This window comes from Psychrobacter sp. UBA2769, from assembly GCF_002352555.1.
In the GTDB taxonomy this organism is placed as follows: Bacteria; Pseudomonadota; Gammaproteobacteria; order Pseudomonadales; family Moraxellaceae; genus Psychrobacter; species Psychrobacter maritimus.
Window position 1 is genome coordinate 199,924 of record NZ_DEIR01000020.1, and the last position, 57,671, is coordinate 257,594.

The following is a 57,671-nucleotide window of genomic DNA, read 5'->3' on the forward strand; positions in this document are numbered from 1 at the left end:
GTGTACAACTGTAGCTATAAGTAGCCTATTTTCATCTTTATCATGGTGGCATATAAAGCGTTTGACATAAAAAAAGAGCAATGCCTCATATGTGATGCACTACTCTTTTTGTCTATTCTTACTAACCTTACATGAAGCTATAAGTTATTCACCACTATACAGGAACAGACTTCCTGCCAAGGCCTATCTTTACATTTGCCAAAATCAGTCCAGATAAGATGAGCAGCATCGCTAGCATCTTCCACCAGGTCACTATTTCCCCTGTGAACAACACTGAAGTTGCCATACCGAATACAGGTACCAGCAAGGCAAAAGGCATCACCTTAGAGGCGATATTTTGACTAAGCAAATGCGCCCAAAGTCCAAAGCCAATCAGGGTTGAGACATAGACGATAAATCCAAGCGACAGCCAAGATTTAAAGGACGCCTGCGTAAATGTTGCAAGCGTCCATGCCTCATTTTCAAATAGCAGAGAGGATAGAGTCAAAACTATACAAGCAATCAGACCACCCCATACCACCAATGATAGCGCCGACAGGGCCGATATTTTATTTGAAGCTTTGTTGCTATTCACAGGCGCGGTAGTAGAGATATTACTAGTGCTCTGCTGCGTTGATGCTTGTTTTGAAGCAATATTGCCAAAGCTCCAGCCTATGGCTGCAATCAATATGCAGATAAAGCCAACCAAAGGCATATCACCGCCGAGATTGAGTGCAATCACACCTAACCCTAGCACGCCGACCAACATACCGATAATCTGCATACGACTCACCGCTTCACCTAATATGACATACGCCAGCAAGACAGTAATAAAAATTTGAACTTGCAATAATAGCGCCGTTAATCCTGCTGAAGCTCCTAAATGCATGGCGGTAAATACAAAGGCATACTGCACAACAAAGGTACCAATGGCATAGATAAATAGCGTACGGTTGAATTTGGGCGGTTTAAGGAACAGCACCAACGGCACGGCAGTAAAGAAAAAACGTAACGCGGTTAACATCAGTGGCGGAAAGCTTTCAAGCGCCCAGGCAATAAAGGTAAAGTTTACACCCCAAATAAAGGTAACCAAAACGGCTAATGCGATGTGTAAAGGGATCATAGGCTTGTCCTAAAGTGGCTGTCATTCGTTCTGAGTTGTTATTAATATTTGAATCTTAATAACCAACTATAGTTTAAATACCCATAACAGACCCGATACAGTTTTACGAATGGTGAACAAAGTGTATAGTCGCTCTTAACATGACAATTAATTATGACATTGAACAGATAAGCACATTCATTATGGTCGAAACCTATACGCTCAATCCCAATTTAACCAAGACTGCCGCCGTCGCTGAATGGCTACAACAGCGTATTGACTGGCAGATTTATCTGCCCAATCAGCGTGTGCCCTCGGTGCGAAAGTTAGCGAAACTATTGAATATATCAAGCTTTACAGTGGTACAAGCTTATGAGCAATTGGTAGCTACCAGTGTGCTAATCGCTAAACCCAGCTCGGGCTATTATGTCAATACGCAGGCAAATTTAGTTCAACCGAATGATGATAAAAGAGTAGTTGTTCAGCATCCGGTAATAGATACGCGCTGGCTAATACAGCAAGTTTTTAGTGATATCCCGCATAATCGCTCGCCAGGGGTGGGAACATTACCGAGAGACTGGGTACGTAATGAGAAGATGGAATGGGCCATACGTCAGGTCACCCAGCAAGCAGATGGCTTTATCTATGACTATGGTAATGTTCACGGCTATTTGCCGCTACGTCAGCAGCTGGTTCAACACCTGCATACACTGGGTATGCAAACTCATACCGACCATATAATTACTACGGCAGGAGTGTCGCAAGCCGTGACCATGGTGGCACGGCTGCTTACTCAAGCTGGGGATACGGTGGTCGTTGATGGGCCGGGCTGGTATTGGCTATCAAGCTGTTTGCAACAACAAGGATTAAACGTCGTCTCTGTAGAACGTGACCATCAAGGGCCTAATATTGAGCAGATGCAAAAGCTGTTTGCGATGCATCGTCCTAAGCTCTATTTGACCAATAGCGTGCTGCATAATCCGACCTCTTGTAACCTACATCCTGCGCGTGCGCACCAAGTACTTAACCTTATTCATGAGTACGATGCTTATATTTTTGAGGACGATTTATACGCCGCATTTGTACCGGGTGGTCAAGTGCTGCGTTATGCCAGCCTTGATCAGTTTGAACGGGTGTTTTATGCGACAGGGTTTTCAAAGTCAATGGCGTCAGGCTGGCGCGTCGGCATGTTGGTCTGTCCTGATAAGTATATTGATGATGTATTGCGTATTAAAACCTTAAGCAATTCAAACACACCAGAATTTGGTGAACGGGTTTGTCATCATTTATGGACGCATGGTGAGTATCGCCGGCAGATTAAAAAAGTGCAGCAGCATTTATATAGCGCTCATGAAAGAATGCGCCAAGTATTACCAAGGATAGGACTTATCTACCCTGAGCATACACAAGCAGGACTCTTTGTTTGGGTAGACACGGGGCAGGATACCAGCCAACTGGCATTAGATGCCTATAAAGCAGGTTGGTTGGTCGCACCGGGGCAATTATTTTACCCAGATGCCCGCGCCTCAACCCATCTGCGACTCAATGTATCGACAACTGGCGATGAGTTTTTGAGTTGGTTGGGTGATTATTTGGATAAAAGCTGTCAATACTGATAAAAACTCCATCACCCCACCACCAGCCGCATCATCTGCGTACTGATATAGCCGCCAAAAGTACCCACCGCATAGCCTAAAATACCCAAAAATACGCCAACCGGTGCCAGTGACGGGTGAAATGCCGTCGCGACAATCGGTGCCGATGACGCGCCGCCAGTATTAGCGTTGGAGCCGACCGCTAAAAAGAAAAACGGGGCACGAATCATTCGAGCAACCGCAAAAATAATCACGACGTGGATACTCATCCATAACAGACCAATGAGTAGCAAACGCCACTGCGAGACAATACCGGCGAGATTGATTTGCATGCCGATAGCGGCAATCAAGACAAAGATAAATACCGTACCGATTTTTGAGGCACCAACATGATCAAGGCGACGAATTTTGGTAAAGGAAAATACTACCCCTATTAAAGTGATAATCACCACCATCCAAAAGAATGAGCTGGCAAAGCTATACTGTACCGCCCAACTATAAGGGGCAAAGAAGCCTGCTATTTGACCGCCGACAAAGTGCGCCACCCCAACCATGGCGAAACACAAGCCAAACATCACCATCAAATCATTTAAGGTCGCTGGACGCGCATTGTCACGCTCATAGCTTTCAACTGCGGCAATCACTTTATCAATACTACTGCTATCCGCCCGTAAAAACTTATCTATCTTAGCGCTGTGCTTGGCCATGACCAAGATAGCCAATAACCATAGTGAGGCATTGGTGGTATCAACCAAAATCATCATGCCAAATAAATCATCACTGACACCAAACAGCTCTTTCATCGCCGCTTGGTTTGCCGCGCCGCCAATCCAACTACCCGCGACCGCTGAAAATCCGCGCCACAGGGTATCGTCGGTAAACATTTCAGGCGATATCCATTTAGCAATACCTAAGCTTATGGGACCACTGATGACGATGGCAATGCTAGCGGCAAAGAACATGGCAATGGCTTTCCAGCCTAAGCCTAAAATTTTAGGGACATCCATCGATAAGGTCATCAGCAGCAAACTGGCGGGCAACAGATAAGTGGCAGTAAAGCCATAAATCTGTGAGCCGATACCATCAGCGAAGACACCCAGACTGTTGAGCGTTGCTGGGATAAAGCAGCACAGCACAATACCCGGCAACACCGCATAAAAACGTCGCCAAAATTTACCGGGCAGCCCTTGAGTATAAAAAACCAGACCAATAATGGCCATGATAATGCCAAATGCTAATGGCAGATTGTCAATTGCTAAATAAGAGATGTCGGGCATCAGATGGCTCCGCAGCACACGATGAATAAAAGCTTGTCAGTATAGACAAGGCGAAAAAGACGCGCAAGCAACGATCTTGCATTGTTGATTTTTTATCGATGTTTTATCATTGACATAGAGCTACCTTACTATAAAACCATGACGCACAAAAAAGCCAGATAACAAGTATCTGGCTTTTTTGGTGCTAGGTTATAAGGTTAGGTTAAGAGTCTTAATAGACACTGTCGTTAACCATTATTGATAGCAGTATTACGAGTTGTTACTACGGTTGCCACCGCTTGAACGACCTTGACCACGGCTGTCAGCACGACCAGCTGGGCGACCTTGGCTGCCACTTGGACGACCACGACCCGTTGCAGCACGCTCACCGCGTGGAACGCCAGAGCTATCACCACGGCTAGGAGCACCAGTGCGCTTGCCTTGATACGGCTTGCCACCTGAACGCTCATTTGGTTTACCAGATGAATCACGTGGCTTACCTTGATAACCGCTGTCATTGCTGGCGCGTTGACCAGTCGATGCGCTGTCGCTTGAACGACCACGAGCATTAGCAGGATTGCCTTGATAGCCACCACCCGCGCGACCACGGCCTTGACCGTTACCGCCGCCACTTGAGCGTCCGCGACCACGGCCACGACCATTACCTTTGTTTTCGCTAGGTACATAAGTCTTCTTAGGCTCCATGCCTTCGATGACCGATACTTCCATTTTGCGATCTAAATAACGGTTGATAGCGTTTAGCTGTGGACGATCATCCATGCTACATAGGCTGATGGCAATACCCGTACGACCGGCACGGCCACAACGACCGATACGATGCACGTAGTCTTCTGTTTGACGTGGCAAGTCATAGTTAATGACGTGCGATAGTGCTGGCACATCAAGACCACGAGCAGCAACGTCAGTCGCTACTAAGATTTTACATTTACCATTACGCAAGTCTTGAACGATACGGTTACGCTTGCTTTGTGGCAAGTCACCATGTAAGAAGCTGGCTTTATGGCCTTGTTCTTGTAGAGATTTGGCTAATTTTTCAGTACTACGTTTGGTCGCAGCAAAGATGATGACTTGTTCCATCTCTTTATCGCAAACAATTTTGTCAAGCAAACGGTTTTTATGATCAAAATCGTCACAGTAATACACTTTTTCTTCGATGTGTGCTGATTCAACTTTGATTGAAACGCGCTCAGGGTTTTTGGTGAAGCTGGCAGCAATCTTGCCAACAGGGCCATCCCACGTTGCTGAACACATGATGGTTTGACGGTTATCAGGAGCGGCTTTCAAGATATCGTTGATATCATCAGCAAAACCCATGTCAAGCATACGGTCAGCTTCATCAAGTACCAAAACTTCTAGGCTTGATAAGTCAACGCGGCCCGCATTGATATGGTCAAGTAAACGACCAGGAGTCGCAACAATTACTTGCACGCCTTTTTTCAAAGCAGTAATCTGACCATTGTAAGGTGCGCCGCCTACTAATGGCACACAGAACAAACCGCGCATATCTTTCGAATACGTACGCACACTGTCATGTACTTGCTGAGCAAGTTCACGCGTTGGCGTTAGGATAAGGGCTTTGGTTAATTTGTCAAAGCTAGTGGCACGGCTTAAACGGTCAAGTACTGGGATAACAAATGCCGCTGTTTTACCACTACCGGTTTGCGCTGACAATAATAAGTCGCGACCCGCTAGAGCAAAAGGAATGGCTTGTTCTTGAATAGGTGTTGGATGGGTATAACCACTGCGATCAAGCGCGGTCAAAATTGGCTTGGCAATATTAAGTTCAGCAAAAGTGATTTTGTTTTCTTCAGCAGCGTCAGTAGTAGCCGCTTGATTATTAGTATCGGTATTTGGGGTATCAGTACTTTCGATGATGCCGTTTTCAGCGGCGATAGCAGATAAGATGTCAGTCATAGTAATCCTTGGTAAGTATAAGCTGCTGTAAATTCAGCAAGCTTGATGCATACCACTGATAACCGTTCACCACGCTGCATTTATAAAATAATTATCTCACCCTAAGAAAGGCTTAACAATCAAAAGCCAAGCTTATAAAGCTTGTCAATATTATAAAGGCGTTCGTGCTGTCTGACGTATTTTGGTGGTAGTGCCGAGTGTCTCATCCTTGTTCGTTAAAAGCGCATTATCCATGCTTTGTCCAAAGCAGATAAAGGCTGGTAACAACCAATCTAGCCCATATATGGGTTCGTAGATAAGATATGAGTCAAAAATAACGTGTTTTTCAATATGTATATGAAGGGTTATTTAAGTACACAAAATCATCGGCAACAATTACTTATGGTCATCCTAGACCCAAAATCGCAGGCGATGTTATCAATCTCATAATTCACGATAGTCTAAGCTAACGTGGCGACGCAGTATAGCATAACAAAAATGCAAGTAGTAGCTCTTTTTCTGTTTATTAGCAAAATAAGGGCTATAGCTGCAAATATATGCTTAAAAACTGATGCTAAACCAAGCCTTTAAGCAAGTTGCTGTTTTCATCCAATTTAATTATGTACGTGACACTTTTACTTCTGTCACATAGGTTGGTAATTGCCAAGCACCGCCTACCTCTATCAAGCGGCACATGCCTGTGGTGCTTTCATGGCTCTTCTCAAAAGCTTTGCCCGTCCATACCCAGTCGGTTTTAGATAAGCAGTCACCAATCCCGCGGCCTTTTTGCACCGAAGTTAATTTGCCATTGCTATAATCGGTTGCACTGGTCGTCACCAAGGTTGGTTGATAAGGCTTAGTGTCATTGAGCACCCAAGCGCCCATGCCAGTGTTATAAGCACCCATCCAGCAATCATGCTGTACGAGCAGCTGCTTGCTATTTAGACGGCTGACCCGCCAAGGTGACTTATCTGCTAAGTTTGGGCAATCCGTATCTGCATCCTTCATGGTGGTTTTCATCAGCTCTGCTAACTGCGATGAGCGCATGACAAACTTTCTCTTACTGCTAGAGATGGCTTTAGGGTTTGGCGTGACCAAGCGTAGCGCGGGTGCTGCTTTAGGCGCTAAGACACTGCTATTAGATTTGCTTACGCTATCGGTACTGATAAAGGCACTTGGTGTCCCTACTCGGCCCTGTGCTTCATCGGCTTTGAGCATGACAGCACTGGCACCTTTATCCGATAGCTGCCAGCGCGTATTGCGAATCACCAGCTCAATCTTGCTTGATTTAGTCAAGGCATCAAGTAGCGCGTTGACTTGCGCTGAGGTCAGCTCTGCATGACCTGCCGCCACCGAGTATGGCTTGGTTTCTCCGTAATCTCTATCATTAATAAACAAGGATATACGATGGCGGTTGCCAAGCTGCATCAATGCCTTTGCTGAGCTTTCTTTTGCGCCGCCAAGTTTGACCTTACCATCGACTGTGGCATTGGCCCCTGCGCGGCGCACCAATAATAACGACACCGGTAAATCGCTATTGTTCTCTGCTTGGTAACCTGCCAGCCGGCAAGTACGGGTATTATCGCAAGCCACTTGCCAATCTTGGTTGCTAAAATCAACAGCCGCACCAGCCTGCGCCGCTGAGCTAAATAAAGCCGTGCTAATGGCTGCAAATAAGGGTAATAAAATTTTCTTTGTCATCAATAAGGGTATCTTTTTTGTTTTTATAGGATTTATTGTGCGATGAGTGCTATATGTTAAGAGCTTGGATTTTTTATGGCGCTGTTGATTGGCATTGCTATTGCTGCTGCTACTATTTTTACTACCACTACCATAGTTAGCATGACCAGAATCAACTGTCATCTCACGCGTTAAGGGTGATGATACACGCGTCGTCTTATTATTATCCTTCATAATCATTACTCATTAATAGAATAAATATCAACACCTGCCCATTAAGGCGGTGGCTGCTATCTTAACGTACCAATGTTTCTATCTGTTATACTAATGTACCATTATGTAAAGACGGAAGGATAGTGATGATTCAATATATAGATAAGTATATTTGGAATAAAGAATATATTATACGGAATATAGCAAGCAAAAGGTTAATAAGCAAATTGCCTATTAACCTTTTTTATTGAGCTATATGATGAGCGGGCTATCGTCAATAATCGTTGAAATAGACAGCTTAAAATACATGCTTAAGGAATGAGATTCAGTAATCAGACTCAGTAATGGGCTTAAACAATAGGCTTAAGCGCTAGATCTACTGCGCGTTTAACCGCTGGACGTTCGGCAATTTTTTGCGCCCAACGCTTCAGGTGCTTATACTCCTTTACTTGTAAGAACTCGGCGGCATCATAAAGCTTACCAAGTACCAGTTGACCATACCATGCCCAGATAATCATATCGGCAATATTATAGTCAGACTCAGCGTTGCCACACATATACTCGTGGTCTTTAAGATGCGTATCCAAAACATCAAGCTGGCGTTTGGTCTCCATCGTATAGCGATTGATAGGATACTCTAGCGGTTCAGGCGCATAGGCATAAAAATGCCCGAAACCGCCGCCTAAGAACGGCGCGCTACCCATCTGCCACATCAGCCAAGACAGACAGTCTGCCCGTGCTTTACCTTGCTGCATCGGGATAAATTTGCCAAACTTTTCCGCTAAATATAATAAGATAGCACCCGACTCAAAAAGTGCAATAGGCTCGCCCGCCTCTGAGTTATCTACAGTAGCAGAATAATCTACCAGCGCAGGAATTTTTGAGTTGGGGTTGATAGCGACGAATCCTGAGCCAAACTGCTCACCTTCAGAGATGTCGATTTGATAGGCGTCGTACTCAGCACCCTTAATATTCAGCTCAGCAAGCTCTTCTAACAGGATATTTACTTTCACGCCATTGGGCGTATTTAATGAATACAGCTGTAAAGGCGCATCGCCGATGGGCAGTTTTTGCTCATGGCGCGCGCCAGCCGTTGGCCGATTGATACTGGCGAACTTACCGCCATTTTCGCTGTCATTTTTCCAAACTTTAGGCGGAGTATAGCCGCTAGCATTGTTGTTTTGAATGTTGTTGTTTTTATCATTGCTTGCTTGATTATTATCATTACTCATAAGATTACCTACTTTTTTTATTGCTTTATTATGTGTTGTTTGATTGCTCTTTACCGCTATCTACTATAGCGAGGATTGATGCTTTGATTAAAGCCCTGTCTTGTAACCTAATTTTTAAGAGTCATTAAAAGGAATGTCAAAGCGTTTAAGGGTAAATTTCTAATGACTGGGCGTATACCGTTACTTTGCTACTCTTTAACTCAAAGGTAGTTGTTTTTATACTACCCACACCTTAGCGGCTTTTTAGAGACTTGGTTTTTCAGAAATATAGTTTTCTAGAGACATAGTTTTTTATAAACATAATTAAAAATAGTTAAAAGACGCTCTAATCAGCACTTTTAATACACTCTTAAATCCCTCTTTTAAAAACTGCGCTTAGCAACAATGGTCGTAAGATATGGTGATGTCAATATGGTAACCCTAACCCCAACCCAAGATAAATACCTGCCCTATGTGCTAGCGGTGGCGTTATTTATGCAAATTTTAGATGCCACCATCTTAAATACTTCCCTGCCGCAGATGGCGCAAGCGCTTGGTGAATCACCGTTAAAAATGCAATGGGCGGTCATCAGCTACGCGTTAACCCTTGCGATTTTTATTCCTATTAGCGGATTTTTAGCCGATAAATATGGCACACGGCGGGTATTTTTATACGCCATTATCATCTTTTGTATTGGCTCACTATTGTGCGCCGCTTCACCGACATTAGATTTCTTAATTGGTTCGCGCATTGTACAAGGTATTGGCGGCGCGATGATGACCCCTGTGGCACGTTTGATATTGGTCAAGTCCTATCCACGCAACAAGCTCTTAACCGTGATGAACTTTGCAGTGATACCGGCGTTGATTGCGCCGTTAGTCGGACCGGTATTAGGTGGTTATATCGTGCAATATACCAGTTGGCATTGGATATTTTTAATCAATATCCCCATGGGCGTTTTTGGTTTTATCATGGGTAAAAAACTGGTACCGGCGTTATTTGAAGATACCAAACGTTTAGATTGGACAGGGTTTGCTTTGTTTGCCGCAGCCGCTTGTGGTTTTACCCTTGCGGTAGAATTTGGCTCACAGACAGGTCGTGGATTTTACGGTCTGCTACTTGGATTAGGGGCAAGTCTATTGATAGGCGCTTATGTATGGCATGCTAAACGCCGCGCAGCACCACTATTTCCCCTAAGCTTGTTTAATATTCGTACCTTTCGCATCGGTATTACTGGTAACTTATTCACGCGCTTAGGTATCAGCGCTGTACCCTTCTTATTGCCACTATTGCTACAGGTGGTGTTCGAATACTCGCCATCGCAAGCCGGTTGGCTGCTAGCGCCCATTGCCGTTGGTGCAATAGGTATCAAACCTTGGGTCAGTAAAATCATTCAGCGCTTTACCTACCGTAAGGTGTTGGTGGCTAATACCTTTTTAATCGGTGTACTCATCATTGTCTTAGCGCAGTTTAACGATGCCGCAAATTGGATTTGGTTTATTCCTATCTTGACCGTCATGGGTGCTTGTAACTCAATGCAGTTTAGTGCCATGAATACTATTACCATCGGTGATTTAGAAGGCACGCAGACCAGTAGCGGTAACAGTTTAATGGCTGTCAATCAACAACTGGCGATTAGTTTTGGTATTGCCTTTGGTGCGGCGTTATTAAATCTGCTGCGTGAGCGCTTCGAGCTTGATACCTTGGTGGCATTTCAAACCACCTATTGGATACTCGGTATCATCACCATTCTCTCGGGCTTATACTTTTTACGCCTTAAACCTCAAGATGGTCGCGGCTTGTATTAAGTATTTTTATTGAAACTATCAAAAAACGAATGGTATTTATCTACTTTGAATACAGAAACGTTAGACATAAAAATGCCAGCGTATACTAAGAGAAGTCTTAAATTGACTTTTTAGTATGCGCTGGCAGGTATCAGCACTTTTTATAATTTTAAGGCGCTTTATCGTCATCCATTTGCGATTGGATATAGTTTTCAACGCCAATATCTTTAATCAAGTCCTGTTGCGTCTCTAACCAGTCTTGATACTCTTCGTTGCCGTCTTTTAAGCTGACGAGCAGCTGGCGCGAGACATAGTCACGCTTGCTCTCACATAAGGTGATTGCATCGGTGATAATATCGAATTTCTGCTTCTCTAAACGCAGATTGCAATCGATAATCTCTGGTACATCTTCCCCAACCAACACTTTACCGAGTTCCTGCAAATTTGGCAGACCATCTAATAGCAAAATACGTGCAATCAGCTCATCTGACCATTTCATCTCAGCAATCGATTGCTTATATAGTGAGTCATTTAACGACTCTAAGCCCCAATGGCGTGCGATACGTGCATGCAAAAAGTACTGATTGATGGCTATCAATGACTGACCGAGCACTTTATTCAGCGCACGGGTGATCTCTTTATCCCCTTTCATTTTTCTCTCCCTATATTCATTATTCTTTTATTACCGATAGTTTTAACAAGTGTTAAAGGCGCTTAGTAAATGAAATACTAAACAATATCAGGAGACACTTCTGCCATCTGGCTTTGCAAATAGTTGGATAGACCAATCATATCAATCAGGCGTAACTGCTGCTCTAACCAATGAGCATGATCTTCTTCGGTGTCTTTGAGCTGCTCAACGAGCATCTCACGGGTGACATAGTCATGCTCTGCTTCACAAAGCGCAATGCCGTCTTTAAGGTGCTGCTGTACCTGATACTCTAAATTGAGATCGAGCTGCAACATCTCAGGAACCGTCGACCCAATATTAATCTCGTTGACGCTCATCTTAGGCGTACCGCTCAACATCAAAATACGGCGGATAATCGCTCGGGCATGCAGTGTTTCATCGTGCATCTCATGGCTGATACGGTCATACAGTTTGCCGTAATGCCATTCTGCGTACATCTCAGAGTGAATGAAATATTGGTCACGAGCTGCAAGCTCACCACCTAATAAAAAATTTAAATAATCAATGACCTTTGGGCTGCCTATCATCACCTATACTCCTGTATTTTTATTTATTTGCGTCTACATTCATAATAATACATATATAGAAAGTACTATTAGTAAACTAATCAGTAAAGATTAAAACCAACGAAATGTCTTACAAAGTAAGTCAGATATAGTAGCATACGGGAATAACGGCGCTTGTAACGATATGAACTAAGAATAAGATTCTAATTGAGAATCATAATTAACTCGCATAACGAGCCTTAGTGTTTGAGAATTTTAACGAGGTTTTTCATGCACTTATTTAATAAAATTAACAAGGAATGTTAGAGAGTTTAAGATAAATAAGTGCAGATAGTAGATATCATTGAGTACTGCCCTGCTACGCTTTTTATTGATAGCAGATCATCAATAATAGCAAAGTCTGCAAGGAGTGCTTAAACGGCATAAGCCAACGCATCAAGTTTGGCGTGATGTTCATCAAGGTAGTCATTGACCATAGGTTCGCAGCAGCCACAGCAAGTCGCTACATCAAGGGTATCTTTTAAACCGCCTAACGTATCAATGCCTGAGGCAATCGCGGCTTTAATTTGTTTTTCTTTGACGTCGTTACAGATACATACGTACATGTGCTGGCTCCTACATAAATGTCAATCTTGTTATTCGTTATAATAACGATAATTATTACCATTTACAATAGTATTTAAGGTATTGTTCAGTCAGATCGTTATTACTACAGGGTTATCTTACCCTTACTTAATCCATGTAACTGCATATAACCTTGAGTGTAACTATAACGTACCAAAGGTAGTAAAATGGCGACGAACTGTAAATTTGCTCATTTTTTAATCGATTTTACAGATGACTGCTGTTATATTGACCCCCTATTAACTAAATCCATATTGGAATTGTTCTATGTCTAATAATAATTCTACGATACAACCGCTTGAGTTATTTAAAGTATTGTCTGACCCAACGCGCTTAAAAATCTTCCAAATCTTATTTAACAAAGAATCGCGCTGTGTGGGTGAATTGGTAGAAATACTTGACCAACCACAGCCGACTATCTCGCGTCACTTGAATCATTTGAAAAAGCTGGGTATTTTGAGCTGTGTTCGTGATGGGACATGGATGTGGTATGAAGTGTCTGATAATCTACCAGAATGGTGCCAAGAGATTTTGGAAATCACCTATAAGCAGATATCGACCAAAGACATCAATATGCCGAAGCCTGCTTAGCTTGATACTAAGAGCAAGAGGTATTGATATAGTTAGTTCAAAATAAAATCGATGTTAATAGTTGGGTGCGACTGATTTAAATTTTCCTTGCTTGCTGCTATCACAGAGGCTACGAAAAATTCATCCCCGTCACACTGTATCTGTTTTAGAGTGAAGCCACTATAATCAATACTTCAGTGCAAAAAAAAGACCTATAAATGATAGGTCTTTTTTTGTTTTCAAACTTTGTCTTAAAATACGCCTCTAAGATAAATACGCCTTTAGATCTAGATTATACTAAGTCTAAGAAATCACTCACAAAGGCGTTGGCTGGCTGGTGAATCAGCTCCTCTGATGTGCCTACTTGCTCAACGCGACCATGGTTCATCACCACAATCTCATCAGATACCGCCCGCGCCTCTTCTTGGTCATGCGTCACCATGATGCTAGTAATACCCAGCTCGTGGTGGATATTCTTTAGCCAAGTGCGCAGCTCTTTACGTACCTTGGCATCGAGTGCCCCAAACGGCTCATCTAACAGCAGTAATTTTGGCTTAACAGCAAGCGCTCGTGCCAGCGCAATACGTTGACGCTGACCGCCTGATAACTGATGCGGATAAGCATTGGCAACTTGCGGCAACTGTACTAAATCTAGCAATTCTGCAACGCGTTTATTGATATCAGCCTTACTTGGGCGCTCGTTTTTTGGCAGCAAGGTTAAGCCAAAACCGACATTATCGGCGATATTTTTGTGGCGAAATAACGCATAGTGCTGAAACATAAAGCCGATATGGCGCTTTTGTACCGGTGTATTGGTGACATCTAACTCATCAAATAATATCTGCCCTGAATCTGCATACTCAAGACCAGCAATGATACGCAGCAAGGTGGTTTTACCGCAACCTGAAGGACCAAGTAAAGTGGTCAACTTACCCGTCGGTACAGTGATATTGATATCATCTAAGGCGGTAAAGTTACCGAATTTTTTATTAACGTTGCGAATCTCGATACTCATAATGGGTTCTCTTATTATATTTTTGGCTTAACGTCTTCATGTGACAGATGGCTTGTTAACGACTGCTTTATAGCATAGCGCTTATAGACGACCGCTACTTTCTGCCAAGGTTGCATCTTTAGGGTTTGATGCATTGCTAGCATTACCAGCATTGGCACTAACCGGTAATTCAGGTACAGTTGCTAAGCGCTCAGACTTGGCAAATTTGCGCTCTTGCAGCTTGGTCATCACTTGTTGTATTAGCAGCGTTACCAACGCCAAAGCAGCAAGTAAGCTCGATAAGGCAAAGGCGGCGGTAAAGTTATAATCGTTATAAGCAATCTCAACCAATAGCGGCATGGTATTGGTTTCACCGCGAATATGACCGGAGACCACGCTGACTGCGCCAAACTCGCCCATTGCCCGTGCATTGGTCAAAATCAAACCATACAGCAGCGCCCATTTGATATTCGGTAGCGTCACATGCCAAAAGGTCTGCCAACCTGTCGCACCTAGCGTCAATGCTGCTTGCTCTTCACTATCACCTTGCGTCTGCATCAGCGGTATCAGCTCACGGGCGACAAACGGAAAGGTGACAAATAACGTCGCTAAAATAATCCCTGGTACGGCATAAATCACCTGAAAGCCCATGCTTTCAAGCCAGCCACCAATCGTAGAATTCAGCCCGAACAACAGCACAAACATCAAACCTGCAACCACCGGCGACACCGAAAACGGTAAATCAAGCAATGTCGTCACCAGCTGCTTACCTTTAAATTGATAACGGGTCACGAGCCACGCAATTGCAATACCCATCACCATGTTAATCGGCAACACAATCGCCGCGGTAATCAAGGTTAATTTAATCGCTTGTAAGGCTTCAGGGTCGACCAGTGAGGCAATATACAACTGCCAACCATTTTTAAAGGCTTCATAAAAGACCGCGAACAGTGGCACGACCAACATGATAACCATAAATAACACCGCGATGGTGATAAAGGTACGGCGTATCCATGGCGTATCTTTAGTCGCTGGGTTGCTTTGGTAGTCGTAGCTATTAGAGATTTGCATTAGCGAGCTCCTACGCGGCGCGACAGCTTCCACTGTACGATATTAATGGTCAATAAAATCACAAATGAGATCAGTAGCATAAAGAGTGCAACGGCTGATGCGCCTTGAATATCAAACTGCTCAAGCTTACTGATAATGATTAATGGCAAAATCTCAGACTGCATCGGAATATTACCGGCGATAAAAATCACCGAGCCATACTCGCCTGTGGCACGGGCAAACATCATGCCAGCACCCATTAACAGTGCTGGCAACAGCTCTGGTAAAATCACCTTACGAAAGGTCGTAAAACGATTGGCGCCCAATACTGCCGCTGCCTCTTCAAATTCAACGGACAATTCTGCCAATACAGGCTGTACAGCACGGACGATAAAGGGAAAGCTGACCACCACTAAAGCGAGCCAAATACCTAATGGCGTAAAAGCCACTTGAATATCAAACTTAGCAAACCACTGCCCGATTAGACCATTAGGCGCATAAAGGGTGGCAAGCGAGATACCCGTAACGGCTGTCGGTAGTGCAAATGGTAAATCAACCAAGGCATTAATCAGTGATTTACCCCAAAACTCATAGCGCACCAGCACCCAAGCAACCAGCGTACCAAACACCATATTGGTGAGCATCGCCAAAAACGACATCCATAAGCTGAGTTTGATAGCAGCGGTCACTTGCGGCTGAGTAATAGTCTCCCAAAAACCCGTCCAGCCCATCTGCGTTGTGGTATAGGCCATCATGGCAAACGGTAGCACCACCAGTAATGATAAGCTAAAGACAGTGATGCCCATGCTTAGCCCAAACCCTGGTAGCACATTGCGCTGGCGCAAGCGTGTCAGCCAACCTTTTTTATTGACAGGTTTGCTGGCAGGAGAAGTTGTTGCACTCATAGTGATGTCCTATTGCCTAACTGATGGCGCTTATTTGTTGCTCGTAAGCACCACGTGATATCAGATGTATTTATTATTGGTCTGCTTAAGCGATAAAGGACACAGCGTGGGTAGCCATGTCCTTTATGTGCTCGGACGTTACTCTAAAGCTGACTGCTTAAACGCTATTTAATATCAAGCTCATAAAAACTTTATAAATGGTTTACGCAGTCAGCGTACTAGCGGCTTACTTTGGTGCATTAATGGCTAACTGATCGAACACGCCGCCATCGCTAAAGTAAGTGCTCATGATTTCATCCCATGTGCCAAAGGCATCATTTGGACGGAAAGTATCGATAGGTGGCAATTTATCGCTGTTCTTATCAAGCACACTCTTCACACTTGGGCGCAGATATAAATTGGCTGCCAATTGCTGAGCAGGCTCGCTCCATAAGTAATCAAGATAAGCTTTTGCCGCATCAGTCGTACCTTTTTTATCGGTAACAGTCTTCACGACAGCGACTGGGCTTTCAGACTTGATAGAGTATTTAGGATAAACGATATCCACTTTACCCAAACCAAAATCGGTCGCTGCTAAATTGGCTTCGTTTTCAAAGGTCACTAAGACATCACCGATACCGCGCTGAACGAAAGTCGTCGTCGCTGCACGTCCACCATTCTCGTAGACTTTGACATTTTTCAGCATGTCTTTGACGTAGTTTTTGGCTTGCGTTTCATCTTTATTAAAGGCATGTAAACCATAACCATAAGCGCCTAAGAACGCATAGCGACCATTACCCGTGACTTTTGGGTTGGCCATAACAATCTCAACGCCTTCTTTGGTCAAGTCTTGCCAATCGTTAATACCTTTTGGATTGTCTTTACGTACTAAGAAGACGATGGTACTGGTAAAAGGTACGGCGTTGTCTGGGAATTTACTTTCCCAATCTGACTCAACCAAGCCTTTTTTCTCAAGTAACTCGATATCTGAGCCTTGGTTCATGGTCGCCACATCGGCTTGCAAACCATTAGCAACCGATAAAGCTTGCTTACTAGAGCCACCATGTGACTGTTTGATTAAGATATTACTGTTTGGGTTCTCAGCTTTATAGTGCTCAACGAATAATGGGTTGTAGTCTTTATAAAAGTCACGTGCCACATCGTAAGAGACGTTTAATAGCTCAATATCTTGCCCTTCGATAGTGGCTGGCGTGCCTTCAGCGTTGGTGGCGGGCTCAGTCTTTTCGCTATTGCTACAGCCTGCGATACCCAACGTAAGCGCCACACCGGCGATACTTAGTACGCTAAGCGTTTTGTTTTTATATTTATAACCTGTGGTATATGATGTCATGGCTGCCTCAAAAGGGATTGGTTAGTGAATGCAAGTATGCTAACAGCGCCAGCTTATTATGTTTAATGATGAATATGCGTATGTTATTGCCAAAACGGAATATAGAATTTATAAAGACAAGGTTATCAATAACTTAAATACGATAAGCAATAGATAACCTTAAATATTTTATAAATTAACACTTTGGTGCCAAGACGTTTATTCATTATTATTTATGGTCATTTAGCGCTTTAACCACTTATAAACGGCTTTATAAAGCGTTAAAAGGGTTAAAGCAGCTAATAAATGGCTTAGGCGTTACCTATTATTTCACCCGCGCTAGCTGATCAAAACGCCCACCATCGACAAAGAACGTCTCCATGATACTGTCCCAATCTCCAAACACGGCAACCGGCTCAAAGGTTTGAATATCCTTTAAAGTACCTGTATGGGCTGCGAGCACCTCTTTGTTGCTCGGACGCAAATACATCTTTGCCATCAGCTCTTGCGCCGGTTTATCCCACAGTGTTTTTAGATAAGCAGTTGCCGCAGTAGTTGAGCCTTTTTTCTCAGTCACCGAGCTGACGATTGCCACTGGATTATGAATGGTGATGGAGTAGCTAGGATAAACAATATCCACTTTACCTTTGGCATGCTGAGTGGCGACCAAATGTGCCTCGTTTTCAGTGGTAATAAGCACATCCCCTAGCCCGCGCTGGGTAAAGCTGGTGGTCGCAGCGCGCGCACCATTGTCATAAGTCACGACATTGGCGAGCACTTTTTTCATAAAAGCATCGGTTTTTTGTGGCTGAGTGACCGATTCTTTAAATTGGTGCAATCCTGAACCATAAGCGCCCAAAAAGGCATAGCGCGCCGTACCGCTGGTTTTCGGATTGGGCATTACCACGTCAATATCCGCACGCGCCAAATCTGCCCAGTCTTTAATATTTTTTGGGTTGCCGCTGCGTACCAGTAATATCATGGTGGTGCTATAAGGAACGGCATTATCAGGAAACGCTTCGCGCCAATCTGCTTTTACCAACCCTTTTTCAACCAACATATTCATATCGCTTTCTTGGTTTAAAGTCACCACGTCTGCTTGTAAACCATTGGCGACCGACAGCGCTTGTTTACTTGCGCCGCCGTGCGATTGCTGGATATCAACGTTACTATCAGGATATTGCCCCTGATAGATACTGGTAAATAGCGGGTTATAGTCTTTATAAAAATCACGTGAGACATCGTAAGAGACGTTAAGTAGGCTGATATTTTGCTTATCACTTGCCCCACTATTTGTGCTATCGCTCGCGCCGCTTTGGGTAGCTTCGGTAGGATTACAGCCGGTCATTAGCATGGCAACGGCAAGAACGCCGCCCAACTTAAAGCTGAAATTAAAACGGCCAGCGGCAACTTTTGATTGCCTGCTTTTATTGTCAATAAATGCTTGAGCATTAATCAATTCAAGCTTATTAGATACTTTTTTAATGCGTCGGTTCGTTGCTTGCATAGCGGCTCTCGATAATGTTGATAGAAGCATTTCTTAAAGTATTGGCCACCTTATAAAGGTTTATAATCCTTTTGATTCGATTCTATGGATGATGAGCGTTATGCTAACAGCCTGCGAGGCAATCGCTTAGTGACAAATGCGCTTATCGAGTTATTAACTTGGCATAAGTAATTTTGTTAGTTATTCTAAAATGTTTATTTTTCCTGAGTATTTTTGCGATATAGTGATAAGCAGACACTTTTGAGTAAGTTATGGTATTGCTTACTATCTAGACGAGACTTTATGTAAGCGATATTATCCTCTACAGCCTTACATCTATGCCAATCAAGCAGTTTGCTTGGATAGGCAGTCATTGCAACCACCACCCCTTTTATCAACTCCCTTATCAAAGGTACTTAAATGATTATGTCTCCACCTCGTTATGCCCGCCACTCACGCTTTTTTGCCGTCATTTTAACCACCTCTGCAGCTTTACTTACCTTAAGCGGCTGTAATAACGTGTCGCCCAGCGTAAATAACCAAACCATTAAGCAACCAAACGCTACTATCACGCCAGCTGTACAAGCAGTCGTTGGAGATTATGCTTCTGAAGGCTATCACAAGCGCGCACAAGGTTCTGATTGGGTTGGGGTGATGATACGAGCAGATGGCGCAGACAACGGCGACCAAATTAATATTCAGGTACGGGCGCGTAGCGATGTGAAAAAACCAACCTGTCATTTTGATGGTAAGGCGATATTAATGGGTCAAGACGATGCGCACGGTGTTATTTTCCAAAGTAAGGTCAATGACAGTCCGGCTTTTTTTCAATTTAAGGACGACATCTTGTCTATTGATAGCCAAGATAAATACGCCCTGAATTATTTTTGTTCGGGTGGTGGCTCGATCGTTGGCGAGTATCAGAAGCTTGAGGGAGATTTAGAACTGCATTAACCGCTTTAATGGTTAGCTTTAGATAATAAAAAAGGTGTCAGACGTTTAATCTGACACCTTTTTTAATACTTTTATTGATGACGATAAAATATTACTTAAACCGCAGATGCACCGACTAACTTCACCTCAGCACGCTCCTCTTTTGCGATACCCGCATAGTAATTGCGTAAAATCTCTAGCACTTCTGGACGGCTAAAGTTCTCTGGCACATCGAGATCTTCTGATAGCGCTTTACGTAGCTTAGTACCTGATACTTTGACATGCTCAGACGCTTCATGCGGGCAGGTTTTATCTGAAGCCATCGCATTACAAGCATTACACCAAAACGTCCAACCAATTTTTAACGGTTGGGTAATGAGGTCGTCTTTACCGACATATTCAAAGATAGTCTGCGCATCAAAGGCACCATAATAATCACCAACGCCGGCATGGTCACGACCAACAATCAGATGACTACAGCCGTAGTTTTGACGGAATACCGCGTGTAGTAGCGCCTCGCGTGGTCCGGCATAACGCATATCGAGCGGATAACCGGCTTGAATGACGGTGTCTTGTCTAAAGTAATTATCAATCAAGGTTTTAATCGCTTCTTGGCGCACTTCAGCTGGGATATCACCCGGTTTTAATGCCCCGAGCAATGAATGAATCAACACCCCATCACAAATCTCGATAGCAATCTTGGCTAGATATTCATGTGAGCGGTGCATTGGATTACGGGTTTGGAAGGCGGCAACCGTTTTCCAGCCCTTAGCATCCAAAATAGCGCGGGTCTCCGCAGGAGTTTTATAAATCTCTGGGTATAAAGTTGGGAACTCGCCCTCGCTCAATACTTCGACACTACCTGCGATGTTAACCTCACCTTGGTTGAGTACTTGTTGTACGCCTGGATGTTCAGAATCTGTGGTTGTAAAGACTTGCTGACACTCATGGGCTTTATCGATGGTATAAGTCTCTTCTACCGTTAAAATGCCCATAATCTCGCCATCTTGCGCCACTAACGCGACTTTATCACCTTGGTTTAAGTTATCGGCAGTCGCTTTAGGCGCTGATAACGTGATGGGAATCGGCCAAAACAAGCCAGCATTGTCACCACTTTGCAGGCGCATATCATCAACCACCCCTTGCCAATCCGCTTGGTTCATAAAGCCATTTAGCGGCGTAAAGCCACCAATACCGAGCATAATCAAATCACCACGCTCACGCGAGCTCAGAGTAATCGTCGGCAAGCTGCTGGCAAGTTTCAATGCTTGGTTGCGGGCGTCACCCTTTAATAGTAACGGTTTAAGCTCGCTGCTGCCATGTGGCGGAACAAGTTTTGATGGCTGTTGATTAGCAGTGGTAGATGTCATTTTTTGAAACCTTTATAGGTAGTGATGAAATAAGTCGTGATAAATTTGATAAGCATAGGCTACCTAACTTTCGTTATGAAAATTTATGCTGTGTTTGGATATGGATATGTCTTAAAGGAATTTATGTTTGCAGACGCAAGCTTATATGATGTGACTCTGAATTGTTTACCTTGCGACTGGCAATAAGATCGATTACACACGCCAATCATTTTCGTCGCCGCTTTTATGTTTCAAACAAAATTGAGATTACGTCATGTATCAATATAATTACGCTGACCAAACCTTGGTAGAAGAACGAGTCGCCCAGTTTCGCGACCAAACCGAACGGTTTTTGGCAGGCGAGCTGCCAGAAGAGCAATTTTTGCCGCTGCGTTTGCAAAACGGCCTCTATATCCAGCGTTATGCGCCGATGTTGCGTATCGCTATTCCTTACGGTCTGCTTGCCAGCTACCAATTGCGTAAGTTGGCGGAGATTACCCGTAAATATGACAAGGGCTACGGGCACTTCACTACCCGTACCAATATGCAGCTGAACTGGCCGAAACTAGAAGAAGTTCCAGATATTTTGGCAGAGCTGGCATCGGTGCAGATGCATTCTATTCAAACCTCTGGTAACTGTATCCGTAATACCACCACCGACCCTTATGCTGGTATTCATCAAAATGAGATTGCCGATCCGCGTCCTTATTGCGAAATCATTCGCCAGTGGTCGACCTTTCATCCTGAGTTTGCTTTTTTGCCGCGTAAATTTAAGATTGCCGTTATCGGCACCGATAATGACCGTGCAGCGACACAAGTGCATGATGTTGGTTTGCATTTAAAGAAAAATGAAGATGGCGAGCTTGGCTTTGAAGTCTTGGTCGGTGGTGGTCTTGGTCGTATTCCTGTGCTCGGCAAAGTAATTAATAAATTTTTGCCACGTCAGCATCTGCTTAGCTATCTAGATGCCATATTGCGGGTTTATAACCTACATGGCCGCCGTGATAAAGGCAGTAAATACCGATCACGCATCAAGATTTTGGTTGACACCTTGGGTGGCCCTGCGTTTGCCAAATTGGTCGATGCCGAATGGGAAGCGCATACCAAGGACGGGCCACTGACGCTGACGGATACCAACTTTGAGCATGCCAGCAGCTTCTTTAGTGAACCTGATTATGTGACCTTTGATGCGCTACAAGCACAGTCTGATTTGCAGCAGCAATTGAGTGCTGATAAGGATTTTGCTAATTGGTATAACCAAAATACTGTGGCGCATAAAGTCGCTGGTTACCGCGCGGTTGTCATCTCCTTAAAAGCAGGCTTAGTTGATGGTAAGTATGTACCATCCGGTGATGTTACCGAATCGCAGATGGATGCGCTTGCTGACCTTTCTGACAAGTATAGCTTTGGCGAGCTGCGCGGTACGTATCAGCAGAATTTAGTCTTCGCTGACGTGCAAACCAATCAGTTATACGAGTTATGGCAACAGCTTTCTGAGCTACATCTGGCACGACCTAATATCAACACCTTAACCGATATGATCGTCTGCCCAGGTTGGGATTATTGCTCGCTTGCCAACGCCACCACCCATAATATCGCTGAGCAAATTGAAAAGCAGTTTAGCGATTTGGACTACCTATATGATCTTGGCGATATCCGCTTAAACATGTCGGGTTGTATCAATGCTTGTGCGCACCATCATACGGGTGATATCGGAATCCTCGGTGTCGATAAAAAAGGTGAAAACTGGTATCAAATCAGTCTTGGCGGCAACTCGAGTAACGATGCCAAACTTGGCAAAATACTAGGCCGCTCCGTCCCTACCGAAGCAGTTGCTGACACCATTCAAAAGATCGTTGATGTCTATGTCGATTTGCGTGCCACCACCGATAACGATGTAGAAAGCTTTGGCGAATTGGTTGAGCGCGTCGGTATTGATCCCTTTAAGGAGAAGGTCTATGGCTAATCACCATATTTTGGATAGTCAGGGCGTCGATATTAGCCATAACGATAGCTGGCATGCGTTAACCACTGAGACGTTACCAGATGGTATCGCCTCGGTAGATATCACGCTACTTGAGCTGCTGCATAAGCAAGATAAGCCTGACGTTCTAGTCCCACTTGCTGATTTGTTGGACGGCTCAGGGGCGCTGGCAAGCGGTTTGCTCAAAGAGGTCTATCAGTTAATCATTCAACATAGCAGCCGTGTTGGATTATGGGTGACCGCTGATACAGATACCAATGCCTTGGCAGCGCTCAGTGAGCTGCTATTAAAGCAGGATCTTATCGTCATTCATGTGCCCAAATTCGCTGATGGACGCAATTTTAGCTTTGCACAAACCTTGCGCCAAATTGGCTATCAAGGTGAGATTCGTGTCGCTGGCGCGTTTGGCCGTGATCAAATTGCTTATCTATTACGCGTGGGCGTCGACAGCTTTGTGCTCAATGAACACGACTTACAATCGGACTTTAATATCTCACAAGCGTTTACCGCCCTTTCCAGTAGCTACGATGGCCGCAATGCCGCCGCACTACCAATGTTTGCAGGTGCTTGATGTAGCATCAACCATAAAACTTATTATTAATCGTTTTTATATTCACAACAATTGAGGAATTTACCATGAGCCAGTTACACCCAAATCTAGATATCGACCAAGCCAACCAAGACCTGCAAGGCAAATCACCAGAAGAAATCGTCGCGTGGGCACTGACACAAGCGAAAAACCCGATCATCACCACCAACTTCCGCCCTTACGAGTCTGCGATTTTGCACTTAATCGCCAAGCAGCGCCCTGATATCACGGTATTGTGGGTAGACTCAGGTTATAACACCGATGCGACCTATCAATTTGCTAATAAAGTTATCCGTGATTTGAACTTAAACGTTATCACTTATATTCCTAAGCAAACGGCAGCCTATCGTGATGCGACTATGAATGGTATCCCAGGCATTGATAACCCACAGCATGATGAATTCACTGACCAAGTAAAACTTGAGCCATTCCGCCGTGCGCTAGATGAGCTAAAACCTGATGTCTGGTTCAACGCCATTCGTAAAGATCAAACCGAATTCCGCCAAGGTCTTAATGTGCTTAGTTTATCAAAAGATGGCGTGTTAAAAGTAGCGCCTTTATTTGAAAAAACAGACGCGGATTTAGACGTCTATCTTGAAGAGCATGATTTGCCTAACGAGTTTGATTACTTTGATCCAACCAAAGTTGAAGAAAGCCGTGAATGTGGTTTGCACACGCAGCTGTAAGTACTTAGCCAGTAATTAATCAGCAATTCAGTACAAAGCCAATAATATTAAATAAAAAAAGCGATGACATTAAAATCATCGCTTTTTTTGTGTTAACTATGGTGATTGACATGAAAATCAATACGAAAGTGGCGTTCTACAAGCGTTTTGATTAAAACATTAACGTTTCTTTAACGTCTTATTGTTTAACATTGAGGTATTCTATGGCTTGCCTTAGTGGGCTGCACGTCATTAAGCTGACTTTTTAAAGCCAAATCATGGACGAAGTTGCCCAATCCTTATAGGCACTCGCGCTCATCAATATGGATATTTGTTATGCCCTTTATAAAAAAAATTGATTCATTCTATGAAAAACTGCACGATAAGCTGCCAGCTGTAGGTAAAGCAGCCTCCTTTTTGACCGGTACAGGCGTCCTCATGGCCAATAGTGCGATGGTTGGTCTGCCTATTTGGAGCTTAGGCGCGGCAAAAGTATTGACTGGCGCAAAAGCTGCGGATGATGCGCTGATTGCAATTACCAAATATTGGATTAACAGTAATAACGCCGTGATTGACCACGCGCTACCCCATAAAGACTGGCGCATTAATCTGCCCGACGATTTGAGCGAAGACAAGCAGTATCTTTTGGTAAGCAACCATCAATCGTGGGTCGACACCAGTATCGTGCAATATATCAGCCAAGATACGCTGCCTTTAACGCGATTTTTTACTAAGTTTAATCTGATTTACATCCCCGTTATCGGTCAAGCATTTTACTTCTTAGACTTTCCGATGATGAAGCGTTTTTCTGCCAAAGCGATGGCAAAGAATCCAGAACTTAAAAAACAAAATCTCCTTGAGGCTAAGCGTGCCTGTCGTCAATTAAAAGACAAACCCTTTGCGCTATTAAACTATTTGGAAGGAACGCGCTTTACTCAAGAAAAACATGACAAACAAGGATCACCTTATCAGCATTTGTTAAAACCACGCGCTGGCGGTTTGTCGTTAGCGCTTAATGCGTTAGGCGATGAATTGGATTCTATTTTAGATATCACTATCGTCTACCCAGACGGCGCGCCTGATTATGATGATTTATGGAAAGGTAATATTCGACGCTTGGGCGTCGATGTGACTCGCTTAACCATACCGGACGAATTATTTGCGGCCATCATGGATGGCGGTTATGACCGTGACGAGACCACTAAAAAGATGATGTTTGATTGGTTAGAGGATATTTGGCAACAAAAAGATGCCCGCATTACTAAGATGCTGAGTGAGTTTGAATAGAATCTGCAACCCGTTAAATGTCGTTATCGCCAATATCTAATGCCCGTTATCATGTAACTATTATCTATCAGCTACCAGCCACAAGCTTAAAAGTTAGCTTGTGGTTTTTTACTCCGTTATTCTGCATTTTAATTCCCTACCTATTCCACATCCTAGCAAAAATCATCAGTAACATGACAAAAACGAATATGTTAATGCCAATTCACTAGGTGAGCGTCCGCCTGTGATACCTCATAATGATGGCATATTTTATATTGATTGAATCATTGGTGATGCTATGAACACCTTTCCGCTATTTTTTAAATTAGAAGACCGCAAAGTGCTGATCGTTGGTGGCGGTGATGTCGCGTTACGTAAAGCTGACTTGCTCAGCCGCGCAGGTGCTACTATCACGATTCTTGCGCCAAGTATTAGTACTGAAATACAAGCCTTGCTCAGCCACACTAAGTACAAAGCCAAGCACGAACTGATTTATGAAAACTACAATAAATCTTATATGACGGGCGCGCGCGTTATTATCGCTGCGACGGATGATGAAACCCTCAATCATCAGATTCACGCTGATGCTAGCGAGCTGAATATTCCGGTAAATGTGGTTGATACCCCGCATTTATGCGACTTTATTTTCCCTGCTATCGTTGACCGTAATCCCATTGTGATTGGCATTTCATCTAACGGTAAAGCGCCCGTGCTGGCACGTCTATTGCGCGCTCGTCTTGAAACTTTAATTCCGCAAGGCTATGGCAAACTGGCCAAGCTGGCTGGTGAGTTTCGTAGTGAGGTAAAAACAAAAATTCCAACCCTTACCGGACGTCGCCAGTTTTGGGAACGCGCCTTTGAAGGTCAAGTCAGTCAGTTGATGTTTGCTGGCAATGAAGACGAAGCGGCTGCCCAATTGCAAGCCGATTTAGATAAAACAGCGGCTGCTATCAATGAAAAAAATACAGTAGATAATACATCTACAGAATCCCAAACCGTAAAAAATACAATGGGCGAAGTTTATATCGTTGGTGCAGGCCCCGGTGATCCAGAACTGCTTACCTTTAAAGCGCTTCGCCTCATGCAGCAAGCCGATATTGTCTACTATGATGCGCTAGTATCACCGCAAGTACTGGATTTATGCCGCCGCGATGCCGATAAAGTATTTGTCGGTAAAAAGCGTAGCAACCATGCCGTTGCTCAGCTTGGTATCAATGAGCTATTAGTCAATAGCGCAAAAGAAGGTCGCCGTGTGGTACGGCTAAAAGGTGGCGATCCCTTTATCTTTGGACGTGGCGGCGAAGAGATTGAAAGCTTACGTGCGCATAGTGTTCCTTATCAAGTCGTACCTGGTATTACCGCCGCCAATGCCGCTGCTAGCTATGCTGGCATTCCACTCACGCACCGAGATCATTCGCAGTCAGTACGTTTTGTGACAGGGTTTTTGAAGGCTGGCGCGCCAAACAGCAACTTTAAAAGCTTTTTAAATACTGATGAGACAGTGGTGTTTTATATGGGACTGCATTCACTGCCGCGCTTGACGACAGGTTTAATTGATGCTGGACGTAGTAGTGACACCCCGATTGCCATTGTCTCTAATGCCAGCATGCCCAATCAGCAAGTATTGACTGGCACGCTTGCCAATATCGTTGAGTTGCAAGAAAAAAGCCAGTTGCCCACGCCTGCTCTGCTGATTATGGGAGATGTGGTTGGACTGCATCATGATCTGGCTTGGTATCATGTAGACAATGAGCAAAACAACCAGAATGCTGCTGATACCGATGACAATTGGTTGCGCGGTGGCAAGGCAGCAGCGGCAAAAGCCCCTACTAGCCAGCAAGCACATGCGCTATCAATGGTCGCTAATTTGGCAACCGCTGGTGATGTGGAGCAATTAGTCATTGGCTAAGTGCGATTACGGTCAAGCTACTATCGAGATTGTCGAGAGCATCAAAGACCTCTACGACATCGACATAATAATAGTTTGTTGAAGGTATGCCTATGAGGAACCCATCAGCCGCGTTCACTGGTTTGGTACCCTAGTGAAGACTTGAATCTTCGGCTGTGGGCTAATGGTATCAACGTTTTAACTCGCTGAAATAGTCACAGTGTACTTCATGGTGTACCTACCATACATATTCTATTCGTGATCGGTGCGCTATACAGGCATCGATCTGCCAGATATAACTTCAACGTATATAGGCTGAGCATATAATTCAAGGCTATTGATATCATGCACTACTTCACCGTTCCTACTCTTGTGAAAAGTAAAAGTTGCAAACCTCCTAACCTCATCATCTTGAAAACCTATTGTTATATTAACGCTCTCTAAAGGAAAGTCTATAAGCCATTTTTTCTTGAATTTGTTAGAAAATATGAGGGACTGGATGAACGGGTCTTGGTCTGTAAAATCTTCTATATGAAACCTATTAGTAGAAACTTCATAACCCGAAAAATCAGTAAATAATCTTTCAATCTTATGTTTTTCAATTGAACAGCGAGCATAGCTTGAAGGGAATATTTTTTCTAGAAAAACGCAGTCACCTATCGGTAAAAACCCTTCTTTTAAGATAAGGTCTAACTCCTTATCTAATTTGCCTTCTCGTATTTCACTTTCATTAATATCTAAAAACTCTTTCATCAGTAGATTGGTGTAAATCATAGCTTTGCCCTAAATGTCATATTAATCCAGTGCTGGTTTTAATTTTCTCTATTTCAGATAAAGATAATTGAGTCATAGCTATGATACATAACTCTTTACTATCATTAAAACCTACTACTAATCTATCATTTATAATATACGACTCCACTTTGCAATAACTAATTGAAAACCTTACAGATATATAGTTATTTCCTAAATCGAGATAAAGATCTGAATCAAGAGTATCTATAAAAGAGCTATCTAAGCACTTATTTGATTTTGTAATATCAAAAATTACAACACCTTTAGTCAGTGAATAGTCAGGAATTTTAAAAGAACTATTAAGTCTCTTAATATTTTCTATTTTAATCACTGTCAAGGTACAACTGCTCATTACACCCTCTTCCGCATTAACTCCAATTTCGAGCAATGACCTTTTTCCATCACCGTATCTAAAATATGATTTTTGAAAGTTTGGCTCGCCGATATTTATATCAAAGGGAATATAGTCATCAAATTCGATGGAAACTATTTTATTATCATTGCTAATACTTTTGAACTTTAACAATTTATTCTCCTATTTATATAGCGTATACCCTAGCGGAACCAGCTATTTCACCCTTCAAACCTATTAACAGACCACTTAAAACAGACTATCTTTGAGGAACTACTAATAATAGACTGCTATACTTTTTTAACAAAGTTTTTTAATCCTCACTCTATAGTTCTTTTCTTCTCAATTATCTTTATAAGCTTACTGTGGATAGATGATGCATCCGCAGGTGGATTGGCGACTGTTGTATTCTTGATAAGCAAGGTGTACTCGTAATGCGGCTCATAATCAAAGCCCTCTATACCACTATATCGATATTCCCAACCTGTTTGGCTATTCGTCTGTCCAGCAATTTTTGTTAGCAAGCATGATTGCGGCCCAACGCCCATGCAATCTTCTTGATGATCAGCGACGATGATTTTACGTAAAACATAAGGCATCGCACGGACCGTAATCTGGCTTTTATTATCTGCCCCTGATGATAATGTCGATAGCTCTGCCATCACCTCTATGACATCACCGATAGCCAGTTCTTGCATTTGATGAGCATTTTTCTGACCAAAGTTATATTTACTAATCAATGCTGAATAAGTCTTTCCGTCTTTAGCCACAAGAGTGACTTTCTGCTGCTCTCTATCTTGCGTTATTACCGCCGTTACCTCACCTACGATAGCTTCAGAGGCTTGGATAACGTTTGTTTTATTATCCATATTTGCTGACCCATAACCATTGCAAGCGGCTAAAGCGCTACTGACAAGCAAAGCCAATAGGCATAATCTGATAAATGGCATAACACACCCTTATGAATGATGGCTTAGATATTACTCATGGATAGTACTCACGATTGATATTCTTCAGTATGATTCATTTGTTACTGAGCGCGATAAAAATCATAATGATAAACCTATGATTATAAAACCATAGCCATAGCACGATATCGTTTTCATAGTGAATCAATCACAAGTTTATAAGCACAGCAAACCACAGCAATTCTTGCTAGAATAATCGCAGTCTTCTAACCATTATTAAGTTCACTTATGCCTGCATTTACTATTAAACCGCTTGCGATTCTTCATACCTCCGACTGGCATTTGGGGCGTAGGCTTTATGGGCGCATGCGTTATGAAGAATTTGAAGCGTTTTTAAGTTGGCTACAAGATACCATTAGCGCGCAAAAAGTCGATGTCCTTATCGTCGCCGGTGATATCTTTGATACCATGACGCCGAGTAACAGAGCGCAGGCGCTATATTATGAATTTTTGGGCAAAATTTCAAAATCATGTTGCCAGCATATCGTTATCGTCGCGGGCAACCATGACTCCCCTACTTTTTTGGACGCACCAAGCAATGTCTTAAAATTCTTGAACGTGCATGTCATTGGCACCGCTTGTGAAGACTTAAAAGATGAGGTCTTGGTGTTAGACGATGCAGACGGTACACCGCATTGCATCATCGCCGCAGTCCCTTATCTGCGTGACCGTGATGTCCGTAGCAGCAGCGCTGGCGAGTCCGCGGATAGTAAAGATGCCAATGTCATCAAAGGCATTCGTGCCCATTATGATGAAGTCGCCAGTATTGCTAAAACGAAGCAAGCTGAATTAGCCGAAATGCACCAGCGTCACATTCCTATCATCGCTACAGGGCATCTATTCGCAGCAGGTGGCACGACTACTGAAGACGATGGTGTGCGTGAGCTTTATGTCGGCTCACTTGGCAAGATCTCTGCTGATATGTTCGATGAAAGCTTTGACTATGTGGCACTTGGGCATTTGCATGTTCCGCAGCGCGTCGGTGGTCGTGAGAGTATTCGCTATTCAGGCTCGCCTATTGCAATGGGCTTTGGTGAGGCTAAGCAACAAAAACAAGTATTACTGGTACAGTTTGGCGCAGTAGAAAATGATTTTAGCAATCAAAAACCAGTGTCAAATAGTACATCTGAGAGCACTATTATTCAGCTTACTAATACAGTGACTAAGATTGAACAATCGGTAGAAAAAGCCGCTAAAAAAGTAGCCAGTCAGGCGACGGATTTTATGGACGATTTATTTGGTTTTGATAACACAGCAGAAAGCGAAGAGAATACGCAAAAAGCCTTTGAAGGATCCGTTTCCAATCAGATAGACGCTATACAGAGTAATGATTCCACAAATAACTCTACCTCTAACCTATTACATCATGACGAATCACAGCAGATGCAGGTTATTTCCCTACCTATTCCAAAATTCCAAAAATTGGCGCAAATCTCAGGTGATTTAGAGCTTATTCAACAGACTATCGATGAAACCATTCAATCTCTTGAGGCAACAGAATCTGTTTGGCTTGAAATTATTTATACGGGTGATGAGGTGGTCAGCGAGTTGCGTGAGCATATTCAGGCGATGGTAGATGGCTTGCCGTGTGAGGTGTTAAAAATTAAAAACACGCGCACCTATAATAAAGTACTTAACCAACAGCAGATCTCTGAGACGCTACAAGATTTAAATGAGGAAGAAGTATTTGAGCGCTGCTTAATTGCTCACAATATTCCTGATGAGCAAAAATCATCCTTACGTGACGCCTATGATCAAATCGTTTATAACCTGCGCCATGCCGATACTCAGGCCGAATAATAACAGCACATTTTGGATGCCAGCCAACAACTTCTTCACTTTTCATCACCATTCTCTTTATAACTGCTCTATATAAAAATAAGACTTGCCCATGCGACTGATTGAACTACGACTTAAAAACTTAAACTCCCTAAAAGGCGAATGGCACATTGATTTTAGTGATCCTGCTTTTCTAAATGAAGGGATTTTTGCCATTACTGGGCAGACGGGCGCTGGCAAGACCACCATCTTGGATGCTATTTGCTTAGCCTTATATAGTCAAACGCCAAGATTGGGTGATATTACTGGCTCAACGAACGAGATCATGACCCAAGGTACGGGTGAGTGTTCGGCAGAAGTTATCATCGAAATAGATTCCAAACGCTACCAATGCTACTGGTATCAACATCGCGCCCACAAAAAAGCCAAGGGCAATCTATTACCGATTAAGCATGAGATTAGTGAGGTTAAAACCGGTAAGATTTTAGAAGAGAAAAAGTCTAAGACATCAGCCTATATTCAAGACCTAATTGGCATGGATTTTAATCAATTTACCCGCTCCATCATGCTCGCACAGGGCAGTTTTGCCGCGTTTTTAAAGTCAGATATTGGCGATAGAGCAGCGATTTTAGAGAAAATAACGGGTACTGCTATCTATGCCAAGATATCGTTAAACGTCCATGAAAAGAAACGCTTTGAGGAAGAAATACTGGGTCAGCTACAAGCGGGCGTTAATAGCTTATCGTTATTAAGTCTTGAAGATGAAAAGCTACTGGCAGCAGAGCTACAGACCCTTAATCAACAGCAAAGCAAGCAGCGAAAAACTTTCAAAACCCTGAGCGAGCAGCTGCAGTGGCTGGATAATGTACAGCAGCTACAGCAAAATATATTAACTTATCAAAATGATTTTGCATCGGCTCAGCAGGCTCAGCAAGCCTTTACTCCAGAAGCGCAGCGCCTAGATATTGCTAATAAAGCCTTGGAGATTGATAGTCAATTTCGAGAGCTTAGCTATAGCCGAGAGTCGGTCAAGAGGTTGGGTTTCGAGCAGCAAGATTTGCTTAATAAGATTCCAACACAGCAAGAAGCGCTGGCACAAGCCACGACCCATTTAGATAATATCAATACCATTGAAAAGCAAGCTACGGACAATCTGCAGACCACCTTACCAATCATTGCAAAAACGCGCGAGTTGGATGCTGAAATAAAACAGCAATCCCATTCTTTGGCAGACGATAATCAACATAAAGACGTCTTAGTCAATAATACGCAACGATTACGCCAAGAAATAGCCAGCCATGGACAAACAGAACAAGAGACGAAGTCTCAGCTTAGCAGTATAGAAAAATATTTTAGCGATTATGAAGAGCTAAACGATCTCGATACAGATATGGCGACCTTTGATAGCAGCTGTACCCGATTAAAGGCGCTGCTAGAAGATAATGTCAGCTTAGCGGCGGATAAACTTGCGCATGACAACCAATCAAGCCAGCTACAAGCTCATTTCGATAAGCTCTCTAAGCAGCAAGATGCTGATAAATTGTTAATAACTGAGCAACGCGAGCAATTGGTCAGCGTACAACAGCAGCAAGCAGCACTTATTGAAAAACAGTCGCTAACTAGTATGCGCAGCGAGCAAGAACAAATCGATCAGATCAACACTCAGATTGCGCAAGCCAGCTTTAAGCTACAGCAGCTATACGATCTTGCGAGCCAAATCGAAAAGACCAATCTCTCGCTGCCCACGCTAACCGAGGAACTAACGACCTTAGCAGGATTGATTGCTAGTCATCAATCAGATATTCAAGACACTAAGCTCAAGAGGCAAGAAAAACAAGAGCATCTGAATTTACTACAAAAGGTCGCTAAGCTTGAGGACTACATAACAGAGCTAGAAGATGGCTTGCCCTGCCCACTTTGCGGTGCGCATGAGCATCCTTATGGCAAACATCATCCATTATTAGACAATAGTCATACTGATGATGACAATGCCAAGAAAAACCAGTCGTCCACAATAAAACAGACTAAGACGCAACAAACTCAGCAGCAAATAGCTGAACTAGAAACCGTTATTGATAACCTTGAGCAGGCTTTATCAACATACAATATCCAATATGCCACCAAGAAAGAGACGCTTAACAACCAAGAGCAACAACTAGCGCCGCTACAGCAGCAATCCGAAATCTTACACGGCGATATTCAGTCGTACATAGCCTCATTATTTGAATCTAAAAAAAATTATTCTGAAGCAATCACAGTAATTATCAATCCTCTTAATAATATAAAAGATGATATTAATGCGATTATCACGAATATAGACCACTGCTTATCCTTATTAGACACCGCCAAACACAACCTCACTGAACATAAACAGTCTCTTAAAACCATAGTGGTCGAATATGAGCACCTAATTGAAAGTGCTACAAAGCTTAGTACTGCTATCGAAACCGATGAAAAGCAGCAACAGGCACTTAGTCATGACATTAATAATCTAACCACTGACATCAAGCTTAACTCGCAGAAGCTTGATGGTATAAAAGATAAGATTGCCGCTAATTTCTCGGAGTTGGCGCCCCTGATGACCACCGTTTCATCTCTAACGCATAAATACCCAGCGAATAAATATAAAGATTATTTAACTACAGCGCTCAACACGGCAGACTTATCTGATGCACTTAAGCAATTGGGTAATAGTTTTGATGAGCAAACGATAATAGACAGCGCAGACTATGACCGTCATATTGAAAAACTGCGTCAACAGCGCAGCGCTTTAAACCAGCTAAAACGACAATTTAATGAGCAGAAAGATAGCCAACAGCAGCTAACCAATAGCTTAAGCAGTTTGACCGCGCAGATTGAAACCAAGCAAGCACAGCTTAGCAATGATGAAGCAGCGCTCAAAGAGTTAGAGAACTTAGTTGCTCATAAAACCAATGCGATCCAACAATTAAAGCAAGATAGAAAAGAGATTTTTGCAGATAAAGATACAGACAATGAAGAAAATAAATTACGCCGTGCGGTTGATGAGGCTAAAGCCAAGCAAGTAGTAGCACAAAGGCAGCTAGACACTGTACAGCAGACTCTAGAGCAATTAACGGCTAGAGAACAACAGCTAGACACAGAGCTACAGGCGGCGATGTCTACACTGAATACGCAGCAAAGCACCTTTACTAACTTGCTCGCAGAGTCACAGTTCGTAGATGAAGCTGCTTTTGTGAGTGCCCGCCTGCCTAAAGAAGAGCGTGAGTCACTACAGACACGTAAATTAGCGATTGATAATGCATTGCATCAAGCTAAATTACAGCTGGATAGCACCCAGCAAGCATTAGAGCAAAAACTTGCCAATCCTATGACCGATGAAGACCGAGAAATACTTGCTGGCCAGCACCATCAAATACAAATAGATATTGATGAGTTAAGTCAAAAAATCGGTGCGATTGACCAAAAGCTTAAGGATAATGATAGCCAAAAAGGCCAACAAGCGGCACAGCTGATTGCTATCAATGAGCAAAAACAGAAGCTACAAGTTTGGCAACAGCTACATACGCTCATTGGTTCCGCTGATGGCAAGAAATACCGTACCTTTGCCCAAGGCTTAACGTTTGAAGTCATGATTAGTCATGCAAATACGCAATTGCAAAGAATGAGTGACCGTTATTTACTCATTCATGATGATAGCAATCCCCTTGAGCTTAATGTCATCGACAACTATCAAGGCGGCGATATTCGTAGTACCAAAAATCTCTCCGGCGGTGAAGGCTTTATTATCAGCTTGGCATTAGCGCTCGGACTATCACAAATGGCCAGTCACAACATCCGCGTCGACTCGCTATTTTTAGACGAAGGCTTTGGCACGCTTGATGAAGAGTCGCTTGATATTGCGCTCGATACCTTAACCAGCTTGCAGCAAGAAGGTAAACTCATTGGCATTATCTCGCATGTACAGGCATTAAAGGATCGTATCCTAACCCAAATCAAGGTCGAAAAACTTTCTGGCGGCTTTAGCCAAATCAGTGGTCAAGGCTGTCGCCGAGTTGTCAATGCTACCAATGAAAAAGTCTCGTAAGTTAAGACTGTCGTTAAGTCAGTTAATAAAAGATATGGTAATAAGGAAATAGCGATGACCAACAAATTAGCGCTCTTAACATGGGTATCTATTTTATCTATTGGTATGGTTAGTACTATCACCTCTGCCCACGCTACCATCAGCTGTGCCGGTTACTTACCCAATAGCTATTTTGAGCGTATTGAAAACAATAAGCCTTTTGCTGGCAAGTTGGTCGAACAAGCCGATGGCATGCAGCAATTACAAGAGTTAAATGGCAAGGTGTTACTAGACAATCTTACCGATGCTTATATATTGATGGACACTTATGTGCTTGCCAAACAGCACGGCAAATACGGCGTTATCAATGCCGCTGGCAAGATTATCGTGCCTTTTGAGTATGATGAAATTCAAACCGAACCTGATATTGCGACCAGCTTTATCGTCAGCCTTAAGTCATTAGATGATGCCAGCAACGCCACCAAACAAGGTATTATCAATCGTCATGGGGACTGGATTTATAAGCTGAGTGACGCTCATATCGAGCACGCGCACTATGATTCCGATTATGACCAAAATTTCTTTATAGTGGCTAAAAATAATGGTCTGACGGGATTGCTCGATGATAGAGGTTACTGGGCTATAAGACCGCAATATGATGCGATTAATCCGTTAAATGCTTGTACAGGCGAGCCTCTATATCTACAAGTTAGCCTGCAAAACAAAACCGCGCTGATTGACCAAAACAATGATGTCATCATTCCACTTGCTGCCAATCAACATATCGAAGCATTTAATGCTTCCGCCAAGCCGTTGCTTTTTTTGCGCAGCAGCTTAGTTGCTGGTAGCAGCGCTAATGGCATGAGCGAAGATATTCAAGACGATATTGTTAGCGCCCAAATTATTGATGCCAATGGTAAGTTAATCCTCACATCAGACGCACCGATTAGAAAGCTGCTATATCATCAGCTCTATACTTATAAACAAGCGGGCAAATTTGGCATTGTTAATGATAAAGGCAATGTGATACTAGAGCCCCAGTTTGACAGTTATCGTGATGATGCGAATGAAGTATGGGTTGAAAAGAATGGTAAAATGCAGCGTTTAAATACTTTCATAAAGTTAGAGTAGTACTTTTATCATTTTTATTGCTCCTATTTTATTATGCCTATTTATCATTTGAGCATTAGAAAATAAAAAACCACCGTTACTTATAACGGTGGTTTTTTTAATCAATCGATGTGCCTATTTGCTCACTATTTAGTTACGAGGCCACTAAGCTCACTCATTAACACCGATAATGTCGATAAGCCGATAGCACTTTCATCATTGCTATCCAATTTTTGCATCTCTGCCGTGACGGCGTCAAGCTGGCTGGCATGACGTGATTTCCAGTCATTAAAGGCCTGCTTAGCATCAGCTTGCGTCAACAAGGTATCCATCAGCATGCGCAAACTGCGCGAGACTTCGTTGACAAGGGCGTGACGCGCACGGCGATCCCAGTGATCTTGCTGCGGCAAGGTGGCGATATTATCCATCATCCAATCTAACTGTAGGACGTGATAGGCCTCAAAGTATAAAGTCGCAATCTCATCAACTGGGCGCTCATACTGCTCAGCCAATAGCGCGGCATCTAGGGCATCGACATGGTAAGGCAACATCGCAAACATCGCCGCATCATTAGCAGAAAGATCATCTGCCATCAAGCTTGTGGTATCTTCTTGCAAGTATTCTGAGAATTGCTGCTCGATAAAGCCACCTGCTTTGGTCAATTTCTCGACACTGTCCTCAAAGCGATTGATCATATCGGCAACTTGCAAATCTTGACCAAAGGCATTGATAAACCATACCACGCCATTTTCGAGTGCATCACGCAGACGCAGCTCAAGCTCAAGCAGCAAGGTCGCATCAACTTGATTATCCAGCGACTCAAGCAAATCCCATGCTTTTGACACATGGAAGACGTCACGGGAAATCGCATAACCGCGCGCAATGGTGGCAAGCGTTTGTCCTGTTTCTTCATGTAGGCGGAATAACGCTTCGATACCCAGACGGTTCACGATGCTATTGGTCAAATAAGTACTGATGATTTCACGGTGCAAGCGATGTTCTTTCATCTCATCAAAGAAGCGTGATGCCAGCTCATCAGGGAAATATTGACGCAGCTCATTGACGAAGTACGGCGCATCAGGTAAATCTGATGATAATAAATGATCATATACCCACATTTTGCCGTAAGCCATGACGATTGCCAGCTCAGGATTGGTGAGGCCTGTGCCCGCTTTTTGGCGTTTGGCAATCTCTTCATCGGATGGCAGATATTCAATCGCGCGGTCAAGACGACCTTCGGCTTCTAACATTTGAATAAAGCGTTGATGGTCACTTAAGTTCGCCGCGGCGCGCAGATGACTAAGCTCAAGCGCTTGCGGTTGTAGATAGTTTTGGCGTAGCACCAATTCAGCGACCGTGTCGGTCATAGACTCTAACAACTCATTACGCTGCTTTAACGTCATGTCGCCTTGCTCGACCACTTTACCCAGTAAAATCTTGATATTTACTTCATGATCTGAGCAATTGACGCCGCCTGAGTTATCGATGGCATCGGTATAAATGCGACCACCCGTTTGTGCGTATTCGATACGCCCTTGTTGAGTAAAGCCTAAGTTGCCACCTTCGCCAACGACTGCCGTACGCAGCTCACCACCGTTAACGCGCACGGCGTCATTAGCGCGGTCACCAACATCGGCGTGACTCTCATTGGCACTTTTTACATAAGTTCCGATACCACCATTCCAAATCAAATCAACAGGCGATTTTAATAGCGCACTGATTAGCTCATTGGGCGCAAGGCTATCTTCACTGATATCAAATAGCGCTTTCATCTCAGGGCTAATCGCAATGGTTTTATCTTGACGTGAAAAGACGCCGCCACCTTGACTGATAAGCGATTTTTCATAGTCGTCCCACGTCGAGCGCGGCATTTCAAACAAACGCTCACGCTCGGCATAAGATGCGGCAGTATCTGGGTTTGGATCAATAAAGATATGCAAGTGGTTAAAGGCTGCGACCAGCTTGGTATGAGTAGATCTGAGCATACCGTTACCAAATACGTCGCCGCTCATATCGCCGATACCAACGACGGTGAAATCATCACGGTTTTGGATGTCCATACCGCGCATACGGAAGTGACGTTTGACTGATTCCCAGCCGCCGCGTGCGGTGATACCCATGGCTTTATGGTCATAGCCGACCGAGCCACCTGAGGCAAAGGCATCGTCAAGCCAGAAGTTATACTCGCTTGATAAAGCATTGGCAATATCTGAGAAAGTAGCGGTACCTTTATCGGCGGCGACCACTAAATATGGGTCGTCTTCATCATGACGCACGGTGTTGGCTGGCGGGACAATTTGACCATCAACAATATTATCAGTAACGTCAAGCATACCGCGCAGGAACGCTTGATAACAGGCAATTCCTTCTGCTTGGAAAGCTTCACGACCATCGGCCATGGTTTTGGTCTTAACGATAAACCCACCTTTCGAGCCAACCGGTACAATCACCGCGTTTTTGACCATTTGCGCTTTGACCAGACCGAGTACTTCGGTACGGAAATCTTCCATACGGTCTGACCAACGCAAGCCACCACGAGCGACTTTGCCGCCGCGCAAATGTACCGCCTCGACACGTGGCGAGTAGACAAATATCTCAAACATCGGCTTAGGTTTTGGTAAGTTTGGAATGTCTGCCGCTAAGAATTTAAACGACAAACGGTCTTTACGTTGCCCATCCGCTTCTCTTTGATAAAAGTTGGTACGTACCATGGCATTAATCAAGTCCAAATACCAACGGAAGATACGGTCTTCATCTAAGCTACTGACACCGGCCAATGCGGTGGTAATTTGCGCTTGAATTTGACTGGTCTTGCTGGCACGTTCCTCAGTACTGTATATAGGATTCATCCGTGCATCAAACAGCTCGCCCAGTGCGACGCTAATAGCGCTGTTTTTTACTACGGTTTGCTGAATATAAGCACTAGAGAACGGGGCTTTTGCTTGCATCATATAACGCGACAAGGCTCGCAGTACGACCACATCATAAGTGTCTAATCTGGTGGTCAATACCAACTCATTAAACGAGTCACTCTCGATACGCCCTGCCCAAATTTGCTTTAGGCTGTCTTCAAACTGCGCGCGTACTACTTGCATATCGATGGTATCGACATGCTCCAATACCAGCTCATACTCTTGCATCCAAATCGACTGCTCTGGCAAATCAAACTCATAGGTTTGCGCTGAGATGACCGATACGCCAAAGTTTTCTAGCACCGGTAATACTTTTGAGAGAATGACAGGGTCTTGGCGACCGTACAGCTTTAGATGTAGCTGATTGCTGGCATCGCCCGTTGACTGATATAAATGCCAAATCATGGGCTGCTCATCACTCAAGCCTGCCAGACGTTTGGTATCTTCAACCGCTGTACGCGCATCAAACCGTTCTTGATAAGCCGCAGGAATATAGCTTAAAAAGCGGCGCATTAAGGCATTGGCTTGCTGCTCGCCCACATTATCAAGCAGCATTTTTTGATAATGATCGCTCCATGACTGCATCAGCGCCGACAGCTTATCTTGTAGCGCCGCCGTATCGACTTCATTTACTTGACCAGGGACTGTGCGCACATGCACATGAACGCGGGCGTGTTCTGACTCGTTAAATTCCGTCGTAAAGCCCGATGACATACCACCATAAGCGTCTTTTAGGACATTTTGTACTTTAATACGCAGTTCGGTATTGAACTTATCGCGCGGGATATACACCAAGCAGGACACAAAACGCTGATAATGGTCGACGCGGCTAAATAAACGTAAGCTCTTCTTGTCTTGCAATTGGCTAATGCCAGATACGATAGGATATAACTCTTCGACGCTGGCTTGAAACAGATCATCACGCGGTAAAGAATTGATCACGTGCATCATTTTATGATAAGCGTGACCGTCACGCGGTAAATCTGCCATCGCCATGATTTTATTGGCTTTTTCACGCAGTAGTGGAATCTGCTGTACACTGAGCTGATAGGCCTGAGCGGTAAAGAGCCCAATAAAGCGATATTCACCAATCAATGTGCCATTAGCATCAAACTTATGAATACCTAAAAAATCCATATATACCGGACGATGCACCGGTGACACACGGCTTGATTTAGACAACATCAATATACGTGGCTCAGTGAGTAACTTTTTGAGGTTACTTGGCAGCTCATCAAAGCTCTTTGATAAAGTATCTTCACTACCGCCGCGCAATAGCCCAAGACCACTATCGCCAATGGCATACAAGTCTAAATTGGCATTGTCATTATTTTTGTGGCTGATTTTATGGTTACTTGTATCGCTCTTATTATTCACAGCGTCATGTATATTAATGAAGCTGCCGCCCTCTAAGCGGTATTCGCGATAGCCTAAAAAGATAAAACGATCTTCTAATACCCAATCCAAAAACGCTTGAATCTCTTGCTGCGAATAAAACACTTCTGGTAAATTTTGACCGGCCAGCTCCGCCTTTATATCCGTCAGCTTGGCACGTATCTTTTGCCAATCATCAACGACGACATCAAGGGTATCTATTTTTGTGAGCAGCATTTGTTGTAGCGCCGCCAACTCATCATTGTTTTGATAAGCAATTTCACAATGAATCAAAGACATTTTTGAGGTGTCGCTTTCATGCGCGCTTTCGATATGGCTAATGTTGCCATTTTCATCGCGCTCAACACTCACAATGATATTATAAGTACGATGGACATCGATACCTTCCGCTTCCAGACTCATCAAAAGCGTATCTACTAAAAAGGGTCTATCGTAAGCGACTATTTGAATAACGGTATGAGAGCTATGAAAATGCTGCTCTTCAGCTATTGGGTTTAAAATAGCGAGCTGCGGCTGACTGCCATCATAGGCCTTTAGGAGAGTAAAGTGATGTAGCGCCATCCCTGCCAAATCAATATTGCTGATATCTTTGGCGGCTTCTTGGTGCAGGCTTTGGTAATAGCTATGAATAAAATGGTCAAATAATGATTTGTCCTGTTGCACATAACTGGTGGCAATATCGCTTATCTGGCTGATCCGCTCTTTTGCGATATTTAGGGTGTTAGGCATATCCATTGTCCTTTGTTATAAGTTTGTTGTTCTCGTTTCTTCTATGAATGAGTTATTTCTACTGACGACTTATTTAACATAGCTAGCCGGTTTAACATGACACTTAGCTATCTGGTATACAGTTAATTTCCCCTTTTTTAATATTTTATTTAACATTTATTGGCATTCCATGACTTAAATAGCATAAATAGCCATTTTCTGGTCTTTATTATCTCTAGTCTTTACTACTGCCAATCTATCAAAGTGTAACGCACCTCAGCCCATAGCTAAAGCGTACAACATCATTTCATGAATCACGAAGATGTCGATAACCTTTAATAATGAGACAATACCATCCTAATGTAGTCTAATACTTGCTGGCAGGTGGATACTCATGACAATCACAGCGTTTTTTTGTTAGAATACCGCACTATATTGAACCGTATTTTACTGGCTCAATACTCACTCAATATTATGACTTTTAATGCTAAGGGCAAGACGTATGATGAATATTTTGGTGATCGGCTCAGGTGGTCGCGAACATGCACTAGCATGGCAGTGTGCAAAAGACGATAACGTACAAAACATCTATGTTGCACCCGGTAATGCTGGCACTGCCCTTGAAGCTAAATGCCAAAACGTCCTGTTAGAAGATGCAGCCGACGCTGACGAACACAGTGCGGTCATCGAATTTTGCCAAAATAACGCTATCGACATGGTGATTGTTGGTCCAGAAGCGCCATTGGTAACGGGTATCGTCGATGCTTGCTGTGCAGCTGGCATCAAAGCATGGGGTCCAACTGCTTATTGTGCGCAGCTCGAAGGCTCAAAAACTTTTGCTAAAGAGTTTATGGCGCAAAATAATATTCCAACGGCTGCCTATCAAGGATTTACGGACGCTACTGCTGCTAAAGCCTATATCGATGAGCAAGGCGCGCCGATTGTTATCAAAGCCGACGGTCTTGCTGCGGGCAAAGGCGTTATCGTCGCTGAAACCATCGAGCAAGCGCATGAAGCGATTGACGATATGCTTGCTGACAATAAATTTGGTGATGCTGGTAGCCGCGTGGTCATTGAGCAATTCTTGCAAGGTGAAGAAGCCAGCTTTATTTGCATGGTAGATGGTGAAAACATCTTACCGATGGCAACCAGCCAAGACCATAAGCGTGCTTTTGAAGGCGATACTGGGCCAAATACTGGCGGCATGGGTGCTTACTCTCCAGCGCCAGTCGTCACTCAAGACGTTCATAACAAGGTGATGGCACAAGTTATCCAGCCTGTTGTTGATGCGATGAAAGCTGCCGGTCATCCTTATACTGGATTTTTATACGCTGGGCTGATGATTGATGATGCGGGCGACCCGTATGTGATTGAGTTTAACTGCCGTTTTGGCGACCCAGAAACACAGCCTATTTTAATGCGCTTGCAATCATCGATGGTTGATTTGGTCGCACTAGGGTTAGAGGGTAAATTACCAACCGAAGCCAATTGGGATGAGCGCCCTGCTCTAGGTATTGTCGTTGCTTCAAAAGGCTATCCTGAAACCTCATCAAAAGGTGATGTGATTACAGGCTTACCAGAATTAGATAGTGATAATAAAAAATCGGTAAAAGTCTTCCATGCTGGCACGGCTTTCTCTAATCAAGATGCGCTTAGCAATGAGAAAGAAGTCGTGACCAACGGCGGGCGTGTATTGTGCGTGACGGCATTGGCTGACACTATCTCTGATGCACAGCAAGCAGCATTGACAGTGACGGGCGCGATTAGTTTTGATGGTTCGCATTATCGCCGTGATATTGGTCACCATGCGATTGCTCGCGAAAACGTTTAATAAAGCGGAGCTGATTTAAACGTTAGATTTTAAAGCTCCGTTTTAAAAGATGCGTTTTAAAAGTTTTGCTTTAAAAGATGCGTTTTCAAACCTACAGAGTTTTTATAATGATTCGACCTAGTGTAGCGCTAGGTCGTATTTTTTTGACCGCACTTTTACTTAACTTTTTTAATCTATTTTTTAACGACCGTCTTTTAATAGGTTGTTTTTGAAGCACTTGCTTTTAAAAATCTATCTTTGACCGCTTAGTGTTAGAATAGTCATCAGAGTAAAGCGCCGCCAGATTTTTAGTGACTTAACCTATCAGTAGGATGAGCCGCTAATCGCTGTACCCATTAAAAGTCATGTTTTAGCTTACAAAGTAAGTGACAGCCTAAGCTCACGCGCCTCAAACTACCTCCCGTTATATGATACAATTTTGTACCAGTACGTCGCATCTCCCTTGTATTGTCGGTTTTGAACCCGCAAATCAATAGCAACCAGATGAATGATTATATTTATGGCAAATGATACTTCTAGACCTTCTAATAATAAGCAGTCTAATAACAGACAATCCATCGACAGCCTAAAAACGTCAGGGTTTGAGCGTCGGATGTCTATTGCTAAAACCTCCTTAAATATTGGTCGTCGTTGGGCAGGTAATAGTGTGTCTGGTATGTTTTTGGACAAAGAAGCTCGTACGGCACGTAATCAAATTTTTATGGAAGAACAGGCCAACTATCTGGCAGAAGAGCTGGGTAAATTAAAAGGGTCGGTGGTAAAAATTGGTCAAATGCTGGCGATTTATGGCGAGCATATACTGCCACCCGAAATCACGCGCGCCTTGCAAACGCTCAATGATGATACGGCAACTTTAGCGTGGCCGAAAATCGAGCAGACATTACAGCAGTTATTGGGCGCAAAATTAAATGAGCTTGACGTCGACCCTATTCCTATCGGTACCGCTTCCCTCGCCCAAGTTCATCGCGCAACCGTATTGGCAACGGGCGAACAAGTGGTGTTAAAAATCCAATACCCTGGTGTGGCGGATGCCATCAATTCTGACTTGGCTTTATTCAAGCGTTTATTAAAAGTCAGTAATATCGTGCCGCAGACACGCGCCCTCGATGCTTGGTTTGAAGAGATACGCGACCTGCTACATCATGAAGTTGACTATGAAGCGGAAGCGGCGACCACAGAGCGTTTTTATGAGCGCTTATTTGACGACCCGCGTTATATCGTTCCCAAAATTAATCGCACTTATTCAACCAAGCGCTTGTTATGCATGTCTTATGAGCCAGGTATTACCGTTGTCTCTGAGGCGCTGCAATTATTGCCGCATGAGCGCCGCAATGCCATAGGGCAAGCGGCCATCGAAATCATGATGCAAGAGATTTTTGTTTGGGGCGAGATGCAGACGGATCCAAACTTTGGTAATTACCTCGTTCGTGTCGCTACTGACGAGCACGAAATCGATAAACTGGTGCTGTTAGATTTCGGAGCCATTCGCCAATTCGATAACAACCTACTGACGATTGCGCACGGGTTATTGCGCGCCGGATATCGTCATGACCATCAAGCAATGAAACGTGCCATGACCGGTTATGATTTCTTTGATAGCATGAGTGATAAAGTCCGTTCCGATATTGCCTCATTGTTTTTATTGGCCACCGAACCTTTTAGTGACCCGGCATTGAATCCGGATATTCCTCTTGATTGTTTGGATGAGCAGCAGCGTTATATTTGGGCAAACAGTAAATTGCATACTCGCCTCTCAAACGATGCGACGCGAGCAATGCAGTCTTTCGAGTTCAATCTGCCGCCTAAAGAATTTATGTTTATCAGCAGAAAATTTATCGGTGCTTATACGTTTTTGACAGTGCTAGATGCGCATACGGATTCTAATAAACTGGTAAAGCCTTTTTTGTAAGGTGAGAAAGTGATATTTTTTGGACCGCCCTTTTTTGGCGGTCTTTTTTATATTTTCTTTTTATTTGCTTAGGCTATTTTTTATAAATATCTTGATAAGGATATGCATTTCTATTTTTTAACCTATCATTCTTTCGTAGCGTACATATAAATGCTTAGGCTATTTATCTTGCTATGCTTCACTGCTCGCTTGCCATGTATCAAATCTGGTTTTATAACCTTCAGGCTTACGCATGTTTAGCTGCCAGCAAGTTTCACCGCGCGCCAAGTATTTAACTTCAAAGTGTGTGCGCTGACTATCGCTAGCTACTTTATGACGCGTATTCGGTAAGCACCAGACCTCATTGGCTTGCTGCTCTGCATTATCCATATATGCTTCTATATTGGTCGCCAGTATCACTTCTCCATTTACCTGCAAACGAGAAAGTAAGAACTCAAAGAAAGGCATGTTTAACCACTGCTGGTTAGGGTTATGTTGCTCAGGATTGGGATATAATATAAAGATACGCTCGATACTGTTTGGCGCAATGGCATGGACAATCCAAGCAATGGCATCAGCATGAATCGCGCTTAGATTGCTTGATTTCTGCTGCGCTGCTAATTTAGCAAAGGCATCGAATTTATTGCGCGTACGCTCGATGGCTATCAAGTGTTTGTCAGGATGTTGCAGTGCGAAGCTAAGGGCATGCTTGCCCTTCCCTGCGCCAATCTCTAACACCAAAGGCAGTTCAGCGTTGATCAATATATCGGGCACTATAAAATCACGTGGGGCTGAGAGTTTTTGTGGTTGAAAGGCACGCGGCTGCTGATGTGAAAGCTCAAGATTATGAGTCATCTACTATCCTTAAGGTATTTGTCATTTGTCATTATTCGACCACATGCTATTATATAGTCAATCAAGCCCAATAGTAATATAACGACTGTGCTCATCGAACGATAATCATTAATTGCTCAGTGCAATTAACGAGTGTCGTTCGATGACGTTTTGGTTTTACAACCTTTATTCATACTCGCTATTGATGAGCAGTGCTGTTGTCAATGACAGCATTTGTTGATAGCCCATAGGATATACCCACTTTTATTATGACTGAATCTACTTCTAGCAACAGCGACCACAATACCAACCCCTTACCCAAAACTTATCCTTGTCCAGAATGCGGCAACCAAACCGCTTGGCAAGACAATAAATATAAGCCATTTTGTAGTCATCACTGCAAGCTTATCGACTTAGGCGCTTGGGCAAGTGAAGAATACACCTTACCTGCCGAATCGACGCCATTTTCTGATGAGCTCTAATCATCTAATTATTTCCGTTAAACTTTTAACCCTTTAACTCTTTATTATCCCAAGGATATTTTACATGTCTGCTACTTACCTGATGCCCACTTATAATCGTCAACCAATCAGCTTCACCCGCGGTTCAGGCAGTTGGCTTTATACCAAAGATGAGACGCCTTACTTAGATGCCTTGACGGGTATCGCAGTATGCGGCTTAGGGCACTGTCATCCAAAGGTGACTGAGGCTATTCAGCAGCAAGCGGCAACCTTGGTGCATACCAGTAATTTATTTGGTATTGATTGGCAGGAGCGTGCTGGCGAAGCCTTATGTAATGCGGCGCAAATGGACAGCGTATTCTTTGCCAATAGTGGTGCTGGAGCCAACGAAGCGGCATTAAAATTGGCACGACTCTATTCGCATCAGCAAGGTTTTAAACGTCCAAAAGTCATCGTCATGGAACATTCTTTTCATGGGCGTACCTTGCTGTCGTTATCAGCAACTGCCAACCCTAAAGCACGTGAAGGTTTTTATACCTTGGATGAAGATTTTATCCGTGTGCCCTTTGGTGATATCGCCGCGATTGAACAAGCTGCTCAAAACCATGATGATATCTGTGCGGTATTTGTCGAACCCATCCAAGGCGAAGGTGGTTTGAATACAGCAGCCAATGGCTTTACTTACCTTGAGCAATTACAAGCCGTATGCGATAGCCATAATTGGTTATTTATGCTCGATGAAGTACAAACCGGTAACGGTCGTACGGGCAAATACTTTGCTTATCAGCATAGCAATGCTCGCCCTGATGTATTAACCACTGCCAAAGGTTTAGGTAATGGCTTTCCAGTAGGCGCTTGCATGGTGCGTGGTCGCGCCAATGGCTTGTTTGGCGCCGGTAGTCACGGCTCAACCTATGGTGGCACGCCATTAGCCAGTCGCGTGGTACATAGCGTTTATGACGTGCTTGCCAATGGCGATATCATGAACAATGCCGTCACCGAAGGACAGTTTATCCGTGATGGTGTCGTTGAGGCGCTTGGACAATATGGCGTCAGCACTCGCGGCGCTGGGATGATGATTGGTATTGCGCTCCCTGACGAGTTGGACTGTAGCAAATTGGTTGACCGCGCCCGTGATGAACAAAAATTAATCATCAACGTCACAGGTGGGCATGTGATTCGTCTATTGCCGCCGCTCAATATGACCCGTGATGAAAGCTCACAAGTAGTTGAGCGCTTGGTTAATTTATTAAAGCCTTCATTTTAAATGATTGATTTAATCAAAGTGTAAAGCTAAAAAAGCCTATAGATAACTTATCTATAGGCTTTTTGCTTTTTAACACTTTAAAAGTAATTTAAATTAAATGTTATTAAGCGCTTAGCTTAATTGGCATGAAAGTACTTTTTTAATACCTCTAAGCAGCGGGTGATTTTTGCAGGCTGCTGATCACGGTTTAAAGTGACGGCATACAACACGAAACTTGGCAGCTGATAGCCAGTCAAAACTTCGACTAAATTGCCGTTTTCAAGCTCTTTTTTGACGTCCATTTCCATGATTCGAATTAAGCCATGACCTTCTTTTGCCAAGGTCATCGCCATAAAGACGTTATTGGTATGAATACGTGAATTCATCTTAATGCGGGTTTTTTTACCCGTTTCTGTTTGAGACAGCTCTAAGTGATTGGCATCTTTCATAAGATCGATGCAAATCAATTGATGGTCTACCAAATCTTTTGGGGTTTCGATTTTTTTATGTTGACGTAAATACTGCGGTGAGGCAACCAACAGTTGACGCACATCAGATAACGGATGATTGCTTAACGTTGAATCATTGATATTTGGGCTCATACGTACCGCAATATCAATGCGCTCATCGATCATATCGATATAATGATTGTCGGCGAAATACGTAATGCTAAGGTCGTCGTGCGCCGACATCCAAGTCGATAATGCCGGTAAAATATGATGTACACCCAGCTCAGGCGTTGTTGCAATACGCAAGCTACCAGCCAGCTCATCACGTAATTGATTGACCTTGATACGCCCTTGCTCAGCAGCGCTAACCACGTCTTTTGCCGCTTCATAAAAGCTGGCACCCGCTTCTGTTAAGCTAAGCTTACGAGTTGAGCGATGCAGGAGCACCACGCCCAGCTCATTTTCTAAAGAACGTATCTGCTGACTAACCGCACTGGTTGTAATACCCAGTTCACGAGCTGAACCACTAAAAGAGCCGTGTCCGACCACACTGGCAAACACAGCCATACCACGTAAATTATCTAACATATTCTCACCTAAGCTGCTTTTTAGTTTTTAATATAACTTAACCATTATAGCCGATTATCATAAATCTTACAGTTTTTTAATATACCTCTGACGGTCAATAAAGCAGATTTACTGCTTAATAAAACCAAAAATATCAAGGCGATAACATAATCTCGCCTTGATATTTTATTCACTATAATAGGTTTAGTAATTATCTAACTATTAAAATAACAACCATTATAAAACTACTGATTGTTTAATATAACTGAACTTTGCCCATTTTTCCTTCGCCGCGCTCAGTCAAATATTGCATGACGGGCGTATTGAGCAATCTAGACTCTGCCACTGCACGGGCTTGTATGAGGCGTTTTTGTTGACGACGCTCAGGCGTCTTATCGTCGGCTTGCATAATACTGCCATCTATCTGCAAGCTGATGTCTGCTTGCGTAAATTGTTCTTGCAGTTTTGCCGCCAGCTGCTGAAAGGTGGCTTGTAAATGCTTGCTATCCACTGCGGTGACAAAGACAGCTTTATCATTACAGTAGCCAGTCATCATCCCTTGACGCGCCAGCGCCAATTCATCTGGCGCCAAACTACCGGCTTCGCGCGCACATTGTAACCAATAATCCCATTTGTCTGGCGTCCACTCGCCCGTCAACGGTTGCGGGGCGCAACGTAACAAGGTACGCGGATCATCAGCTTGCGCAGTTAATTGAGAATCATTTGCATCAGGCTCAACAACAGGTTCAGGCTCAACAACAGGTTCAGGCTCAACAACAGGTTCAGGCTCAACAACAGGTTCAGGCTCAACAACAGGTTCAGAGCTAACGTTGCTGTCTAATAAATCTAACCTTTCATCATGGCTATGGCTATAACCATCATATTGACTCAATTCCGCATTATCATAGCTTGCGTTATATGACTTGACCTCATTTTGATTTGGGGTCGGATAATCAGCATCATAATCTTGTAGCGGCGGTATTGATTCCGCTACTGGCTCTAACTGCTGTTCTAACTTCTGTTCTGGCTGCGTTTCTGATAGCGGCTCTGACATTACTGCTGATGTTGGCACTAATGAAGACGCTGATGCTAAATGCGCATTAGTATTTAAAAGCGCATTGGTATTTAATGGCTCAATAGTATTGGCATTTATTGATGCTGTATTGGATTCAGCTGTCGAAGTAGTAGAAATCACTGTTTCTATCGAAGCGGTAGGACTAGGTAATTCAGGACTAGATGGTATAGAGCTTGGTGGTATGGTGCTATCAGGTAGGTTCGCTAAAATCTCATCAACGGGCAAAGGGCGAAAAGCCAATAAACGTAAAATACACATCTCAAGCGCTTGCATTGGTGTGCTAGCAAGTTTAACGCCTTCTCGTGCTTGCACTACGATTTCATAATATAGCTGTAAAACGTCAGGACTCATATGCTGGGCAAGCTGATTAATCTGCTGCGCTTGTGCTTCATTGACGTTAAGAGCAACTTCAGGTAACAGTTGCGTTAATGCTAATTGATGTAACAGCTCAGCCAAGCCATCAAACATACTGGTCGCATCGACCATTTGTGCACGCATCTGCTCGATATGAGTGGCAACCGCTGATTTATCATGATTATAAATATCTGTGATTAAACGCACCAAATCAGCCGCATCAATTAAGCCAAGCATGGCATTAACCGTCACATCATCTAATGCACCTTGCCCAAAAGCAATCGCTTGGTCGGTCAATGATAACGCATCACGAACTGAACCTTTTGCGGCACTGGCCAATTGCCAAAGCGCAGGCTGTGTATAACCTACCTGCTCTTGGGTTAAAATATTGGCTAGATGTTCACTCAGTAAACTTTGCGATAAAGGACGCAGCACAAACTGTAAACAGCGCGAGATAATCGTGATGGGCAGCTTTTGCGGATCAGTAGTGGCCAACAAGAACTTTACATGCTCAGGTGGCTCTTCCAAGGTTTTGAGCAGTGCATTAAAGCTGTGTGTCGACAGCATATGCACCTCATCAATCAGGTACACTTTATAACGACCTTGGCTTGGCGCATAAGGGACATTATCAAGGAGCTCGCGCGTGTCTTCAACTTTGGTACGAGAGGCGGCATCAATCTCAATCAAATCGATAAAACGCCCTTGATCAATCGCCACGCAATTATCACAGACGCCACATGGGGTGCTGGTAATACCGGTATCGCAGTTTAAGCATTTAGACAAAATCCGCGCGATAGTGGTCTTACCGACACCGCGCGTACCGGTAAATAGATAAGCATGATGCAGACGATTATAATCAATCGCATTAATCAGTGCTTGTGAGACGTGTGATTGCCCAATCAACTCGTGAAAGTTTTTTGGACGATATTTGCGCGCTAAAACTTGATATTGCTGCGTCATAATGAATGCCAATGTGAGTAGTAATATAAATAAAGCATCAAATCAGCGATTTACCTTAAACCAGATATCAAAGCCAGTTATTAAAACCAGATAGCAAAGCTAAATATTGAAGCTAAGCATCAAAACTGGATTTTAGAATAGGTTATGATTGCGCCCGTAACTCAGCCAATTGCTCATACAAACGTTGGGTATTTGCATCGATAAGCGAGCCGTGCTGATGAAATGCGTCAAGATGAACCTCAGTATTCACGCTATTTTCACAAGGTCTAACGTCGACACCGATCAAAAACAGATCTTGCATAACAGGTTGCTGCATTTGGGCATTAAGCTCAAATAATAAATCTTGATGGCCAGCACGTACCTTATCGGCACTTAACGAGCTGTTATCATCTTGCGCATAAAACACCAGCAGATAATGACGCCCAAAAACATTATAAGAGTGCTCATGGCGCACATAACCATTCCAGCGTGAATCTTGGTCAATCGTTCTGTGAGCCAAGATTTTTTCCACCAAACAAGCATAGGTATACATCGACTCGTCGACCAAAATATCAACCTGCTCTTTTGGCAGTGGCGTACCGGCGTCATAACGCTCTCTGACTAAGCTATTAAAAAGCTGATACCACATGCGCGTGTTCTTTTGAATCTCTGCCATCAATGCTTTAGCAAATTCCGCTTGCTCAGGCTCTGCCGCTTTTAGCAATCGTGGTTCAATCTGCGCTATCAAGTCATGGCTGACTAATTGCTCTTGAACTTTAATCGCCCTTTGATGAAAATCTGGCGACTGCAAAAACTGTACAAGCAAGGTTGACTCATCTTGAAACGATTCAAACCCTGTCAGCTTACCGCGGTGAAAGTCTAAAAACGCCGTCAAATCGCTGGGCGTCACCAACTGTTTGAGGATCTCAGTGAAGTTCTGATAGCTGAATACTTGTAGGACACTTTCTTCATCGTCCAAATCTAGCACACAGTCTTCCGCAAAAAACTGACTGCCATATTCATAGCCAACCGCATAAGAGACCGCCTCTGCAGGCTTACTCTGGTGACTATTACGATAACTGTTTTGATAGCTATTGTGATAAGTACTCTGAGCGCTGTTTTTTTCAGCAATGTCTTGATGCTGAACCGAAAGTGCGGTCAAACCAATAAAATAAATCGCCTTGTCTGCCGTTGTGTCAGATGCCGATTCATTTTTAGATTTGTTTTTAGATTCATCTTTATAGGCAAGCGCCTTATCATTTTTAAGATACAGCTGAGCATGTTGCTTAATCAGTTGATTGACAACCTCTTTTCTCCACGTACGTACCTGAGCACTATCGATATCCTGCCTATCAGCCTGTATCGTCACATCATTGACGATAAGGTAGACCACGGCATTAGAAAACTCAAAAACAAAATCATAACCCTGAAGATACTCAGGGTCAGTGATTTTGTCTGGGGTTAAGTCGTACAAAGATAAAAAATTCTGCTGAATCATCTGCTGCCAAATCGACGCTGGTACTTGCTGAGTGTCCATAATATCCCTATACATAAGGTCTCATAAAGAACTTGAGACCATTCCGTTAAAAGTAGAAAGAGCCTTCTTATGTTCAGTTTAGTCCCAGCGTGGATTTATGGCAAGTAAAGCAGTCTAGCTTTCATGCTTGCGGCGCATATGCGGGAATAAAATCACATCACGAATACTAGCCGAGTCCGTAAATAGCATCACCAAGCGATCGATACCAATACCCTCGCCTGCTGTTGGCGGTAAGCCATAAGATAAGGCTTCAATATATTCTTCATCAAAATGCATCGCTTCATCATCGCCAGCGTCTTTTTCGGCGACTTGACCATGGAAACGCTCAGCTTGATCGGCCGGATCATTAAGCTCACTAAAACCATTCGCCAACTCACGACCACCAATAAATAGCTCAAAGCGATCGGTAATCTCAGGATTGTCATCGTTACGGCGTGCCAGTGGCGACGTTTCAGCAGGGTATTCTGTGATAAAAGTCGGCTGACGTAGCTGATGCTCAGCGGTTTCTTCAAAGATAATAGTCTGCAATTTGCCCACACCAAAGACGTCTTTTACTTGTTGTTTAAGGGTCGTTGAAGCGTATTCTGCAAGATAATCACGATCGTTAATACGTGACATATCAAAGTTTTCTGCATACTTAGCAATCGCATCAGACATAGACAGGCGGATAAATGGCGCTTTTAGGCTAATCGCTTCACCCTGATAAGTCAGCTCCGTCGTACCCAAGATATCCATTGCCAGCTCATTGAACAAGCGCTCGGTCAAATCCATCAAATCATGATAATCAGCATACGCCTGATAAAACTCAATCATAGTAAATTCAGGATTATGACGGGTTGACACGCCTTCATTGCGGAAGCTGCGGTTAATCTCAAATACTTTTTCAAAACCACCAACCACAAGGCGTTTCAGATATAGCTCAGGCGCGATACGCAGATATAATGGCATATCTAGGGCATTATGATGGGTCACAAAAGGACGAGCAACCGCGCCACCTGGGATAGGATGCATCATAGGCGTTTCAACTTCCATAAAACGCTCATTCAACATAAACTTGCGAATACCGCTGATAACTTGGCTGCGTATCACAAAGGTGTCGCGAGTTGTCTCATTAGTCATCAAATCAAGATGGCGATTACGATAGCGCGCTTCGACATCCGCTAAGCCATGGAACTTATTTGGCATCGGACGTAGTGCTTTTGTCAGCAGAGTAAACTCTTCGATATGGACATATAAGTCGCCTTTTCCAGAACGACCGATATAACCAGATACACCAACGATATCACCCAAATCTAGCGATTTAATCGTCGCCAATGTCTCTGGATCTAACTGTTTGCGTGCCACATATAACTGAATACGACCAGTCATATCTTGAATAACAATAAACGCCCCACGGTTTAGCATCACGCGACCGGCAACGTTTACCTGAGTTTTTTCACCGTTGGCAATTTTATCTTCGATTTCTTGCTTTGAGATACCATCAAAAGCCGTTTGCAAATCCTGAGCGTAATCTGTGCGCTTAAAGGTATTAGGATAAGGCTGCTTACCTGACGCGGTGATTTCATCTAGCTTAGCTTGTAGTTGAGCAATCAGCTCGTTCGCATCTTCTGGAGTTTGCTCTTGATTCTGGTCTTGATTGTTGTGCTTTGACATAATACTCTCAAAATTATTAGATAATTAAAGGAATAAACGAAGTAAATTAAAATAAGACGTTCAAATAAAACATATAAATAAGAAAGCTCAATAATACTTATTGATTTTTCATACTAAAAAGCGCTAGAACTAATCGACACAAATAGCAGGCTGTGCCACGCCCCTTTCAATCGTTTGATAACAGCCAAACGTGCTGCTATCACTGGCGCATTGCCCTGTTTGATTGTTGGTATATGAATCTATAAATTTACCCGTGTTTTTGCATTGTCCTTGGCAGTCAGCACCATCTTGGCAAACCTTGCCAGCATCGCTATAAGACAGCACACACTGATAACAGCCAAGCCTACCTTGCTGCAAAAACGTTCCACCTTTTACCTCACAAGCTTGTACCAGCTCATTAGGCGGATATACGCATGCTTGGTAAGTCAATGGATCAGCTGTTTCAGCGGATGCGGTGCTCTCAGAAGACGATAGTGCTGGTGGCGCTGGCGAAGTTGCGGGTGTTACGCTACAAGCAGATAACCAAAACGCCATAAACGCAGCCAATATAATTAACACAATGCTATTAAAGGATTGTTTTGAAGCTAACCAGTTATTTATCATAATCGCTACCTTAGTTTTACTATTATAAATAACTGGCTTATCGGCATGGTTTACGGCTTTTAGCTTAATCAGCTTTTAACTGTCTTAATCACCGCCGCCGATACTGGCCATCAAGTCTGCTTGGTGCTCGCGTAACAGCGCATCGAGGATTTCATCCAAGTCACCTTCCATAATCGAATCAAGCTTATATAAGGTCAGGTTGATTCGATGGTCAGTCATACGACCTTGCGGGAAGTTATAGGTACGAATACGCTCTGAGCGATCGCCGCTACCGACCAAGTCGCGACGTATTGAGTCCGCCACATCGACCTGCGCTTGTACTTTTGCTTGCTGGATTTTGGACACCAGCATTTTCATCGCATGCGCCCGGTTTTTATGCTGACTGCGTTCTTGCTGACACTCTACCACGGTACCCGTTGGAATGTGGGTCAAACGTACCGCAGAGTCGGTGGTGTTAACGTGCTGACCACCCGCGCCGCTTGAGCGAAAGGTATCCATCTTAATATCGGCAGGATTGATATCGACGCTATCATCAATCTCAACTTCTGGCATAACAGCAACCGTACACGCTGAGGTATGGACACGGCCTTGGCTTTCGGTTTCAGGCACACGCTGTACGCGGTGAGCGCCTGACTCAAACTTTAAACGACCATAAACGCTATTGCCCGACACACGGGTAATAATCTCTTTATAGCCGCCATGTTCACCCTCATTAGCCGACAGAATATCTACCGTCCAGCCTTGCGCTTGGGCATACTTTTGATACATACGGAACAAGTCACCAGAGAAAATCGCCGCTTCATCACCGCCCGTTCCCGCACGAATTTCCAAGAAAGCAGGCACTTTATCATTAGGGTCTTTTGGCAACATCATGACGTTAAGCGCTTCTTCCATCTCGACAATGGTGTCACGGGCACTGTCAATCTCGTCCTGCATCATCTCTTTCATTTCAGGGTCTGAAGCTTCTGCTAGCATCGCCTCTGCATCCGCCTGATCCGTTTCTGCACGCACATAGTTCTGCCATAAAGTAGTGATATCCATCAAGTCACTATGCTCAACGGACAATTCACGGAACTTATTATTATCGCTGATGACACTCGGGTCTGATAATAAGGCGGTGACCTCTTCATAACGGTCTACCATCTGGTCTAAACGCAGGCGTAAGGATTCTTTCATAAAAGGACTTTTTTAAAATGAGTAAAATAAGAGAGTGATTATAGCAAATTTTTGCGCTTAATTTAAAACCTCTAAGCAATCTTGCCATAATATTCGCAAACTGGCTGTTTTATCGCAGATTATGCCTAAATATTAGCCCCTAGCTTCATATTAACCCATAGCTCTGCGGCCAATAAGAAATCAGTAAAAATAGCGCACAAAAACAGTCCAGAAAAAGCTATAAATAGCGGACATAAAAAAATAGCTAAGAAAACTCTTAGCTATTTTTGCGGTTATTATGGTTATCAGAAAACCTTAACGAAATATTAAACTTTACGAACCAACACTGAACCGATTGAGTAACCCGCACCAAATGAGCAAATCACGCCCAAGTCGCCAGATTCTAGCGCATCTTTATAACGATGGAAAACAATCATCGGACTGGCAGAGCTGGTATTGGCAAATTCATCAATAACACTTGGGACAATGGCTTTATCGGCATCACGTCCAACGACTGTGCGCAAAATTAAATCAAGCATATTGGCATTGGCTTGGTGTAGCCACATCATCTTGATGTCACTAGCTTGCAGCTCATTGTAATGTAAATGCTCAGTGATAATCTCAGAAACCTTTGGACAGACTTCACGGAATACTTTACGACCATTTTGCAAAAACAGCTTATCGGTGACAGGCTCCTTGATATCCGGATACATCTCAGTCTGCGCCGCTAGGAACTCAGAGCGGTCCATAAAGCCATATTCATTTTTAATATTGGTCGAAAACTGCGTAAACAGCTTGGCGTTTAGAATCTCATAACCTTTTGGCGTATCTAGCTCTTCAACGATAGAAGCGGTTGCCACATCACCAAAGATAAAGTGGCTATCACGGTTGCGCCAGTTTAGATGCGCTGAGGTAATCTCAACGTTGACCACAGCAACGCGTTTAGCAAGACCCGACACGATTGAGCCATGTGCTTGCGATAGACCAAAAGTCGCTGCACTACAAGCCACGTTCATATCATAAGCAAAACCACCAACCATACCGATGGCATCCTGAATCTCGATAGAAACCGCAGGATAAGTACGCTGAAAATTTGAGCAGGCAAGAATAATACCATCTAAATCATTGGCCTCTAAACCTGCGTCAGCTAGCGCATCTTTTAGCGCTGCCGTGCCCATTTCTGCCATGATAGACAGCTCTTCACCCAAATTGCGGTAAGGGATGACCGGTGCCATGATTTCAGGATCCAAAATACCGTCTTTTTCCATCACATAACGTGATTTGATACCTGAGACTTTCTCGATAAAAGCCGCTGATGAAGGCTGAAGCGCAGTAACCGTTCCTGCTTCAATCTCATCGGCATGCTTGGCATTATAATTTTCAACATATTGGTTAAATGAATCAACCAGCTCTTCATTACTGATGCTATAAGGGGGAATATACAGGCCAGTGCCCGTGATACAAGTCG

At 43.6% G+C, this 57,671-nt stretch carries 42 protein-coding genes (1 of these 42 running past the window's edge); 16 read left to right on the plus strand and 26 right to left on the minus strand.

Annotated features, from left to right (window positions below; translation table 11 throughout):
• Positions 1-154 precede the first annotated feature (154 nt).
• Positions 155-1,102, minus strand: coding sequence for an EamA family transporter (locus B3Q63_RS09960; RefSeq protein WP_296176193.1), 948 nt, complete (start codon positions 1,100-1,102; stop codon positions 155-157).
• 182 nt (positions 1,103-1,284) lie between these two features.
• Here B3Q63_RS09960 and B3Q63_RS09965 point away from each other — a divergent pair, with 182 nt between their 5' ends.
• Positions 1,285-2,697, plus strand: a complete 1,413-nt coding sequence (locus tag B3Q63_RS09965; RefSeq protein WP_296176196.1) for a PLP-dependent aminotransferase family protein — start codon at positions 1,285-1,287, stop codon at positions 2,695-2,697.
• Between the two features lie 11 nt (positions 2,698-2,708).
• Here B3Q63_RS09965 and B3Q63_RS09970 read toward each other — a convergent pair whose 3' ends face one another.
• The 4 genes from B3Q63_RS09970 to yghU all read right to left on the minus strand — a co-directional run bounded on the left by B3Q63_RS09970 (position 2,709) and on the right by yghU (position 8,971).
• The gene (locus tag B3Q63_RS09970) at positions 2,709-3,953 is read right to left on the minus strand and encodes a DUF819 domain-containing protein (protein WP_296176198.1); all 1,245 of its coding nucleotides are present in this window, start codon (positions 3,951-3,953) and stop codon (positions 2,709-2,711) included.
• 249 nt (positions 3,954-4,202) lie between these two features.
• A complete protein-coding gene (locus tag B3Q63_RS09975) occupies positions 4,203-5,867 on the minus strand; it encodes a DEAD/DEAH box helicase (RefSeq protein ID WP_296176200.1) in 1,665 nt (554 codons plus the stop codon).
• A gap of 597 nt (positions 5,868-6,464) precedes the next feature.
• Positions 6,465-7,760, minus strand: coding sequence for a DUF1176 domain-containing protein (locus B3Q63_RS09980; protein ID WP_296176201.1), 1,296 nt, complete (start codon positions 7,758-7,760; stop codon positions 6,465-6,467).
• A 329-nt stretch (positions 7,761-8,089) separates the two neighbouring features.
• Positions 8,090-8,971, minus strand: coding sequence for a glutathione-dependent disulfide-bond oxidoreductase (yghU, locus tag B3Q63_RS09985; protein ID WP_296176203.1), 882 nt, complete (start codon positions 8,969-8,971; stop codon positions 8,090-8,092).
• Positions 8,972-9,382: 411 nt separating this feature from the next.
• Here yghU and B3Q63_RS09990 point away from each other — a divergent pair, with 411 nt between their 5' ends.
• Positions 9,383-10,759: a DHA2 family efflux MFS transporter permease subunit gene (locus B3Q63_RS09990; RefSeq protein ID WP_201618436.1), complete on the plus strand. Its 1,377-nt coding sequence runs from the start codon at positions 9,383-9,385 to the stop codon at positions 10,757-10,759.
• A 148-nt stretch (positions 10,760-10,907) separates the two neighbouring features.
• On the opposite strand, the gene bfr (B3Q63_RS09995) is transcribed toward B3Q63_RS09990, so the two are convergent.
• The 3 genes from bfr (B3Q63_RS09995) to B3Q63_RS10005 form a co-directional block, all read right to left on the minus strand.
• Positions 10,908-11,390: a bacterioferritin gene (gene bfr, locus B3Q63_RS09995; protein ID WP_201618435.1), complete on the minus strand. Its 483-nt coding sequence runs from the start codon at positions 11,388-11,390 to the stop codon at positions 10,908-10,910.
• Between the two features lie 77 nt (positions 11,391-11,467).
• Positions 11,468-11,956, minus strand: a complete 489-nt coding sequence (gene bfr, locus B3Q63_RS10000; protein WP_201565893.1) for a bacterioferritin — start codon at positions 11,954-11,956, stop codon at positions 11,468-11,470.
• 392 nt (positions 11,957-12,348) lie between these two features.
• On the minus strand, positions 12,349-12,540 hold the full coding sequence (locus tag B3Q63_RS10005; protein ID WP_201565895.1) for a (2Fe-2S)-binding protein: 192 nt from the start codon (positions 12,538-12,540) through the stop codon (positions 12,349-12,351).
• A gap of 286 nt (positions 12,541-12,826) precedes the next feature.
• Between B3Q63_RS10005 and B3Q63_RS10010 the strand changes: the two genes are divergently transcribed.
• Complete coding sequence (locus B3Q63_RS10010; protein ID WP_201565897.1) at positions 12,827-13,150, plus strand: ArsR/SmtB family transcription factor; 324 nt, start codon at positions 12,827-12,829, stop codon at positions 13,148-13,150.
• A 271-nt stretch (positions 13,151-13,421) separates the two neighbouring features.
• Here B3Q63_RS10010 and B3Q63_RS10015 read toward each other — a convergent pair whose 3' ends face one another.
• The 5 genes from B3Q63_RS10015 to B3Q63_RS10035 form a co-directional block, all read right to left on the minus strand.
• On the minus strand, positions 13,422-14,144 hold the full coding sequence (locus B3Q63_RS10015) for a sulfate/molybdate ABC transporter ATP-binding protein (protein ID WP_183618246.1): 723 nt from the start codon (positions 14,142-14,144) through the stop codon (positions 13,422-13,424).
• 81 nt (positions 14,145-14,225) lie between these two features.
• A complete protein-coding gene (gene cysW / locus B3Q63_RS10020; RefSeq protein ID WP_227670880.1) occupies positions 14,226-15,194 on the minus strand; it encodes a sulfate ABC transporter permease subunit CysW in 969 nt (322 codons plus the stop codon).
• A complete protein-coding gene (cysT, locus tag B3Q63_RS10025) occupies positions 15,194-16,078 on the minus strand; it encodes a sulfate ABC transporter permease subunit CysT (RefSeq protein ID WP_296176209.1) in 885 nt (294 codons plus the stop codon). The genes cysW and cysT overlap by 1 nt, the downstream gene beginning before the upstream one ends.
• 226 nt (positions 16,079-16,304) lie before the next feature.
• Complete coding sequence (locus B3Q63_RS10030; protein ID WP_296176211.1) at positions 16,305-17,408, minus strand: sulfate ABC transporter substrate-binding protein; 1,104 nt, start codon at positions 17,406-17,408, stop codon at positions 16,305-16,307.
• 304 nt (positions 17,409-17,712) lie between these two features.
• Positions 17,713-18,894 carry a sulfate ABC transporter substrate-binding protein gene (locus B3Q63_RS10035; protein WP_296176213.1) on the minus strand — a complete coding sequence of 394 codons (1,182 nt, stop codon included), beginning with the start codon at positions 18,892-18,894 and terminating at the stop codon, positions 17,713-17,715.
• Positions 18,895-19,293: 399 nt separating this feature from the next.
• Between B3Q63_RS10035 and B3Q63_RS10040 the strand changes: the two genes are divergently transcribed.
• A complete protein-coding gene (locus B3Q63_RS10040) occupies positions 19,294-19,827 on the plus strand; it encodes a hypothetical protein (protein WP_296176215.1) in 534 nt (177 codons plus the stop codon).
• Between the two features lie 95 nt (positions 19,828-19,922).
• Here B3Q63_RS10040 and sat read toward each other — a convergent pair whose 3' ends face one another.
• The gene (sat, locus tag B3Q63_RS10045; protein WP_296176216.1) at positions 19,923-21,176 is read right to left on the minus strand and encodes a sulfate adenylyltransferase; all 1,254 of its coding nucleotides are present in this window, start codon (positions 21,174-21,176) and stop codon (positions 19,923-19,925) included.
• Between the two features lie 253 nt (positions 21,177-21,429).
• Between sat and B3Q63_RS10050 the strand changes: the two genes are divergently transcribed.
• The 5 genes from B3Q63_RS10050 (at position 21,430) to cysG (ending at position 27,568) form a co-directional block, all read left to right on the plus strand.
• Positions 21,430-23,121 (plus strand): nitrite/sulfite reductase, encoded by a 1,692-nt coding sequence (locus tag B3Q63_RS10050; RefSeq protein ID WP_296176218.1) that lies wholly within the window; start codon positions 21,430-21,432, stop codon positions 23,119-23,121.
• Positions 23,114-23,710 carry a DUF934 domain-containing protein gene (locus B3Q63_RS10055; protein ID WP_296176220.1) on the plus strand — a complete coding sequence of 199 codons (597 nt, stop codon included), beginning with the start codon at positions 23,114-23,116 and terminating at the stop codon, positions 23,708-23,710. Before B3Q63_RS10050 ends, B3Q63_RS10055 begins: the two co-directional genes overlap by 8 nt.
• 65 nt (positions 23,711-23,775) lie before the next feature.
• Positions 23,776-24,414 (plus strand): phosphoadenosine phosphosulfate reductase family protein, encoded by a 639-nt coding sequence (locus tag B3Q63_RS10060; protein ID WP_296176222.1) that lies wholly within the window; start codon positions 23,776-23,778, stop codon positions 24,412-24,414.
• A gap of 315 nt (positions 24,415-24,729) precedes the next feature.
• The gene (locus B3Q63_RS10065) at positions 24,730-25,680 is read left to right on the plus strand and encodes an acetyltransferase (RefSeq protein WP_296176224.1); all 951 of its coding nucleotides are present in this window, start codon (positions 24,730-24,732) and stop codon (positions 25,678-25,680) included.
• Positions 25,681-25,957: 277 nt separating this feature from the next.
• Entirely contained in the window at positions 25,958-27,568 is a 1,611-nt protein-coding gene (cysG, locus tag B3Q63_RS10070) for a siroheme synthase CysG (RefSeq protein ID WP_296176226.1), read from the plus strand.
• A 249-nt stretch (positions 27,569-27,817) separates the two neighbouring features.
• On the opposite strand, the gene B3Q63_RS10075 is transcribed toward cysG, so the two are convergent.
• The 3 genes from B3Q63_RS10075 to B3Q63_RS10085 all read right to left on the minus strand — a co-directional run bounded on the left by B3Q63_RS10075 (position 27,818) and on the right by B3Q63_RS10085 (position 29,563).
• On the minus strand, positions 27,818-28,321 hold the full coding sequence (locus B3Q63_RS10075; RefSeq protein WP_296176228.1) for a hypothetical protein: 504 nt from the start codon (positions 28,319-28,321) through the stop codon (positions 27,818-27,820).
• A gap of 16 nt (positions 28,322-28,337) precedes the next feature.
• Positions 28,338-28,868, minus strand: coding sequence for a hypothetical protein (locus B3Q63_RS10080; RefSeq protein WP_296176229.1), 531 nt, complete (start codon positions 28,866-28,868; stop codon positions 28,338-28,340).
• Positions 28,869-29,014: 146 nt separating this feature from the next.
• Positions 29,015-29,563: a DUF4377 domain-containing protein gene (locus tag B3Q63_RS10085; RefSeq protein WP_296176230.1), complete on the minus strand. Its 549-nt coding sequence runs from the start codon at positions 29,561-29,563 to the stop codon at positions 29,015-29,017.
• Between the two features lie 327 nt (positions 29,564-29,890).
• Here B3Q63_RS10085 and B3Q63_RS10090 point away from each other — a divergent pair, with 327 nt between their 5' ends.
• The 3 genes from B3Q63_RS10090 (at position 29,891) to B3Q63_RS10100 (ending at position 36,617) form a co-directional block, all read left to right on the plus strand.
• A complete protein-coding gene (locus B3Q63_RS10090; protein WP_296176232.1) occupies positions 29,891-31,462 on the plus strand; it encodes an exonuclease SbcCD subunit D C-terminal domain-containing protein in 1,572 nt (523 codons plus the stop codon).
• Between the two features lie 91 nt (positions 31,463-31,553).
• A complete protein-coding gene (locus B3Q63_RS10095; protein ID WP_296176235.1) occupies positions 31,554-35,507 on the plus strand; it encodes an AAA family ATPase in 3,954 nt (1,317 codons plus the stop codon).
• Between the two features lie 54 nt (positions 35,508-35,561).
• Positions 35,562-36,617 (plus strand): WG repeat-containing protein, encoded by a 1,056-nt coding sequence (locus B3Q63_RS10100; protein ID WP_296176237.1) that lies wholly within the window; start codon positions 35,562-35,564, stop codon positions 36,615-36,617.
• A 125-nt stretch (positions 36,618-36,742) separates the two neighbouring features.
• Here B3Q63_RS10100 and B3Q63_RS10105 read toward each other — a convergent pair whose 3' ends face one another.
• The gene (locus tag B3Q63_RS10105; RefSeq protein WP_296176238.1) at positions 36,743-41,632 is read right to left on the minus strand and encodes an NAD-glutamate dehydrogenase; all 4,890 of its coding nucleotides are present in this window, start codon (positions 41,630-41,632) and stop codon (positions 36,743-36,745) included.
• Positions 41,633-42,116: 484 nt separating this feature from the next.
• Here B3Q63_RS10105 and purD point away from each other — a divergent pair, with 484 nt between their 5' ends.
• Entirely contained in the window at positions 42,117-43,442 is a 1,326-nt protein-coding gene (purD, locus tag B3Q63_RS10110; RefSeq protein ID WP_296176283.1) for a phosphoribosylamine--glycine ligase, read from the plus strand.
• A 499-nt stretch (positions 43,443-43,941) separates the two neighbouring features.
• Entirely contained in the window at positions 43,942-45,351 is a 1,410-nt protein-coding gene (locus tag B3Q63_RS10115) for an ABC1 kinase family protein (protein WP_201565014.1), read from the plus strand.
• 171 nt (positions 45,352-45,522) lie between these two features.
• Here the strand turns inward: B3Q63_RS10115 and B3Q63_RS10120 are convergent, their stop codons facing one another.
• The gene (locus B3Q63_RS10120) at positions 45,523-46,185 is read right to left on the minus strand and encodes a DUF938 domain-containing protein (protein ID WP_271133323.1); all 663 of its coding nucleotides are present in this window, start codon (positions 46,183-46,185) and stop codon (positions 45,523-45,525) included.
• Between the two features lie 248 nt (positions 46,186-46,433).
• Here B3Q63_RS10120 and B3Q63_RS10125 point away from each other — a divergent pair, with 248 nt between their 5' ends.
• Both B3Q63_RS10125 and B3Q63_RS10130 read left to right on the plus strand, forming a co-directional pair.
• Positions 46,434-46,646 (plus strand): DNA gyrase inhibitor YacG, encoded by a 213-nt coding sequence (locus B3Q63_RS10125; protein WP_068405332.1) that lies wholly within the window; start codon positions 46,434-46,436, stop codon positions 46,644-46,646.
• 64 nt (positions 46,647-46,710) lie between these two features.
• Positions 46,711-47,892, plus strand: coding sequence for an aspartate aminotransferase family protein (locus B3Q63_RS10130; RefSeq protein WP_296176244.1), 1,182 nt, complete (start codon positions 46,711-46,713; stop codon positions 47,890-47,892).
• Positions 47,893-48,008: 116 nt separating this feature from the next.
• On the opposite strand, the gene B3Q63_RS10135 is transcribed toward B3Q63_RS10130, so the two are convergent.
• The 7 genes from B3Q63_RS10135 to B3Q63_RS10165 all read right to left on the minus strand — a co-directional run.
• Positions 48,009-48,908, minus strand: a complete 900-nt coding sequence (locus tag B3Q63_RS10135) for a LysR family transcriptional regulator (RefSeq protein ID WP_201565011.1) — start codon at positions 48,906-48,908, stop codon at positions 48,009-48,011.
• A gap of 235 nt (positions 48,909-49,143) precedes the next feature.
• Positions 49,144-51,276 carry a DNA polymerase III subunit gamma/tau gene (gene dnaX, locus B3Q63_RS10140; protein ID WP_296176246.1) on the minus strand — a complete coding sequence of 711 codons (2,133 nt, stop codon included), beginning with the start codon at positions 51,274-51,276 and terminating at the stop codon, positions 49,144-49,146.
• Between the two features lie 142 nt (positions 51,277-51,418).
• A complete protein-coding gene (locus B3Q63_RS10145; protein WP_296176248.1) occupies positions 51,419-52,792 on the minus strand; it encodes a hypothetical protein in 1,374 nt (457 codons plus the stop codon).
• A gap of 114 nt (positions 52,793-52,906) precedes the next feature.
• The gene (lysS, locus tag B3Q63_RS10150; RefSeq protein ID WP_296176250.1) at positions 52,907-54,445 is read right to left on the minus strand and encodes a lysine--tRNA ligase; all 1,539 of its coding nucleotides are present in this window, start codon (positions 54,443-54,445) and stop codon (positions 52,907-52,909) included.
• Between the two features lie 129 nt (positions 54,446-54,574).
• A complete protein-coding gene (locus B3Q63_RS10155; RefSeq protein WP_296176251.1) occupies positions 54,575-55,048 on the minus strand; it encodes a hypothetical protein in 474 nt (157 codons plus the stop codon).
• An 84-nt stretch (positions 55,049-55,132) separates the two neighbouring features.
• Positions 55,133-56,224, minus strand: coding sequence for a peptide chain release factor 1 (prfA, locus tag B3Q63_RS10160; protein WP_296176254.1), 1,092 nt, complete (start codon positions 56,222-56,224; stop codon positions 55,133-55,135).
• Positions 56,225-56,529: 305 nt separating this feature from the next.
• Positions 56,530-57,671, minus strand: partial view of a beta-ketoacyl-ACP synthase III gene (locus tag B3Q63_RS10165; protein WP_296176256.1) — the 3' portion only. The gene runs 4 nt beyond the window's last position; the window shows 1,142 of its 1,146 coding nt (coding positions 5-1,146); its start codon lies beyond the right edge, outside the window — the gene reads right to left on this strand; the stop codon is at positions 56,530-56,532.

Excerpts from the sequence above, each read along its gene's own strand:
- B3Q63_RS10010 (WP_201565897.1), top strand. The coding sequence starts at position 12,827 with ATGTCTAATAATAATTCTACGATACAACCGCTTGAGTTATTTAAAGTA.
- bfr (WP_201618435.1), bottom strand. The coding sequence starts at position 11,390 with ATGAAAGGGGATAAAGAGATCACCCGTGCGCTGAATAAAGTGCTCGGT.
- B3Q63_RS10095 (WP_296176235.1), top strand. The coding sequence starts at position 31,554 with ATGCGACTGATTGAACTACGACTTAAAAACTTAAACTCCCTAAAAGGC.
- B3Q63_RS10090 (WP_296176232.1), top strand. The coding sequence starts at position 29,891 with ATGCCTGCATTTACTATTAAACCGCTTGCGATTCTTCATACCTCCGAC.
- yghU (WP_296176203.1), bottom strand. The coding sequence starts at position 8,971 with ATGAGTAATGATAATAATCAAGCAAGCAATGATAAAAACAACAACATT.
- purD (WP_296176283.1), top strand. The coding sequence starts at position 42,117 with ATGAATATTTTGGTGATCGGCTCAGGTGGTCGCGAACATGCACTAGCA.
- B3Q63_RS09965 (WP_296176196.1), top strand. The coding sequence starts at position 1,285 with ATGGTCGAAACCTATACGCTCAATCCCAATTTAACCAAGACTGCCGCC.
- B3Q63_RS10035 (WP_296176213.1), bottom strand. The coding sequence starts at position 18,894 with ATGCAAGCAACGAACCGACGCATTAAAAAAGTATCTAATAAGCTTGAA.
- cysT (WP_296176209.1), bottom strand. The coding sequence starts at position 16,078 with ATGAGTGCAACAACTTCTCCTGCCAGCAAACCTGTCAATAAAAAAGGT.
- B3Q63_RS10055 (WP_296176220.1), top strand. The coding sequence starts at position 23,114 with ATGGCTAATCACCATATTTTGGATAGTCAGGGCGTCGATATTAGCCAT.
- B3Q63_RS10015 (WP_183618246.1), bottom strand. The coding sequence starts at position 14,144 with ATGAGTATCGAGATTCGCAACGTTAATAAAAAATTCGGTAACTTTACC.
- B3Q63_RS10135 (WP_201565011.1), bottom strand. The coding sequence starts at position 48,908 with ATGTTAGATAATTTACGTGGTATGGCTGTGTTTGCCAGTGTGGTCGGA.
- lysS (WP_296176250.1), bottom strand. The coding sequence starts at position 54,445 with ATGTCAAAGCACAACAATCAAGACCAGAATCAAGAGCAAACTCCAGAA.
- cysW (WP_227670880.1), bottom strand. The coding sequence starts at position 15,194 with ATGCAAATCTCTAATAGCTACGACTACCAAAGCAACCCAGCGACTAAA.
- B3Q63_RS10050 (WP_296176218.1), top strand. The coding sequence starts at position 21,430 with ATGTATCAATATAATTACGCTGACCAAACCTTGGTAGAAGAACGAGTC.
- B3Q63_RS10125 (WP_068405332.1), top strand. The coding sequence starts at position 46,434 with ATGACTGAATCTACTTCTAGCAACAGCGACCACAATACCAACCCCTTA.
- sat (WP_296176216.1), bottom strand. The coding sequence starts at position 21,176 with ATGACATCTACCACTGCTAATCAACAGCCATCAAAACTTGTTCCGCCA.
- B3Q63_RS10145 (WP_296176248.1), bottom strand. The coding sequence starts at position 52,792 with ATGGACACTCAGCAAGTACCAGCGTCGATTTGGCAGCAGATGATTCAG.
- B3Q63_RS10120 (WP_271133323.1), bottom strand. The coding sequence starts at position 46,185 with ATGACTCATAATCTTGAGCTTTCACATCAGCAGCCGCGTGCCTTTCAA.
- B3Q63_RS10065 (WP_296176224.1), top strand. The coding sequence starts at position 24,730 with ATGCCCTTTATAAAAAAAATTGATTCATTCTATGAAAAACTGCACGAT.
- bfr (WP_201565893.1), bottom strand. The coding sequence starts at position 11,956 with ATGATAGGCAGCCCAAAGGTCATTGATTATTTAAATTTTTTATTAGGT.
- B3Q63_RS09990 (WP_201618436.1), top strand. The coding sequence starts at position 9,383 with ATGGTAACCCTAACCCCAACCCAAGATAAATACCTGCCCTATGTGCTA.
- B3Q63_RS10130 (WP_296176244.1), top strand. The coding sequence starts at position 46,711 with ATGTCTGCTACTTACCTGATGCCCACTTATAATCGTCAACCAATCAGC.
- B3Q63_RS09960 (WP_296176193.1), bottom strand. The coding sequence starts at position 1,102 with ATGATCCCTTTACACATCGCATTAGCCGTTTTGGTTACCTTTATTTGG.
- prfA (WP_296176254.1), bottom strand. The coding sequence starts at position 56,224 with ATGAAAGAATCCTTACGCCTGCGTTTAGACCAGATGGTAGACCGTTAT.
- B3Q63_RS10085 (WP_296176230.1), bottom strand. The coding sequence starts at position 29,563 with ATGGATAATAAAACAAACGTTATCCAAGCCTCTGAAGCTATCGTAGGT.
- B3Q63_RS10155 (WP_296176251.1), bottom strand. The coding sequence starts at position 55,048 with ATGATAAATAACTGGTTAGCTTCAAAACAATCCTTTAATAGCATTGTG.
- B3Q63_RS10060 (WP_296176222.1), top strand. The coding sequence starts at position 23,776 with ATGAGCCAGTTACACCCAAATCTAGATATCGACCAAGCCAACCAAGAC.
- dnaX (WP_296176246.1), bottom strand. The coding sequence starts at position 51,276 with ATGACGCAGCAATATCAAGTTTTAGCGCGCAAATATCGTCCAAAAAAC.
- B3Q63_RS10030 (WP_296176211.1), bottom strand. The coding sequence starts at position 17,408 with ATGACATCATATACCACAGGTTATAAATATAAAAACAAAACGCTTAGC.
- B3Q63_RS10040 (WP_296176215.1), top strand. The coding sequence starts at position 19,294 with ATGATTATGTCTCCACCTCGTTATGCCCGCCACTCACGCTTTTTTGCC.
- B3Q63_RS09975 (WP_296176200.1), bottom strand. The coding sequence starts at position 5,867 with ATGACTGACATCTTATCTGCTATCGCCGCTGAAAACGGCATCATCGAA.
- cysG (WP_296176226.1), top strand. The coding sequence starts at position 25,958 with ATGAACACCTTTCCGCTATTTTTTAAATTAGAAGACCGCAAAGTGCTG.
- B3Q63_RS09970 (WP_296176198.1), bottom strand. The coding sequence starts at position 3,953 with ATGCCCGACATCTCTTATTTAGCAATTGACAATCTGCCATTAGCATTT.
- B3Q63_RS10005 (WP_201565895.1), bottom strand. The coding sequence starts at position 12,540 with ATGTACGTATGTATCTGTAACGACGTCAAAGAAAAACAAATTAAAGCC.
- B3Q63_RS10105 (WP_296176238.1), bottom strand. The coding sequence starts at position 41,632 with ATGCCTAACACCCTAAATATCGCAAAAGAGCGGATCAGCCAGATAAGC.
- B3Q63_RS10115 (WP_201565014.1), top strand. The coding sequence starts at position 43,942 with ATGGCAAATGATACTTCTAGACCTTCTAATAATAAGCAGTCTAATAAC.
- B3Q63_RS09980 (WP_296176201.1), bottom strand. The coding sequence starts at position 7,760 with ATGAAGGATAATAATAAGACGACGCGTGTATCATCACCCTTAACGCGT.
- B3Q63_RS10075 (WP_296176228.1), bottom strand. The coding sequence starts at position 28,321 with ATGATTTACACCAATCTACTGATGAAAGAGTTTTTAGATATTAATGAA.
- B3Q63_RS10100 (WP_296176237.1), top strand. The coding sequence starts at position 35,562 with ATGACCAACAAATTAGCGCTCTTAACATGGGTATCTATTTTATCTATT.